General features: G+C 51.5%; 55 protein-coding genes and 2 rRNA genes (1 of these 57 only partly in view). 39 read left to right on the forward strand and 18 right to left on the reverse strand.

What is annotated here, in order from left to right; genetic code table 11:
• The 10 genes from ACFOMG_RS00005 to ACFOMG_RS00050 all read left to right on the forward strand — a co-directional run.
• A 23S ribosomal RNA gene (locus ACFOMG_RS00005) occupies nt 1-96 on the forward strand; the annotation flags it as partial.
• 207 nt (nt 97-303) lie between these two features.
• Nucleotides 304-419 (forward strand): 5S ribosomal RNA (gene rrf, locus ACFOMG_RS00010).
• Nucleotides 420-1,257: 838 nt separating this feature from the next.
• Nucleotides 1,258-2,259 carry a hypothetical protein gene (locus ACFOMG_RS00015; protein WP_376864049.1) on the forward strand — a complete coding sequence of 334 codons (1,002 nt, stop codon included), beginning with the start codon at nt 1,258-1,260 and terminating at the stop codon, nt 2,257-2,259.
• Entirely contained in the window at nt 2,252-3,325 is a 1,074-nt protein-coding gene (locus ACFOMG_RS00020; protein WP_376864050.1) for a hypothetical protein, read from the forward strand. The genes ACFOMG_RS00015 and ACFOMG_RS00020 overlap by 8 nt, the downstream gene beginning before the upstream one ends.
• Complete coding sequence (locus tag ACFOMG_RS00025; protein ID WP_376864051.1) at nt 3,325-3,885, forward strand: hypothetical protein; 561 nt, start codon at nt 3,325-3,327, stop codon at nt 3,883-3,885. The genes ACFOMG_RS00020 and ACFOMG_RS00025 overlap by 1 nt, the downstream gene beginning before the upstream one ends.
• Complete coding sequence (locus tag ACFOMG_RS00030) at nt 3,885-6,227, forward strand: DUF6160 family protein (RefSeq protein ID WP_376864788.1); 2,343 nt, start codon at nt 3,885-3,887, stop codon at nt 6,225-6,227. Before ACFOMG_RS00025 ends, ACFOMG_RS00030 begins: the two co-directional genes overlap by 1 nt.
• A 75-nt stretch (nt 6,228-6,302) precedes the next feature.
• Nucleotides 6,303-7,853: a 2-isopropylmalate synthase gene (locus tag ACFOMG_RS00035; protein WP_376864052.1), complete on the forward strand. Its 1,551-nt coding sequence runs from the start codon at nt 6,303-6,305 to the stop codon at nt 7,851-7,853.
• 16 nt (nt 7,854-7,869) lie between these two features.
• Nucleotides 7,870-8,604: a hypothetical protein gene (locus tag ACFOMG_RS00040; RefSeq protein ID WP_376864053.1), complete on the forward strand. Its 735-nt coding sequence runs from the start codon at nt 7,870-7,872 to the stop codon at nt 8,602-8,604.
• Nucleotides 8,601-9,062: a ribosomal protein S18-alanine N-acetyltransferase gene (gene rimI, locus ACFOMG_RS00045; RefSeq protein ID WP_376864054.1), complete on the forward strand. Its 462-nt coding sequence runs from the start codon at nt 8,601-8,603 to the stop codon at nt 9,060-9,062. Before ACFOMG_RS00040 ends, rimI begins: the two co-directional genes overlap by 4 nt.
• A 25-nt stretch (nt 9,063-9,087) precedes the next feature.
• A complete protein-coding gene (locus tag ACFOMG_RS00050; RefSeq protein ID WP_376864055.1) occupies nt 9,088-9,759 on the forward strand; it encodes an energy-coupling factor ABC transporter permease in 672 nt (223 codons plus the stop codon).
• 4 nt (nt 9,760-9,763) lie between these two features.
• Here the strand turns inward: ACFOMG_RS00050 and ACFOMG_RS00055 are convergent, their stop codons facing one another.
• Nucleotides 9,764-10,300 (reverse strand): response regulator transcription factor, encoded by a 537-nt coding sequence (locus ACFOMG_RS00055; RefSeq protein ID WP_376864056.1) that lies wholly within the window; start codon nt 10,298-10,300, stop codon nt 9,764-9,766.
• Nucleotides 10,301-10,308: 8 nt separating this feature from the next.
• Nucleotides 10,309-11,541, reverse strand: a complete 1,233-nt coding sequence (locus tag ACFOMG_RS00060; RefSeq protein ID WP_376864057.1) for an ATP-binding protein — start codon at nt 11,539-11,541, stop codon at nt 10,309-10,311.
• A gap of 193 nt (nt 11,542-11,734) precedes the next feature.
• Here ACFOMG_RS00060 and ACFOMG_RS00065 point away from each other — a divergent pair, with 193 nt between their 5' ends.
• The 9 genes from ACFOMG_RS00065 (at nt 11,735) to ACFOMG_RS00105 (ending at nt 18,802) form a co-directional block, all read left to right on the forward strand.
• A complete protein-coding gene (locus ACFOMG_RS00065; RefSeq protein WP_376864058.1) occupies nt 11,735-13,321 on the forward strand; it encodes a peptide chain release factor 3 in 1,587 nt (528 codons plus the stop codon).
• 206 nt (nt 13,322-13,527) lie between these two features.
• The gene (locus ACFOMG_RS00070) at nt 13,528-13,839 is read left to right on the forward strand and encodes a hypothetical protein (RefSeq protein WP_376864059.1); all 312 of its coding nucleotides are present in this window, start codon (nt 13,528-13,530) and stop codon (nt 13,837-13,839) included.
• 169 nt (nt 13,840-14,008) lie between these two features.
• Nucleotides 14,009-14,440: a 50S ribosomal protein L13 gene (gene rplM / locus ACFOMG_RS00075; RefSeq protein WP_376864060.1), complete on the forward strand. Its 432-nt coding sequence runs from the start codon at nt 14,009-14,011 to the stop codon at nt 14,438-14,440.
• Between the two features lies 1 nt (nt 14,441).
• A complete protein-coding gene (rpsI, locus tag ACFOMG_RS00080; RefSeq protein ID WP_376864789.1) occupies nt 14,442-14,834 on the forward strand; it encodes a 30S ribosomal protein S9 in 393 nt (130 codons plus the stop codon).
• A 242-nt stretch (nt 14,835-15,076) separates the two neighbouring features.
• Nucleotides 15,077-15,673: a ubiquinol-cytochrome c reductase iron-sulfur subunit gene (gene petA, locus ACFOMG_RS00085; protein WP_376864061.1), complete on the forward strand. Its 597-nt coding sequence runs from the start codon at nt 15,077-15,079 to the stop codon at nt 15,671-15,673.
• Nucleotides 15,673-16,902, forward strand: coding sequence for a cytochrome b (locus ACFOMG_RS00090; RefSeq protein WP_376864062.1), 1,230 nt, complete (start codon nt 15,673-15,675; stop codon nt 16,900-16,902). The genes petA and ACFOMG_RS00090 overlap by 1 nt, the downstream gene beginning before the upstream one ends.
• A gap of 2 nt (nt 16,903-16,904) precedes the next feature.
• Complete coding sequence (locus ACFOMG_RS00095) at nt 16,905-17,663, forward strand: cytochrome c1 (protein WP_376864063.1); 759 nt, start codon at nt 16,905-16,907, stop codon at nt 17,661-17,663.
• 93 nt (nt 17,664-17,756) lie between these two features.
• Nucleotides 17,757-18,383 carry a stringent starvation protein SspA gene (sspA, locus tag ACFOMG_RS00100; RefSeq protein ID WP_376864064.1) on the forward strand — a complete coding sequence of 209 codons (627 nt, stop codon included), beginning with the start codon at nt 17,757-17,759 and terminating at the stop codon, nt 18,381-18,383.
• A gap of 11 nt (nt 18,384-18,394) precedes the next feature.
• The gene (locus tag ACFOMG_RS00105) at nt 18,395-18,802 is read left to right on the forward strand and encodes a ClpXP protease specificity-enhancing factor (protein ID WP_376864790.1); all 408 of its coding nucleotides are present in this window, start codon (nt 18,395-18,397) and stop codon (nt 18,800-18,802) included.
• A gap of 67 nt (nt 18,803-18,869) precedes the next feature.
• Here ACFOMG_RS00105 and slmA read toward each other — a convergent pair whose 3' ends face one another.
• From slmA to coaBC, 5 genes are all read right to left on the reverse strand, one after another.
• Nucleotides 18,870-19,475: a nucleoid occlusion factor SlmA gene (slmA, locus tag ACFOMG_RS00110; protein WP_376864065.1), complete on the reverse strand. Its 606-nt coding sequence runs from the start codon at nt 19,473-19,475 to the stop codon at nt 18,870-18,872.
• A 17-nt stretch (nt 19,476-19,492) separates the two neighbouring features.
• A complete protein-coding gene (gene argB / locus ACFOMG_RS00115) occupies nt 19,493-20,401 on the reverse strand; it encodes an acetylglutamate kinase (RefSeq protein WP_376864066.1) in 909 nt (302 codons plus the stop codon).
• Between the two features lie 134 nt (nt 20,402-20,535).
• The gene (locus ACFOMG_RS00120; RefSeq protein ID WP_376864067.1) at nt 20,536-23,031 is read right to left on the reverse strand and encodes a phosphomannomutase/phosphoglucomutase; all 2,496 of its coding nucleotides are present in this window, start codon (nt 23,029-23,031) and stop codon (nt 20,536-20,538) included.
• A gap of 94 nt (nt 23,032-23,125) precedes the next feature.
• Entirely contained in the window at nt 23,126-23,581 is a 456-nt protein-coding gene (gene dut, locus ACFOMG_RS00125) for a dUTP diphosphatase (protein WP_376864068.1), read from the reverse strand.
• Between the two features lie 12 nt (nt 23,582-23,593).
• Nucleotides 23,594-24,811, reverse strand: a complete 1,218-nt coding sequence (coaBC, locus tag ACFOMG_RS00130; protein WP_376864069.1) for a bifunctional phosphopantothenoylcysteine decarboxylase/phosphopantothenate--cysteine ligase CoaBC — start codon at nt 24,809-24,811, stop codon at nt 23,594-23,596.
• A 63-nt stretch (nt 24,812-24,874) separates the two neighbouring features.
• Here coaBC and radC point away from each other — a divergent pair, with 63 nt between their 5' ends.
• The 5 genes from radC (at nt 24,875) to ACFOMG_RS00155 (ending at nt 28,014) form a co-directional block, all read left to right on the forward strand.
• Entirely contained in the window at nt 24,875-25,552 is a 678-nt protein-coding gene (gene radC, locus ACFOMG_RS00135; RefSeq protein ID WP_376864070.1) for a RadC family protein, read from the forward strand.
• Between the two features lie 206 nt (nt 25,553-25,758).
• On the forward strand, nt 25,759-25,995 hold the full coding sequence (gene rpmB / locus ACFOMG_RS00140) for a 50S ribosomal protein L28 (protein WP_068658357.1): 237 nt from the start codon (nt 25,759-25,761) through the stop codon (nt 25,993-25,995).
• Between the two features lie 11 nt (nt 25,996-26,006).
• The gene (rpmG, locus tag ACFOMG_RS00145) at nt 26,007-26,165 is read left to right on the forward strand and encodes a 50S ribosomal protein L33 (RefSeq protein ID WP_036533854.1); all 159 of its coding nucleotides are present in this window, start codon (nt 26,007-26,009) and stop codon (nt 26,163-26,165) included.
• A gap of 104 nt (nt 26,166-26,269) precedes the next feature.
• Nucleotides 26,270-27,082: a bifunctional DNA-formamidopyrimidine glycosylase/DNA-(apurinic or apyrimidinic site) lyase gene (gene mutM / locus ACFOMG_RS00150; protein ID WP_376864071.1), complete on the forward strand. Its 813-nt coding sequence runs from the start codon at nt 26,270-26,272 to the stop codon at nt 27,080-27,082.
• Between the two features lie 104 nt (nt 27,083-27,186).
• On the forward strand, nt 27,187-28,014 hold the full coding sequence (locus ACFOMG_RS00155; RefSeq protein WP_376864072.1) for an outer membrane beta-barrel protein: 828 nt from the start codon (nt 27,187-27,189) through the stop codon (nt 28,012-28,014).
• Between the two features lie 68 nt (nt 28,015-28,082).
• Here the strand turns inward: ACFOMG_RS00155 and ggt are convergent, their stop codons facing one another.
• The 3 genes from ggt to coaD all read right to left on the reverse strand — a co-directional run bounded on the left by ggt (nt 28,083) and on the right by coaD (nt 30,771).
• Nucleotides 28,083-29,798 (reverse strand): gamma-glutamyltransferase, encoded by a 1,716-nt coding sequence (gene ggt, locus ACFOMG_RS00160; RefSeq protein WP_376864073.1) that lies wholly within the window; start codon nt 29,796-29,798, stop codon nt 28,083-28,085.
• Between the two features lie 179 nt (nt 29,799-29,977).
• Nucleotides 29,978-30,235, reverse strand: a complete 258-nt coding sequence (locus ACFOMG_RS00165) for a YfhL family 4Fe-4S dicluster ferredoxin (protein WP_376864074.1) — start codon at nt 30,233-30,235, stop codon at nt 29,978-29,980.
• 47 nt (nt 30,236-30,282) lie between these two features.
• Nucleotides 30,283-30,771 carry a pantetheine-phosphate adenylyltransferase gene (gene coaD, locus ACFOMG_RS00170; protein WP_376864075.1) on the reverse strand — a complete coding sequence of 163 codons (489 nt, stop codon included), beginning with the start codon at nt 30,769-30,771 and terminating at the stop codon, nt 30,283-30,285.
• Nucleotides 30,772-30,961: 190 nt separating this feature from the next.
• On the opposite strand from coaD, the gene ACFOMG_RS00175 reads away from it, so the two are divergent.
• The 13 genes from ACFOMG_RS00175 (at nt 30,962) to ACFOMG_RS00235 (ending at nt 45,033) form a co-directional block, all read left to right on the forward strand.
• Nucleotides 30,962-32,230 (forward strand): diguanylate cyclase, encoded by a 1,269-nt coding sequence (locus ACFOMG_RS00175; RefSeq protein WP_376864076.1) that lies wholly within the window; start codon nt 30,962-30,964, stop codon nt 32,228-32,230.
• 87 nt (nt 32,231-32,317) lie between these two features.
• Nucleotides 32,318-32,662 carry a histidine triad nucleotide-binding protein gene (locus ACFOMG_RS00180; RefSeq protein ID WP_376864077.1) on the forward strand — a complete coding sequence of 115 codons (345 nt, stop codon included), beginning with the start codon at nt 32,318-32,320 and terminating at the stop codon, nt 32,660-32,662.
• A 7-nt stretch (nt 32,663-32,669) separates the two neighbouring features.
• Nucleotides 32,670-34,100 carry a molybdate ABC transporter ATP-binding protein ModF gene (gene modF / locus ACFOMG_RS00185; protein ID WP_376864078.1) on the forward strand — a complete coding sequence of 477 codons (1,431 nt, stop codon included), beginning with the start codon at nt 32,670-32,672 and terminating at the stop codon, nt 34,098-34,100.
• 130 nt (nt 34,101-34,230) lie between these two features.
• Nucleotides 34,231-35,439, forward strand: a complete 1,209-nt coding sequence (locus ACFOMG_RS00190) for an HD-GYP domain-containing protein (protein WP_376864079.1) — start codon at nt 34,231-34,233, stop codon at nt 35,437-35,439.
• Nucleotides 35,440-35,643: 204 nt separating this feature from the next.
• Complete coding sequence (gene betI / locus ACFOMG_RS00195; protein ID WP_376864080.1) at nt 35,644-36,279, forward strand: transcriptional regulator BetI; 636 nt, start codon at nt 35,644-35,646, stop codon at nt 36,277-36,279.
• Nucleotides 36,269-37,723 (forward strand): betaine-aldehyde dehydrogenase, encoded by a 1,455-nt coding sequence (gene betB / locus ACFOMG_RS00200; RefSeq protein ID WP_376864081.1) that lies wholly within the window; start codon nt 36,269-36,271, stop codon nt 37,721-37,723. The genes betI and betB overlap by 11 nt, the downstream gene beginning before the upstream one ends.
• Nucleotides 37,724-37,732: 9 nt before the next feature.
• Nucleotides 37,733-39,436, forward strand: coding sequence for a choline dehydrogenase (betA, locus tag ACFOMG_RS00205; RefSeq protein ID WP_376864082.1), 1,704 nt, complete (start codon nt 37,733-37,735; stop codon nt 39,434-39,436).
• 49 nt (nt 39,437-39,485) lie between these two features.
• A complete protein-coding gene (locus ACFOMG_RS00210; RefSeq protein WP_376864083.1) occupies nt 39,486-40,409 on the forward strand; it encodes a choline ABC transporter substrate-binding protein in 924 nt (307 codons plus the stop codon).
• Nucleotides 40,410-40,535: 126 nt separating this feature from the next.
• Nucleotides 40,536-41,369, forward strand: a complete 834-nt coding sequence (choW, locus tag ACFOMG_RS00215; RefSeq protein ID WP_449237022.1) for a choline ABC transporter permease subunit — start codon at nt 40,536-40,538, stop codon at nt 41,367-41,369.
• Nucleotides 41,366-42,532, forward strand: a complete 1,167-nt coding sequence (gene choV / locus ACFOMG_RS00220; protein ID WP_376864084.1) for a choline ABC transporter ATP-binding protein — start codon at nt 41,366-41,368, stop codon at nt 42,530-42,532. The genes choW and choV overlap by 4 nt, the downstream gene beginning before the upstream one ends.
• Nucleotides 42,533-42,608: 76 nt before the next feature.
• Nucleotides 42,609-43,664, forward strand: a complete 1,056-nt coding sequence (locus ACFOMG_RS00225; RefSeq protein ID WP_376864085.1) for a hypothetical protein — start codon at nt 42,609-42,611, stop codon at nt 43,662-43,664.
• 135 nt (nt 43,665-43,799) lie between these two features.
• On the forward strand, nt 43,800-44,291 hold the full coding sequence (locus ACFOMG_RS00230) for a MarR family winged helix-turn-helix transcriptional regulator (RefSeq protein ID WP_376864086.1): 492 nt from the start codon (nt 43,800-43,802) through the stop codon (nt 44,289-44,291).
• 64 nt (nt 44,292-44,355) lie between these two features.
• Nucleotides 44,356-45,033, forward strand: a complete 678-nt coding sequence (locus ACFOMG_RS00235) for a DsbA family oxidoreductase (protein ID WP_376864087.1) — start codon at nt 44,356-44,358, stop codon at nt 45,031-45,033.
• On the opposite strand, the gene ACFOMG_RS00240 is transcribed toward ACFOMG_RS00235, so the two are convergent.
• Nucleotides 44,990-45,856: a carboxylate/amino acid/amine transporter gene (locus ACFOMG_RS00240; RefSeq protein WP_376864088.1), complete on the reverse strand. Its 867-nt coding sequence runs from the start codon at nt 45,854-45,856 to the stop codon at nt 44,990-44,992. The genes ACFOMG_RS00235 and ACFOMG_RS00240 overlap by 44 nt on opposite strands.
• 323 nt (nt 45,857-46,179) lie before the next feature.
• Here ACFOMG_RS00240 and ACFOMG_RS00245 point away from each other — a divergent pair, with 323 nt between their 5' ends.
• Nucleotides 46,180-47,814, forward strand: coding sequence for a 3-(methylthio)propionyl-CoA ligase (locus ACFOMG_RS00245; protein WP_376864089.1), 1,635 nt, complete (start codon nt 46,180-46,182; stop codon nt 47,812-47,814).
• A gap of 269 nt (nt 47,815-48,083) precedes the next feature.
• Here the strand turns inward: ACFOMG_RS00245 and ACFOMG_RS00250 are convergent, their stop codons facing one another.
• From ACFOMG_RS00250 to ACFOMG_RS00280, 7 genes are all read right to left on the reverse strand, one after another.
• Nucleotides 48,084-49,013, reverse strand: coding sequence for a DMT family transporter (locus ACFOMG_RS00250; RefSeq protein ID WP_376864090.1), 930 nt, complete (start codon nt 49,011-49,013; stop codon nt 48,084-48,086).
• Nucleotides 49,014-49,252: 239 nt separating this feature from the next.
• On the reverse strand, nt 49,253-49,948 hold the full coding sequence (locus tag ACFOMG_RS00255; protein WP_376864091.1) for a TetR/AcrR family transcriptional regulator: 696 nt from the start codon (nt 49,946-49,948) through the stop codon (nt 49,253-49,255).
• Between the two features lie 131 nt (nt 49,949-50,079).
• Entirely contained in the window at nt 50,080-50,820 is a 741-nt protein-coding gene (locus tag ACFOMG_RS00260; RefSeq protein ID WP_376864092.1) for a hypothetical protein, read from the reverse strand.
• A gap of 92 nt (nt 50,821-50,912) precedes the next feature.
• On the reverse strand, nt 50,913-51,989 hold the full coding sequence (locus ACFOMG_RS00265; RefSeq protein WP_376864093.1) for a BMP family ABC transporter substrate-binding protein: 1,077 nt from the start codon (nt 51,987-51,989) through the stop codon (nt 50,913-50,915).
• Nucleotides 51,990-52,043: 54 nt separating this feature from the next.
• Entirely contained in the window at nt 52,044-52,970 is a 927-nt protein-coding gene (locus tag ACFOMG_RS00270; RefSeq protein ID WP_376864094.1) for an ABC transporter permease, read from the reverse strand.
• A 37-nt stretch (nt 52,971-53,007) separates the two neighbouring features.
• Nucleotides 53,008-54,093, reverse strand: a complete 1,086-nt coding sequence (locus ACFOMG_RS00275) for an ABC transporter permease (RefSeq protein ID WP_376864095.1) — start codon at nt 54,091-54,093, stop codon at nt 53,008-53,010.
• Entirely contained in the window at nt 54,087-55,613 is a 1,527-nt protein-coding gene (locus ACFOMG_RS00280) for an ABC transporter ATP-binding protein (RefSeq protein WP_376864096.1), read from the reverse strand. The genes ACFOMG_RS00275 and ACFOMG_RS00280 overlap by 7 nt, the downstream gene beginning before the upstream one ends.
• A 486-nt stretch (nt 55,614-56,099) precedes the next feature.
• Here ACFOMG_RS00280 and xdhA point away from each other — a divergent pair, with 486 nt between their 5' ends.
• Nucleotides 56,100-57,444, forward strand: partial view of a xanthine dehydrogenase small subunit gene (gene xdhA, locus ACFOMG_RS00285; protein ID WP_376864097.1) — the 5' portion only. Its footprint extends 185 nt past the window's final position; 1,345 of the gene's 1,530 nt are visible here — the first part of the coding sequence; the start codon lies at nt 56,100-56,102; the stop codon falls past the right edge of the window.

A 57,444-nucleotide genomic window follows, 5' to 3' on the forward strand; every position in this document is an offset into this window, starting at 1 on the left:
TAGGGCCCTTGAAGACTACAAGGTTGATAGGTCAGGTGTGTAAGCGTTGCGAGGCGTTGAGCTAACTGATACTAATTGCCCGTGAGGCTTGACCATATAACACCCAAACTTGGGTGGGAGCCTTTAGCTAAATACTAAAGAGCACAAGCCAACTCTGAATAAAACAGAGTAACAAAACAATCGGCACCGCCGGTTCGTTTGAGAATCTCTTTTTAAGTGAACAACTTAAAAAACTCATGTATCCAACCTTATTTGCAACGTAGTCGCAGAGAACGTAAGACGACCACAATGCATACAAGTTTGCTTGACGACAATAGAGCTGTGGAACCACCTGAATCCATTCCGAACTCAGAAGTGAAACGCAGCATCGCCGATGGTAGTGTGGGGCTTCCCCATGTGAGAGTAGGTCATCGTCAAGCTCTTATCCAAAAGCCCTGATCATGTAAATGGTCAGGGCTTTTCTCGTTCTGGCTTGCCTTAATCATCGCGGACAGGGTCCGCTCCTACCTGTAGCAACCACGATGAATACACATCGCGGACAGGGTCCGCTCCTACCTGTAGCAACTACGATGACTACACATCGCGGATAGAGTCCTCTTCTACCTGCAGCAACTACGATGAATACTCATCGTGGGAGGGGGTCTTGTCCCCGAAAAGTGTCACCGTTAAGCCGGATCGACGATCCCCTGAGCGATTATCTCCAGTGCTGTAATGCTTGGGGTAAAGTCCTCTCCTGCCCGCCATAAACTAAGGTGAATAAACATCGTGGGGGACCCAGTCCCCGAGGGGAGTACTGTAAATTTGAAGTACTTCAATTGCGGACAAGGCCTGCTGTTAAAAGCAAGCCTCTGGCGCCTCTATGATTTAAAAACAGAATAAACGTCCGTTTTAAAATGATGAAAATGGACTAATTGCCATTTATTGTTCGATAGGCTGCACAATGAAAGAAGGGGAATGTAGTTACTGAGTTTGGCTTCATTAGTCACTGTAATTGACCGTTATGGTGAGTTATTAGTGAATTTTTCGTTAATTTTTGAGCGGAAATAAAATTTTTCTAATGATTGGTTTAGCCAATTGGTTAGCCCTATTTTTTAATAAAAAAACAGGTACGAGTGTACCTGTAAAAAATCTTGAAGCAGTCTCTGAAATTCTTATTCTGTCACAGTAAACATTAATAATAACAATCAAGTTGTCACCATCGTCCCAAAATCTCAATTTTTGTTCGTGGCACTTGCTTTATAGTTATGGGGTTTCACCTTGGCTATACGCGTTCTTACATTTTTTATACTTCTGACATTATCCGTTACCAGTCTTGCTGATTTAACACCGCTGAACGACAGTGAGTTATCTGCTGCTACCGGCCAGGCATTTCTGCAAATTGATCGCTCTTCCCAGGGAACAACTGACTTTACTAAGTTCACCTTCGGTATGAATATCGATACCTCGTTAAATGCAGATCTGGTTGAGCTGGGTCGTTATGAGCGTTCGGGTGAAGCGGCAGGCAGTAGTGATATCCGTATTAACGACTTCGCTTTGGGTAGTATTAATAATGATGGGTCTATTAATCCTTTTAATATTAAAGATCCTTTTTTTGAACTGGCGTTTGAAGATGTTGATGGTAAGGAGGAGCTTGTCGGTATTCGTTTGGGCTTTGGTGAAGCACTAGGAAAACTCAGCGGTAATATCGAATATTTAACAGGTAATATTGACGTAAATGTTATCGGTTCTGCTGCCCCTGTTAGAGCTGCAGCAAATGGATGCTTCTTACGAATTATTGGGTGTATTGTTACAGAAAGAGCAGCGCTTAGCTTGGCGGGTATTGATGATGATACTCGCTTGAGGGCTGCTGCAGTACTGGTTAACTCTTCTGGAAGCCCTGATGGTATTCGTGCCACACAAGTGGGGATTCCAAATGACGCAACGCTTAATTGTGTTTCTGATTGTAATCTCGGCGGTTTATCCGACTTCATTTTGGGGTTATTTGCATCTGATAACTGCCAAGTATTATCTCTAGCAACGTGTTTCTCTCTGGGTAACTTTCGTTCATTAGATATTGGTCAGCCAGGTTCTCCTGCTAGTGGGCTATTTTTGTCATTCCAAACTAAAGAAGTAACCTGGTATGACAATGGCTCCGGGACCTCTACACCTTTCGGTGCTTTTATGAATATTCCCAATGGGGGTATTACCGTAGATTTCGAGCAGTCGCTGAATGGTATTGAGCGTGTTCGGACAAAAATGCTGGACCCATATTATGACTAATAAAATTTCAGCAGTCTTGCTCACTTCTTTACTCCCTTTTTCTGTAGCGGCAGAACTGGTTAGCCTGAATGATCAGCAGTTAGGCGCCGTTGATGGTGAGGGTATTGGCTTTGTGCTTGAGGACTTTGCTTTTGAAGCCGGGACCGCCGTCGAATCCGGCAACCGGCTGGATATCAGTGGGATTAAAAACAGCAGTGGCCAGGATGTGGTACTCAGTGTCTCCCAATTTTACGTGGCCGGTTCAGGCAGTAATAAAGGCGCCAATGTTATCGGTAACCCGGTAAATCTTGGTCGCTTGTTGTATCCCTATAATATCGAGCTGGTTGACGGCGATACATTGGGGATTAGTGATAAAGCGGTGTTCGAATATGCAGCTCCTCAGCGTCTTGTCGGATCCAGTTCCGGCAATAAAAGCATGTTAGTGAATCAACTTGAAAATCGTACCGAGTCACGTTTCCCTGGCCAGCCGGTTGCGAAAGGACAGCGTGTTGATCGTGTCAGTGGGATCGACTACTCGGTATTGAGCAGCAGGGCTTCTGAGCAGGCGGACTTAGGTATTCGTTTTGATCTTGAGGTTGCCGGTGCCCGCTCCCAGTCGCTTGAAGCGCATGCAACGGGTTTTGTTACGGATGGCAGCTATTTGCGTTTGTGGGGGGAAAACAACGAAATGGTCGGTAACCTGGCAGTGAATGCATATGCTAAGTCGCTGACTTTTTATGCTTGTGATGCCAATGGTGCTAACTGCGGTCAGAATGTTACTTTCGGTGATTTTGTGCTGGAAAGTGAACTCGGCTGGGGACAGGAGCAACCGGTTACGTTTGAAGTGGATGCCAGTGGCAATTTCACGGTCGAAGTGGGAAGTATTGCGGGCCACTGCGGCTCAGTAAATTCAACCGGTGGTTGTGCTGATGCTGCGGGCCAGGCGTATTATCGTGATTTTTATGATAATGGTCCCCGTACCGATATTCATATTGGTAATGTGAGTGTTGGTAGTGCTGATTTTGGCAGTGCGACGGTTTCTAATTTGCAGATCCAGTATCTGCGGGCAACCAGCAGGGATTTGTAATGACGCGTTTTTTACAGTTGTTTGTTATCTTTATGCCGACCTTGGCATGGTCACTGGAGCCGTTGTCTGCTACTGAGCTGGATAATATTACCGGACAAGGGGGAGTGTATCTGTCAGGGGATCTGACGATTAATGAGCATGGTGGCCCGTTGAACAGCGATGGACCATCCGCAAATGGCTATAACTGGCAGACCAGTTGTGGCCCCGGAAGTTCTGACAGCCGTTGTGGTGCTCGTATCGCCGTGAATACCGGAGACGGTGGCGGCTGGCTGGTACTTGATAATATCCGTGGGCGCTTTTCTTTTGAAGGTTTGACGCTAAAAACCCGGAAAATTAACGCCGGGTTTGAGGGAGATGGTGCAACCTTTAATCGTGATGTATTTGAAATCGGTTTACCGAACAAACTGGATTATGACGATGCCTCTTTTACCATCGCAAACAGCAACCAGGCGAGGCCAACTGATATCGGATTTCAGCAAACCGATGTTATGACAATTGATGTAAATGGTGCCGCCAATTTGCAGGGGAATTTATTAATATTCCCGACGGGGACGCCGTGATGAAAAAGTTCGCGATATTCAGTGTATTGTGGCCGGCTTTCGTTAATGCCGGATTAGTACCTATCAGTGATTCGGAATTGCAGTCGATCAATGGTCAGGCCGGTGTGACTCTGGAAAACTCGTCGGCTTTTACGGTAGGCGAAGTGTCATATACGGATGATGGTAACAGTATCCAGTTGCGTGACATTCAGCGCGGCAGTCAGACCGATATTACCCAGGCCAGTGTATCCCGCCAGGTTGTGGATATCAGCGAAGACGGGCGGTTAAATATCGCTACAGAAATAGCTCCTACCCGGCTGACCGTCGGTTCGGTTCGTATCAATGACTCCAGCGCCAGCTTTGGTCGTTTTCAGCTTGATTACAGCGGCAGTAATCAGATCCGTATCGGTTCAGCCAGCGGAGATAATTTTCTTGAAGGTTCATTCCAGACGTCGATTTCAGATGCTGCTTTAACCTGGACGACCAATGGCAATTCACTGAGTTTTGATGATATTGGTTATAACGCCAATATCACCCGTCTGGGTATTGGCGAGGCGCATGATGGTGCACTTAGTGGATTGCGTTTTGACTTAGATGAGTTCAGCTATTCATTCTCTACCGGCGGTATGAAGCTCAATGGCGTGTCGTTGGGCACGCTGGCCGGTGAACTGGCGTTGTCAGGGAATGCCAGTTTGTTTGCCGGTGGTCGTAACGGCTCAGAAGGTATCCGTCTGGATGCCAGTATCGATATTCTTTCCGATCCGAATAACTACGTACGCTTTACCGACGATGGTAATCACCTGTTTATGGGGAATTTTAATGGTCGCCTGAATGTCGATAATTTTACGTTTGATGTTATGCCGGATCATTTATTACTGGGCTTCGATCAACTGGACGGTTCCTTTAATGCGGATCGTATAATGATTGGTGATGCGGCTAATCCGGTTGGTGCTTTACAGCTGGACTTCCGTTTAGCGGATGCTAGTGGTTATACCAATCGGATGCGTTTTTACCCGGGTATCCGTCAGCCCTTAAGCAGTTCTTTACCGGCGCTGAGTCAGCCTTACGCCAACCGTTTTTATGCTGGCCTGGGAGCTGACAGTGATGGTATGTCTGCTGCTGTCGAGTGGAGTCTGGCCAACGCCGAGGCGGCTTATATTGATAATGGCAATATGGTGGTCGCCAGTGGTATTCGTGGATTTGGTCGTTGTGACCTGACTCTGGATATCCGTGCATTTGATCATGACCTGAACGCGGGCACGCCCGATAAAGCCGCGATAGCACTGGGGATGAACCGTTTTCAGGGCAGCTACAGTATTGACGGTATGCGGGTCGGGCGCAAAGACGCACCCTTGCAGGGTGGAGCCGAGTTATTGTTATCACTGGAAGTCTTCCAGGCGATGGACTTTAATCTCGATGGCTATAGCCTGATCACTGCGGGAGGGGTCAGCGGTGGCGGCATTCAGCTGGATGGTGACTACTTCTTTACCGACTCCAATATTGGTTTATCGATTGACGAAAATGGTCAGGGAGTCTGGGCTACCGGGGTGAACTACGATATTCACTTACGTGGCTTCCAGATCGATGTCAGCGACAGCGGGCTGAGTATTAACCGCCGCGAGCAATGGAGCACCATGGATGTTGATAACATGCGCTGGGGCGACAAGGTCAGTGGTACCAGTCTGGGGCGGATTAAGCTGGAGCGTTTCGAAAAAGGATCTTCGTTAACGATAAACCCCGGCGGTGCGGGAGCCGTTTGTGTGGGGGCCAGTGCTGCTGATGCTGGAAGTTGTGCGACGGCAGGTGGTCGTTGGGAAGATCGCGGTAACGAAGGCCTCACAGTGGCGTTAAAAGCGGCGTTTGCAGCAGCAGGGCCAACCAGTGATGGCAGTACTGCACGCAACCGCCTGACCTGGGAAAACAATCGTGCAACCGATACCTCAGGTAAAGCTATTAATGGCAGCGGTACTCAGATTATTTTTGATGGCTACAGCACCAATGATGGTTTGGGTAGCAGTGATAGCAACGACTACGGTTTCAGGGCTGATCTGAAGATTGATGTTTATCAAACCAAGGTGGTGAAGAAAGGGAATCCGGCTACGGATGCTCAGGTTGGGCATGAATTGATTTACGATGATGACACCCTGACGACGTTCTCATATGTAGAAAACCCGACGGATGCGCAAAAGGCGCGCCGGCCGCTGGGTTTTGCAGTGCAGGGGAATGTGTCTTTCAAAGACTTTCAGGTTGATCGGGTGCAGCTCAAACACCCGGATGTTGTTGCTCCGCAAACGGTATTTTCCGGTATCGTGATGCAAAATCTGAACATGACCACCAACCTGACTGCGACACCGATCCGCTGAACGCTGCTGCAGAAGCGCTGCTTCAGGCGTATAATGCTGCAATCATTCAGAATTCTTGAAGCAGCGGAGTAGCACATGAGTCAGCAGGACCGTTTGGTCATTTTTGATACCACGATGCGTGATGGTGAACAAAGCCCGGGCGCGTCTATGACCAAGGATGAAAAGATTCGCATCGGTAAAGCGCTGGAAAAAATGCGCGTTGATGTGATCGAAGCCGGCTTTGCTGCCGCCAGTCCGGGGGATTTTGAGGCAATCGAAGCGGTTGCCCAAAATGTTCGGGAGAGCACGATCTGCTCGCTGGCACGTGCGGTTGACCGCGATCTGGAGCATGCTGCAGCTGCACTGAAACAGGCTGAGCGCGCCCGTATCCATACCTTTATCGCTACCTCTCCGATCCATATGCAATACAAGTTACGTATGCAGCCGGATCAGGTGGTTGAGCAGGCCGTTTATGCCGTCAAAAAAGCCCGTGGTTTTGTTGAGGATGTGGAGTTTTCCTGCGAAGACGCCGGGCGTTCTGAAGACGATTTCCTGTGTCGTATTATTGAGGCCGCGATTAATGCCGGTGCCCGCACCATTAATATTCCGGACACCGTAGGCTATGCTATTCCGGAAGAGTTTGGTCATAAAATCAAAACTCTGATTGAGCGTATTCCTAACTCGGATAAAGCGATATTTTCTGTACATTGCCACAACGATCTGGGGCTGGCGGTCGCCAACTCTCTGGCAGCGGTAACCAATGGCGCGCGTCAGGTGGAATGTACGATTAACGGTCTGGGTGAACGTGCCGGTAACGCCTCGCTGGAAGAGCTGGTGATGGCTACCCGTACCCGCCAGGATCTGTTTAATATCGAAACCGGCATTGATACCAGCCATATTGTCCCGACTTCCCGCCTGGTATCGTCGATTACCGGCTTTCCGGTACAACCGAACAAAGCCATTGTTGGCGCCAATGCGTTTGCGCATGAATCCGGTATTCACCAGGATGGTGTACTGAAGCATCGTGAAACCTACGAAATCATGAAAGCCGAAGACGTAGGCTGGGGCGCCAACAAAATGATTATGGGGAAACATTCTGGTCGCGCGGCGTTCCGCAGTCGCCTGGAAGAGCTGGGTGTGACCTTTGACACGGATGCTGCGCTGAATGAAGCATTTGCCCGTTTTAAAGAACTGGCCGATAAAAAACACGAAATCTTTGACGAAGACTTGCAGGCACTGGTGTCGGAAGCCAAACACGCGACCGTGTCTGATGCCTTTAAACTGATCTCACTGGAAAGCCATTCTGCCACCGGTGAAACACCGACTTCGGAAGTGGTGGTCAGCCTCAACGGTGAAGAACGGCGCAGTAAATCGGACGGCAGTGGTCCGGTGGACGCTACTTTTAAAGCGATTGAAGTTGTGGCTGAATCGGGCGCCAACCTGCTGTTGTATTCGGTGAATGCCATCACCGAAGGTACGGACTCTCAGGGTGAAGTGACAGTACGGCTGGAGAAGGCCGGCCGAATTGTAAACGGTAGCGGTGCTGATACCGATATTGTGATTGCTTCTGCTAAAGCCTATATCCATGCGTTGAATTTGCTGGAAGTGGCGGCTGAGCGCCAGCATCCACAAAACGACGGCGTATAACGGCGGAATTGTGCGCATGCTGGAACAAACCCGGCTGGATTATTTGCAGGCGATGGGCATTCGCCAATGGATGCCCCGTCAGCCTCTGCCTCATGCGCCGCAACCGCGCTGGTTGCCAGCGGAATCGGCGGAGCATCATTCTCATGAAGAGGTTGAGCAGTTGGCACAATCTCATCATATTCCACCGGTCATGGCTGCTGAGTTACTGGCGGTGGGGGATGCCGCTGCGAAGGTAGCCGAATCTTCTCCACTGAAGGAAGCGACGACGACAGCGGAACCCGCACCGCGCTCAGCTTCAGTACCGGAAATACCGGCAGAAGCGTCTGCCGATCTGACGCCCCCACGATTTGAATTACATTTTGTTCGTATTGGTCAGCGGGGGTTGTGGGTTTGCAGCGACAGCGCTGAGCTGGATCGGATGATGCGTTTCGCCTATCGGGTAATGCTGGGAATGCGCCAGCCGCAGGACATGATGCCGGCGCCACTCAGCTTTCGCTGGCCATTTATCGAATCCAGCCATCAGGATCAGAGTACACCGGTGGCATTGCAGGCTCTGTCTGCGCAATGGCAATATTTTGCCTCTCAGGGGGTGGAATACCTGGTGGCATTTGGTGAAGCGGCTCATCAATGGTTACCTCAGGCGGGGGGCGAGTTAACGTTTTATGCTCCGAACCTGGCTGAAGTTACCACCACGGCCAGTGAAAAACGTCGTTTATGGCTGGCATTATTACGCCAGGGGCAAACCCTGTGAGTCATATTCGCGCCGCCAACGTTAACGACCTGGATGCCATTATGGCGATTGAGCAGGTTGCTCATGCTCATCCCTGGGCGCGTAGCATTATGCTGCGTTATCTGGAAAAACCCGGAGTGTGCCGGGTGCTGGAAAATAATGGCGAAATACTGGCTTATGCTGTTGTTACTGTGATTGCTGCTGAAGCTGAGTTATTGACGATTGCGGTTGCACCTGCGGCACAAGGTCGTGGACTGGGACAAGTTATGACGGATGATGTCATCGCCAGTGCCCGCCAGAGAGAGGCGCAACAGATTTTTCTCGAAGTTCGGGAAAGTAACCAGAATGCCATCGCTGTTTATGAAAAAGCCGGCTTCTGTCAGGCTGGGCGACGCCCGGGTTATTATCCCCTGATCAATCGCAGCGGCAAAACCATCGGCCGCGAAGACGCTTTGTTGTACGTATTGCCGTTGTTGTAAAACGGTAACAAACCGGACAGCTGTTATGTTGAAAACCCCGGATGTTGTACTGGCCCTGCCAGGTTGGTTATTGCTGCTCAGTGCGCTGCTGAGCGTGCTGTTAATGGGAATTGCGCTACGCCGGGTCAACTGGCAGGCATTACGTGAATACCGTGGCACTCAACACCTGTTCTGGGGCAGTGTGGTGGTGGTTGCGGTATTCTGGTATCTGCGTGCCGGTATTCAGCCGGGCATTGAATTTCATATTCTCGGTTATACGGCACTGATGCTGATGATGGGCTGGCCGCTGGCATTATTAGCCGCCTTTTTTATACAGCTGCTGATGCTGATTTCCGGACAGTTTGTCTGGCAGGAGCTGGGTTACCAATATCTGTTTTTTAGTGTGTTGCCGGTGTTATTCAGTTATAGCTTTTACCTGTTGGTGTATCGTCGCCTGACACATAATCCGTTTATTTATATTCTGCTCGCCGGTTTTTTTAATGCCGCTCTGACCCATGCCTTTACGGATCTGTTACGCAGCGCGTTATTAACACTGCTGGAAATTTATTCGCCGCAACTGATCTGGCGTGATTATCTGCGCTATTTACCTTTAATGATGTTTCCCGAAGGGGTCGTGAACGGCATGTTTATCTCCGGCATGGTGGTATTTCACAGCCGCTGGCTCAGTACCTTTGATGAAGATTCGTACTTTCGCTAGCAGATCAGCGTGGCGCGTATTTCTGCAGCTTTCGCTGTAATGTGCGGCGGTGCATATTTAACGCCCGGGCGGTCGCTGAAATATTACCTTCGTGTTCATTTAATACCCGCTGGATATGCTCCCACTCCATTCGTTCGACCGACATTACTTCTGCCGGGGTGTCGCTGGCAGGGTGCTCCGGATTATCCGAGAAGGCATTAATCAACTCCTGTAACGTTGCCGGTTTGTGCAGGTAATTGTAGGCCCCGAGTTTAACGGCTTCGACGGCGGTGGGGATGCTGGCATAACCGGTTAACATCACGATGCGGCTATCGGGTAACAGTTGTGTCAGTGGCTGAATCAGTGGCAGACCCGATTCATTCGCCAGGCGCAGATCCAATACGATCCAGCGGGGGCGGAAATTCTCTGCCAGCGTTAATGCCTCGGCGGCGCTGGCTGCGTGTTGGCTGGGGTAGCCCTGGCGTTCCAGACTGCGACATAACACCTGGGTGAAATGCAGGTCGTCATCAATGATTAATACGCTGGGTTTTGAGTCAGTCATAAAACAGCTTAACTTCCTGGCGATAATAATGGCAGACGAATACAACAGCGGCTGGCGCCGTTTTCTTCTGCGGTGAGATGGATGTGGCCACCAAACTGCTCGACGCTGGCATTGCTCAGATACAGGCCTATGCCCATGCCATGTTCTTTGGCACTGGAAAACAGCGCCTGCTGGCGGATCTGAGTGGCTGCATGAGCATCGGGCTGGCGAATAGTCAGTTGCCAGAAGCCGTCCTGCTGGCTGCTGTTCAGTTCAATCGGCTGGTGGCCGGCTTCGGCGGCATTATCGAGTAAATTCAGTAACGCCTGATCCAGTAGTGGTGAGGCTGCTACCTGGGCGCTGGTATTGATACCATTATCAACCCACAGAGCATTCGGGTGACTCAGGCGCCAGCGGTGTAACAGAGTACATAACCAATGGTAAGCATCCTGTTGTCCGGTTTCGTGGGCGTGGCGTCCGGCGTTGGCCAGGTGCTGTAACGACTGACGGCAGCTGGCGACCTGCTCGCGCAGCAGATGCAGGTCCTGTTTGGTGAGTGGGTGGTCGGGCTGTTGGGCGATGTCATCCAGAATCATATGCATGGTCATCAGCGGGGTGCCCATTTCATGTGCCGTGCCAGCCGCCAGGGTGGCGATACCGATCAGTTGTTCATTTTTCAGTTGCTGTTCGCGCAGACTCTGAATTTCTTTTTGTTGCTGTTGCCGGGCACGTAATAACATCGGAATAAAGGTGATCACAATCAGGGCGCTGATCACAAAGGTCAGCCACATGCCTGCCAGGTGCCAGTCGAATAATGAGCGGTTATGCAGACCATGTTGGTGATCTGCCGATAACAATGGCTGGTACCATTGTGTCAGGGTGCTGTAGTCAACGATACACAGCAGGGTGATCCATAGTGTCATGCGGTTGTTCAGGCTGTAGGCCGCAAATACCAGCAGCACCAGAAAATACGAAATAAACGGGTTGGTGGCCCCACCGGTAAAAAACAATAAGCCGGCTAATAACTGGGTTTCCAGTGCCAGATGCAGCAGCAGGTGCCAGTCTTTCAGCTTGCGTTGTTGTCCCTGCCAGATACTGACCAGCATCAGTGGCATATACAGGGCAAGCAGCAGCCAGGCCGGTTCCAGTTTGTCGAACCCCTGGTATTGCAGGTAGCCGAGAAACATCAGCCAGACACTGGCGATGGATATGCGCAGCAGAGCCAGGCGGCGCAATACCAGGTTAAGGTCGTTATTCATCATTGCTCCAGTATAACGTTAAGCCGGCTTTTGATTTCTTGACTGTGCGCATATGTCGCACCGGGCTGGCTCTTTTTATGCACACCGCAGTGTTTCGGAGACTGGCTGACACGGCTGCCAGGCGTCTGACAGACGGCGTGAATGCCGTTATAATGCCGCGCTTTATCATCAGCCTCCAGCCCAGCAGGATTTTGCCATGAGCAGTGCTTTTTCGGCCGAAGTCGGTAACCGTCGTACCTTCGGTATTATTTCTCACCCGGATGCCGGTAAAACCACCATCACAGAGAAGCTGCTGTTGCTGGGCAACGCCATTCAGCTGGCGGGTACGGTTAAGGGCAAAAAGACCGGTCGTATGGCGACCTCCGACTGGATGCAGATGGAGCAGGACCGGGGAATTTCGATTACCACCTCGGTGATGCAGTTTCCTTATAAAGACCGCATGGTCAACCTGCTGGATACTCCCGGGCACGAAGACTTCTCGGAGGATACTTACCGCACACTGACTGCTGTGGACTCGGTACTGATGGTTATTGACGGTGCCAAAGGTGTGGAAGACCGGACTATCAAGCTGATGGATGTCTGTCGTTTACGTGACACGCCGATTTTCACGTTTATCAATAAAATGGACCGCGAAGTGCGTGACCATATTGAAGTCCTGGACGAAATTGAAACCGTACTGAAAATCAAATGTGCACCGGTCACCTGGCCGATTGGTATGGGGAAGGCGTTCCGCGGGGTTTATAACCTGTATACCGACACCGTTCATTTATTCCAGCCGGGACAGGCATCGGTGGTACCGGATGATGTACAGATCAAAGGTATCGATTCTGCCGAAGCGCGTGCGGAGCTGGGTGATGAGCTGGTGGATGAACTGATCGATGAAGTTGAACTGGTGCGTGGCGCCAGTTATGAGTTCGACTTGCAACAATACCTGGATGGTGAAATGACGCCGGTATTTTTTGGTACGGCACTGGCCAACTTTGGTATTCGTGAAATGCTTAATTATTTCGTTGATTGGGCACCAGCGCCGATTGAGCGTGAAACTAAAGAACGGACGGTTAAACCGGACGAAGAAAAGTTTTCCGGCTTTATTTTTAAAATTCAGGCCAATATGGACCCGAAACATCGTGACCGTATTGCCTTTATGCGTATTTGTTCCGGCACTTACACCAAGGGTATGAAAATGAAACATACCCGTATCGGTAAAGACATTAAGGTCGCGGATGCTGTTACCTTCCTGGCGGGCGACCGTTCGAATGTGGAAGAGGCTATTTCCGGTGAAATCATCGGTTTGCATAACCATGGCACCATTCAGATTGGTGATACCTTTACCCAGGGAGAGGAATTACAGTTTACCGGCATTCCCCATTTTGCCCCTGAGTTGTTTCGTCGTGTCCGGCTGAAAGATCCGCTGAAAATGAAGCAGCTGCAAAAAGGCCTGCAGCAGTTATCGGAAGAAGGGGCAACCCAGCTGTTTATGCCACTGAATAACAATGATCTGATTCTCGGGGCTGTAGGTGTTCTGCAGTTTGATGTGGTGCAGCAACGCTTACGGGATGAATACAAAGTGGAATGTATTTATGAGCCCATCAGCGTAACGACGGCGCGCTGGGTTGCATGTGATGATGAACGTAAGCTGGAAGAGTTCCGTAAAAAAGCATCTGAGAATCTGGCCATCGATGGTGGTGGTCACCTGACGTACATTGCCACCTCACGCGTGAATCTGAGCCTGACGGAAGAGCGCTGGCCGGAGATTGCATTCCGGGCCACACGCGAGCATTAATTTAACAAGACTACTTGCTATCAGATATTTTTGTGGCAGCAACAGGATGTTGCGGTAGCGCGGCAGGGCTATGGATGGCGCCTCGTGCGGCGAGAAAAAATGTCTGATACCTGTTAGGCCAGTTGTTGAGGATCCTGCTCCTTAACTTGCGACCGGATACTTTTGAACTAGGCTTGCTCTAGGAAATAATTATCGGATCAAAGGTTATGATTGCGTTCTTTTTAGTCAGTATGGGGATTGCCGGGGCGTTATGTTTCGCTGCGTATTATCTGATTCAGATGAAGGTGCTGGAAGAAGTCCTGACGCTGGATGACGGTAAAGGCTATTACCTGATTGCCTGTATTCTGATTGGCTTTGTTGTCAGTGCGGCCGGTTTTTATGTCGGCCAGACGGCAGGCTACGACCAGCAGGAGGCTACCTCGACTATGATGGCGCTGGCGATCCTGCTCGATATTATGGTAGCCTTGCTCACCCTGATTTATGGCCTGGTGAAGTTTCGCGAGCCAGAGCACTATTAATCATGAAATAAGCCTGAAAAAGGGGCGGTTTTCGGGCTGAAGAACACACTGGGCAAAATATTGCGCAGAATCATCCAACGCCTTGCGAATATCACTTGCTAATGGTGAAACCTTCCTATAGAATGCCGCCCTCTTTTCGAATCAACCTGCCCTTGAAGGCGAGAAATTGATGAAAACTTACAGCGCAAAACCCGAAACCGTAAAACGTGAATGGTTTGTAGTTGATGCAGCTGAGCAAACGCTGGGTCGTCTGGCTACTGAGGTTGCTCGCCGTTTGAGAGGCAAGCACAAGCCAGAATACACTCCTCACGTAGATACCGGCGATTACATCGTCGTGATCAACGCAGATAAAGTGAAAGTAACCGGTAATAAAAGCAGTGATAAAATGTATCACCGCCACACTGGTTACCCTGGTGGTCTGAAGTCTATCTCTTTTGAAAAGCTGATCGACCACAAACCAGAACAAGTGATTGAACTGGCTGTTAAAGGCATGCTGCCTAAGAACCCTCTGGGTCGTGCTATGTTCAAGAAAATGAAAGTTTACGCTGGTGATGAGCATCCACATGCTGCACAACAGCCACAAGAACTGAAAGTAGGATAAGATCATGGCAGAACAATACTACGGTACTGGTCGTCGCAAGACTTCTACTGCACGTGTTTTCTTACGTCCTGGTACTGGCAACATCGTTGTTAACAAACGTCCTCTGGATGAATACTTCGGTCGTGAAACTGCTCGTATGGTAGTTCGCCAGCCTCTGGAACTGACTGAAAGCTTAGAGAAATTCGATATCATCGTTAATGTAAACGGCGGTGGTGGTAACGGTCAGGCGGGTGCAATCCGTCACGGTATCACTCGCGCACTGATGCAATATGATGAAACTCTGCGTCCTTCTCTGCGTGCTGCGGGTTATGTAACTCGTGATGCTCGTGAAGTTGAGCGTAAGAAAGTGGGTCTGCGTAAAGCACGTAAGAAGCCACAGTTCTCCAAGCGTTAAGCTTGCCTCCGTTCCCGCTTGCGGGAAAACGGAACAAAAGAAGCGTCCCTTGGCCTATGTCAATGGACGCTTTTTTTATGCCTAAAACCCCATGCTTTACGGGCTTTTACAGTTGTCTCGGCGGGCGCTTTTCTTTAGTATGTGCGCCGCTCTGTTTGCTATGTTCGGGCTGTATAAAAAGTGCACAATAGTGCAGCTGTCGGCTGGCAACATTAGATTTTTTTTGATGGGAGAAGATGGTAATGAGTCAAGACGGCGTGAATAAGGGTCGGCGCACTCTGCTCGTAGGCGCGACTGCTGCTGTCGGTGCTGTCGGTGCGGGATTTGTCGCAGTACCCTTCGTAAAATCTTGGAATCCAAGTGAAAAAGCGAAGGCAGCGGGTGCTCCGGCAAAAGTGGACGTAAGCAAAATTGAACCAGGTGCAATGCTGACCGCCGAATGGCGTGGCAAGCCGGTTTATATTGCGCGTCGTACCGAAGAAGCTCTGGCAACGCTGCCAGCTCTGAATGATCGGTTGAAAGACCCTGAAAACAGTGTCAAAGATCAGCAACCGGCGTACGCAGATAACATCAACCGTTCCCGTAAACCGGAACTGATCGTTCTGCTGGGCGTTTGTACTCACCTGGGTTGTGCACCGAAATATTTCGCAGAAGTAAAGCCGGAACCTTTCGATGCTGATTGGAAAGGCGGCTGGTTCTGCCCATGTCACGGCTCCCGTTTTGACTTGTCCGGGCGCGTATTTAACGGTTCTCCGGCGTCTACAAACCTGGTCGTTCCTCCATATTCTTATGAGAGTGAGAACGTTGTGATCATTGGTGTTGATGAGGAGAACGCTTAATGAGCAAGCTGAATGCCCTGATGGGCTGGGTCGATGACCGCCTGCCGGTAACCCAGACCTACGAAAAGCATATGTCTAAGTACTATGCTCCGAAGAACTTCAACTTCTGGTACTTCTTCGGCGTCATCTCTATGTTAATGCTGGTTAACCAGATTCTGTCTGGTATCTGGCTGACCATGAACTTCACTCCAAGTTCTGAAGCGGCTTTTGCTTCCGTTGAATACATCATGCGTGATGTTGAGTGGGGTTGGTTAATTCGTTATATGCACTCCACCGGTGCGACCTTCTTCTTTGTTGCGGTATACCTGCATATGATGCGTGCATTGCTGTACGGATCCTACCAGAAGCCACGTGAGCTGATCTGGATCTTCGGTATGCTGATTTACCTGCTGCTGATGGCGGAAGCCTTTATGGGCTACGTATTACCATGGGGCCAGATGTCTTACTGGGGCGCTCAGGTAATTATTTCGTTGTTTGGTGTCATTCCTTTTGGTATTGGTGACGCTCTGGTTGAGTGGGTCCGTGGTGACTTCCTGATTTCCGGTGCAACACTGAACCGTTTCTTCGCATTACACGTAATCGCTCTGCCATTAGTGATTGTGGCGCTGGTGGTTATGCACTTACTGGCACTGCACGAAGTGGGCTCTAACAACCCGGACGGCGTGGACATCAAAAAACACAAAGATGAACAGGGTAAGCCGCTGGACGGCGTACCGTTCCACCCTTACTACACCGTACACGATATGGTGGGCATCGTTGTCTTCCTGATGGTGTTCTGCAGCGTGATGTTCTTTATGCCGGAAGGCGGCGGCTTTATGCTGGAATACGCTAACTTCGAACCGGCTAACGGCCTGAAAACCCCTGAGCATATTGCTCCGGTTTGGTACTTCGGTGCGTTCTACGCCATTCTGCGTGCTATCCCTGACAAACTGATGGGTGTGGTTGCTATGGGGGGTGCGATTGCGATTCTGTTCGTGCTGCCGTGGCTGGATAAGAGTCCGGTACGCAGCTGGCGCTACAAAGGCTGGATCAGCAAAATCTTTATTGTGGTATTTGCGATCGCCTTCGTATTACTGACCTGGCTGGGTACTCAGCCGGCGACTGACCTGAACACTCTGCTGGCGCGAGTTTCCTCGGTGATCTACTTCGGCTTCTTCCTGCTGATGCCGATCTACACCAAAATCGAGAAAACCAAACCTGTGCCAGAGCGTGTAACCGGAGGTCACTAAGCATGAAAAAATTATTTATTTTCCTGGCTGCTATGGTCCCGGCGATTGCCGCGGCCGCCGGTGGCTCTCATATCCATCTGGATGAGCACAAGACGGACCTGCACGACAAAGCGTCGCTGCAGCGTGGTGCCAAGGTTTACATGAACTACTGCATGGGTTGTCACTCGCTGGAACACGCGCGTTACAACCGTGTTGCCCGTGACCTGGACATCCCGGAAGAGCTGATGATGGAAAATCTGGTATTCCCGGATAAAAAGATCGGCGAGCTGATGAGCAACGCGATGCGTAAAGAAGACGGTAAAGCCTGGTTTGGTGCCACGCCTCCGGATCTGACGCTGGTTGCCCGTGTCCGTCGCCCGGACTGGCTGTATACCTACCTGCGCAGCTTCTATGAAGACCCAAGCCGTCCATGGGGCGTTAACAATGCGGTGTTCAAAGATGTGGGTATGCCTCACGTACTGGCTGACCTGCAGGGCCGCCAGGTAAAAGGTACTGCTCAGGTGGCTGTTGGTCATGACACGCTGACGGGACAGGAAATCACCGAAGAAAAAGAGGGTGTATTGTATCTGGCAGAAGAAGGTTCTTTATCGACTGCTGAATACGATAAGCTGGTCTTTGATCTGGTTAACTTCCTGACCTACGTGGCTGAGCCAATTGCGGTTGAGCGTCAGCGTATTGGTTGGTGGGTATTGCTGTTCCTGGCGATTTTCTTTGTTCCTGTGTACATGCTGAACAAAGAAATGTGGCGCGATATTAAATAACGTCCGCCCACCGGAAAAAGCATGTCTGGCCCGGCCGTATTTTACGGTCGGGCTATTGTTGTTTTTAGGTTTACTGAGAAAAGTGAGGAAAATATGGGAGTTGTAGCCAAGCGCTCTTCCATGACGTTTTATTCAGATGCGTCTGATCATTACAGTCACCGCGTACGTATCGTACTGGCGGAAAAAGGGGTTGCCGTCGAAATTCACGATGTAGACCCGGACAACAAGCCAGAAGATCTGGCCAGCCTCAACCCATACAACTCATTGCCTACTCTGGTAGACCGTGACCTGGTTCTGTATGACGCTAACGTCATGATGGAATACCTGGATGAGCGTTTCCCTCACCCGCCATTATTGCCTGTCTACCCGGTTGCCCGGGCGCAAAGCCGGTTATGGATTAACCGCATTGAAAAAGACTGGGCTGAACTGATTAAAACCATTCAGTGGGGTGCGGATAAAGACGCAGAAGCGGCTCGTAAAGAGCTGACCGAAAGTCTGACCGCCATTGCTCCGATTTTCGCTGAAATGCCGTATTTCATGAGTGAAGATTTTTCACTGGTAGATTGTTGTGTGGCACCAATCCTGTGGCGGTTACCGATACTGGGTATTGAGCTGCCGGAAAAACAATGCAAACCGCTGCTGAGTTATATGGAACGTCTGTTCGAACGTGAATCGTTCCAGGCCAGTCTGTCCGAAGCTGAGCGTGAGATGCGTGACTGATGGATAATCAGATGACACCAAGCCGCCCGTATCTGATGCGGGCGTTGAACGAATGGATCCTCGATAATCACTGCACACCCTATGTGTTAGTGGATGCCGGAATTCAGGGTGTTCAGGTGCCTCAGGATTACGTGAACAACGGTCAGATCGTGCTGAATGTCAGCCCCAGTGCGGTGCAGAATCTGCTGATCAATCAGGATGGTTTATCTTTCAGTGCCCGCTTTGGTGGTGTGCCAATGGAAGTGTATGTGCCGATTGTTGCTATCCTGGCGATTTATGCCCGGGAAAACGGTCAGGGCATGGTGTTTGGTTCTGAAGCCGGTGCACCGGATCCGAATCAGCCACCGGAACCTCCGACGCCGGATAATGAGCCACCGAAAAAAGGTGGGGGCCGGCCGTCACTGAGCGTGGTGAAATAATTTCCCCGTCAGCAACAGAGCATAAAAAACCGCCAGCTGGCGGTTTTTTTATATCCCGAGATCAGCGTCAGAGGTTTTTTTCGCGCAGCAGGTTGGCTTTAATCAGTGGCCACTGCTCATCCCAGTATTGAGTGGGTTTGGCGCTGAACTCGGTACGTACATACTGGCGGATACGACCTTCCAGCAGGGCTGTCAGCAGGTTGGCTTCAGCACTGATGGTTTGTGTCGGCACTAAGCCTTCGCGCATTTCTGCTTCACGCAGAATCTGTTTCAGCTGCGTTTCAATGCGCTCAAAAAACTGCTGGATGCGGTGGCGTAAACGTTCGGTTTCGCCTGCCAGTGCATCTCCCGACAATAACCGGCACATGCCGGGATTTTTTTCGGCGAACGTGAGTACCAGCATCAGTGTTTTCTCACAGCGCTGATCGGCGTTATTAATTTCCTGCAGAATCAGGTTGATGCGGCTGAATACGGTATCTTCAATAAAACTGATCAGGCCTTCAAACATTTTGGCTTTGCTGGGGAAGTGGCGATACAGCGCCGCTTCCGACACGCCCACCGCCTTGGCCAGGTTAGCGGTGGTAATACGCGCCCCCGGGTTGTTCTCCAGCATGTGGGCCAGCGCCTGGAGAATCTGGTCACGGCGGGAAATTTTTTCCGCGTTATCGGTCATAGCTGTTCCTTACCGGTTCAGAAGCTGTTGCGGGCGTTGGTGATCAGAGTACCAACCCCTTCGTCGGTAAACAGTTCCAGCAGGGTGGAGTGGGAAACCCGGCCATCAATGATATGGGCACTGGTCACGCCGGCATGTACGGCATCCAGCGCACACTGAATTTTTGGCAACATGCCACCATAAATGGTGCCATCGGCGATTAATGCATCGACCTGTTCGGTAGTCAGGCCGGTCAGAATTTTTCCTTCTTTATCCATCAGGCCGGCGATATTGGTCAGCAGGATCAGTTTTTCGGCCTGCAGAACTTCCGCCACTTTACCCGCCACCAGGTCGGCGTTGATGTTGTAAGAAGCGCCGTCTTCTCCAACACCAATTGGAGCAATCACCGGAATAAAGTCGCTCTGGGTCAGCATATCCAGCACCTGGGTATTGATGTGGGCAACTTCACCCACGTGACCGATATCGATAATTTCCGGCTGCTGCATATCCGGGGTGTTATGGCTGACTTTCAGTTTTTTCGCGTGTAACAGCTGGCCGTCTTTACCGGTCAGGCCCAGTGCCTTACCGCCGTTCTGGTTGATCAGATTAACAATGTCTTTATTCACCAGGCCACCGAGCACCATTTCAACCACGTCCATGGTTTCTGAGGTGGTGACCCGCATGCCATTGATAAAACGGCTTTCGATATTGAGTTTATCCAGCAGTTCGCCGATCTGAGGGCCGCCGCCGTGGACCACGATCGGATTAATGCCAATCAGCTTCAGCATCACCATGTCGCGGGCGAAACTGTTTTTCAGTTCTTCGTCGATCATGGCATTACCGCCGTATTTCACCACGATGGTTTTTCCGACAAAACGCTGCAGGTAGGGCAGAGCTTCGCTGAGAATCTGGGCGGTGTGCATAGCGGCTTTACGCGGTAATGGCATGTCTGGCTCCCCGGGGACGAATAAAAACACTCAGGCTGATGAGAATAACGGCCAAAACCGGCCTGGGGCCGGTTCTGAGCGCTGCGATTATAGCGCGAAAGGGAATATAAGTTCTAGAAATGCTGTGTGGTTACTCAGAATGGAAGCTGCAATTCCGGTGCATGCCGGGTAAGTGCCTGCTTCATTCTTTGCTGAATCCGGTCAATGGCTGCGCTGTCATTGCCGGCAAACCGCAACGTCAGTTTTGGCGTGGTGTTGGATGGCCGGATCAGCCCCCAGCCATCGCTGAATTCAAGACGCAGGCCGTCGGTGGTAAACACCCGGGCGTCTGCGGCGAGCTGATCATCGCTGGCCAGCAGTTTCAGCACGTCGAACTTGCGGCTGTCGCTGGTATCTATGGTCAGTTCGGCGGTGCTCACATCTTCCGGCAGGGTGGCAAACAACTCCGCCGTTGAACAGTTGCTGGCGCTGATAATTTCCAGCAGGCGGGCGGCGGTATATAAACCATCGTCAAAGCCGTACCAGCGATCCTGAATATAAAAATGGCCGCTGAACTCGCCACCAATAATGGCGTTGGTCTCCAGCATGCGTTTTTTCATCAGTGAGTGGCCGGTTTTCCACATTCCCGGACGGCCACCGTGGCGGCTGATCAGTGGTGCCAGGTGACGTGAGGATTTAACGTCGTATAACACGTCACGTCCCGGGTTGCGTGGCAGGATATCTTCAATCAGTAACATCAGCAGACGATCGGGCCAGATGATTTTTCCCTGGTTGTCGATCAGGGCGACGCGGTCGCCGTCGCCATCAAAGGCCAGGCCGAGATCAGCCTGATGCTGCTTAACCGCACTTTGCAGGGCGGCCAGATTATGTGGCTGACTGGGGTCGGGATGATGGTTCGGGAAGTTGCCGTCAACATCGCAATAAAGCGGGATGCAGTTAATGTTGAGCATTTCCATTAGCTGTTGCGCCGCTGGCCCGGCGATGCCGTTGCCGGCATCAATCACAATGTTCAGGTCGCTGCTGATCTGCACATCTTCTTCGATTCGTTGCAGATAAGCCTGCTGCAGATCCCGCTGTTCGTTGCCACCCGGGGTGTTGGCCGCCACATCCCCACGGGCAATACGATGATACAGCACCATCAGCTCTTCCTGTGCCAGAGTTTGTTTGTCGATGACAATTTTCAGGCCGTTGAATTCCGATGGGTTGTGGCTGCCGGTAATCACCACGCCACAGGATGTGTCCAGCTCATGAGTGGCAAAATACAGCAGGCCGGTCGGGTGGGCGCCGAGGGTGATGGTGTGGCAGCCACTGTCGTTAATCCCCTGCTGTAACGCAGCTGCCAGTTCCGGGCTGGAAGGGCGACCGTCCCAGGCAATGCTGATTTTAGTAAAACCGCGCTGTTGCACCTCGGCGCCAAGCGCGCGACCGATCCAGTAAAGGGTGTCGTGATTCAGCTGTTCGCCAACCAGACCACGGATATCGTAAGCCCGGAAAATATCGGCCGGTATTTCTGGTATCTGTTCTTCGGCCATTTCTTCAACCAGCATGGCCGCAGGTTCGGCACTATTCTTAGCGTCTGGGCGGGGTTTATTGATGCGTGGTTGTTGCAGTGCAACGTCCTGTTTTTCCCGTTCTGGTGGGTTGTTGCTGTTGTGACCTTCTGTTGCGAGCGGACGGGCGGTTTTCAGCAGATGTTCCATATGCTGGGCAATATCGTGGAACACCTGCAGGGTAAAGCGCGGGAACTGGTTATCGCCTTTGCGGCTGAGGTTACGAACGTAGGTCAGCAGTTGCAGCTGGTTGCGTCGCAGTGCCTTGTTCTGCAGAAAAACAATCAGGAATAGTCCGGTCAGGGTGGCGATTAATACAATCACCCAGGCTGACGCGAGTGGCATCAGTTCCAGCTGTGGCCGTTCTGCCGTTGGGATATAGGTCAGGTACCAGAAGTCATTGATGGAGTGAGTCACCGCCGTGCCAGACTGGTGGGTATCGTTGCCGAAACGGAAAATCTCAAACCCTTTGCTCTGGTCCGGATCGATCTGCTGGTTAACCACCACCTGGCCTAACTGATTGCTGGTACCAGCCTGAAACTGCTTCAGCCAGCCGGCACCGTATTCCACCAATAATACCCCGACAATCTTTCCGCCCGGCTGTTTGATGGCGGAGGCCCAGAAAAACTGTTGTTTGTTATTACGCTTCACCGCCTCCAGCTTCATTTCTGCGCCATTCAGAGTGCGGCTCACCACTTGCTGTACGGCGTAGCCCATGCTCGCCTGCAAGCCCATCGCCTGCTCACGTTGCAACAGATAAATCCGGTTAGCGCCGGGCATAAACTGTTTCAGGGTCGCTTTCCAGGCCAGGTCCGGCTGTTGCAGTGCCGCCAGGGTTTTCGGGTGGCGGCTGGCAGCCAGCTGCAGCTGGCGGGTGTCGCTGAGCTGACCCTTCAGTGCATGTGCCATCTGACTGGCCATGGCCTGGGCGAAGGCGTTATCGACTTCTGACTGAGTAAACAGATTGACCTGAACACTCTGAAACGCCATACCTGCGGAAATAAACAGCAAAGCCAGCCAGATGGTAATGCGGCTGTACATCACTACAGTGCCTTTCGGGCGGCGGACTTCGGTGTTCATCGGGAATCCTTTCGGTCATTTATTTTTAGATAATACGCCTGATGTATCAGTTGAGCGGATGGCTGGCCGTGTCAGGCGGCCAGCATAACCTGCTTCAGCTGCGGCCTGAATGGCCAAAGCCGCCACTGCCACGTTCAGTTTCGGTGAATTCCTGCACGACTTCAAATTCAGCCTGTACCACAGGCACCAGTACCAGCTGAGCCAGACGCTCGCCAATTTCAATGGTGAAGCTGTCTTTACCGCGGTTCCAGCAACTGACCATCAGTTCCCCCTGGTAATCGGAGTCGATCAGGCCAACCAGATTGCCCAGCACGATGCCGTGTTTATGGCCGAGGCCGGAGCGCGGCAAAATCATCGCTGCCAGCGACGGATCTTCGATATATATCGACAGTCCGGTACGGATCAGCTGAGTTTCGCCCGGGTGCAGGGTTAACGGGGCGTCCAGGCACGCGCGCAGATCCAGTCCGGCTGAACCTGAGGTCGCGTATTCCGGCAGCGGAATTTCGTGGCCCAAACGTTCGTCCAGCAGGCGTACTTGTAGTTTTTGCATAACAGTGTCGTCTTATTTCTTGGTGTATTGTTGGTAGCGGTGGGCAATCAGCTCAATCAGCTGGCGTGCCATGGTGTCTTTGCTCATCGAGTCGAACGATTGCTGGCCGTCGGACCACAATACCGTAGCGGCGTTATGGTCGCTGTTAAAGCCGATATCGTCACGTGATACATCGTTGGCAACAATCATATCCAGATTTTTATTTTCCAGTTTGCCGCGGGCGTAATCTTCCACCGCCTGGGTTTCAGCGGCAAAGCCGACGGTAAACGGACGTTGTTCGTGTTGTGCCACCGTAGCGACGACATCCGGGTTTTTAATCATGGTCAGATCCATGCTGTCGCCGGATTTTTTGATTTTCTGGTTAGCGACATTCAGCGGGCGGTAATCGGCAACGGCAGCGGCAGCAACAAAAATCTGGCAGCTGCTGATGTGTTCCAGTGCGGCTTCCAGCATATCGCGGGCACTTTCAACTTTTTCCAGATTAACCCGTTCCGGTGCCTGAATGGTTACTGGCCCGGAGATCAGGGTTACCCGGGCGCCGGCGTCACGGGCGGCGGCGGCAATGGCATACCCCATTTTGCCGGAGCTGTGGTTGCTGATGTAACGCACCGGGTCAATGGCTTCGCGGGTTGGCCCGGCGGTGACCACCAGATGCAGGCCGGCGAGAATGCCGCTTTCAAACAGTTCAGCACAGTTGGTGGCCAGTACTTCGGGCGCTAACATGCGACCGGGACCTATGTCGCCACAGGCCTGCTCGCCTGCGTCTGGTCCGAATACGTGCAACTTGTTGCCTTTAACGTTAATCAGGCGTTCCAGGTTCTGCTGGGTGCTGCCGTCACGCCACATCGCCTGGTTCATCGCCGGGGCCAGTGCCAGCGGTGCTTCGGTGGCGAGGCAGATGGTGGTCAATAAGTCGTCTCCCAGACCCTGTGACAGGCGGGCGATAAAGTTGGCCGATGCCGGAGCAACAACCAGCAGATCGGCCCATTTGGCCAGTTCGATATGACCCATGCCGGCTTCGGCTTCCGGGTCCAGCAGTGCATGATGCACCGGGTTGCCGGATAACGCCTGGAGCGTCAGCGGGGTAATAAATTCCATCGCCCCTTTGGTCATTACCACGCGCACATCGGCGCCGGACTTTTTCAGCTGGCGCACCAGCTCGGCAGATTTATACGCGGCAATGCCACCGGTGATGCCCAGCAGAATGCGCTTGTTGGTCAGTTGTTGCATGCAAATCATCGCGCTGATTAGAATGAGGCGAGTATATATCAGCGACATACAGGGAGGTAGGTTATGTCGATCAGCGACTGGCCGGAAATGGAACGACCACGGGAGAAACTGCTGAGCCAGGGTGCCCAGGTGTTATCGGATGCCGAATTACTGGCCATCTTTCTGCGTACCGGGGTGGCCGGTAAAAGTGCCGTCGATCTGGCGCGCGAGCTGCTCAGTCAGTTCGGCAGCCTGCGCGCCTTGTTGCAGGCCGACCAACCAACCTTCTGCAGTCATCTGGGGTTGGGCAGTGCTAAATTTGCTCAGCTGCAGGCGGTTCTGGAAATGGCAAAGCGGCATCTGGCGCAGGAGCTGCAGCGTGGCGATGCATTAACCAGTCCACAACTGACCCAGCGGTACTTGCTGGCTCAGCTGCGCGATCGCAGCCAGGAAGTGTTCGCCTGCCTGTTTCTGGATAACCAGCACCGGGTGATCCGCTATCAGGAATTATTTCATGGCACCCTGGATGGTGCGGCGGTGTATCCGCGCGAGGTGGTCAAACAAGCGCTCAGCCAGGGCGCAGCGGCGGTTATTTTGGCCCATAATCACCCTTCCGGGGTCGCTGAGCCGAGCCGCGCCGACCGGGCAATTACCGATCGCCTGCAACAGGCGCTGGCACTGGTGGATATCCGGGTACTGGATCACCTGGTGGTTGGTGATGGTTATTGTGTGTCGTTTGCTGAGCGCGGCTGGTTAAGCTGAAATCCGCCGGATTTTGCTGAAAAGCGGGTTTTTTTGCGACAATTAACGCGAAAAATCAGGTTGCGCTTGCTTGTTTTTTACCCGTTTGGTATAAAGCGCAACTCTTTTCAGCCAGGGCACTTGTCTGACGCCGAATATCGGCCGACTCGCCCACGGTTGTAACGAATTTTTCATTTGTTCGATACAGTTAAATCGGGGCTAATTCAATGTCTAAGGTTTGTCAGGTTACAGGTAAGCGTCCTGTAACAGGGAACAACGTTTCCCACTCAAACATCAAAACCAAGCGCCGTTTTCTGCCTAACCTGCAGTACCACCGCTTCTGGGTAGAAAGCGAAAAGCGTTTCGTACGTCTGCGTGTAACCACTAAAGGCATGCGCATCATCGATAAGAAAGGTATCGATGCTGTTCTGGCCGAAATCCGCGCTCGCGGCGAGAAAGTTTAAGGAGGCCTGTTATGCCACGTGATAAGATTCGTCTGGTTTCAAGTGCCGGTACCGGTCACTTCTACACTACAGACAAAAACAAGCGCACCATGCCTGAGAAAATGGAGATCAAAAAATTTGATCCTGTTGTTCGCAAGCACGTAATGTACAAAGAAGCTAAAATTAAGTAAGTTTCTTTTTACGGCGCAGCTCTTTGTAATAAAGAGTATTGTAAAAAAACCCGGCTCTGGTCGGGTTTTTTTATGTCTGAAATTCAGTGAGTCGGAGATATTTCATGCCTGAGTTACCAGAAGTAGAAACCACACTGCGCGGCATTGAGCCCTGGCTGCTGGGCCAGCAGATTGAAGCGGTGGAGGTGCGTCAGCCAAAGTTACGCTGGCCGGTTGCAGCCGGGGTGCAGCAGCTGGTGGGGCAAACGATCCGCCGCCTGAGTCGCCGGGCAAAATACATTCTGGTGGAAACGGATAACGGCACGGCGATCTGGCATCTGGGCATGTCGGGGTCGTTGCGGCTGCTGGCTGATGATGAGCCGCCGGGTAAACATGACCATATCGACTGGTGTTTAGCCAACGGCAAAATTTTGCGCTATCACGATCCCAGACGGTTTGGTGCTTTGTTGTGGCAGCCTGCAGGGGCGACTGAAAACAGCCATCTCGACCATCTGGGACCAGAGCCGCTGTCGGCAGCTTTTGATGGCGCTTATCTGTATCAGCGCAGTCGCAAAAAGTCGCAGGCAATCAAGCAATTTATCATGGATGGTAAGGTGGTTGTCGGGGTCGGTAATATTTACGCCAATGAAAGCCTGTTTATGGCGGGTATCCGCCCCACCACGGCTGCGGGCAAAATCAGCAAACCCCGCTATGAAAAACTGGTGGCCTGTATTCGTCTGGTATTGGAGCGGGCGATTGCGCAGGGAGGGACAACGCTGAAGGATTTCGTTGGCGGAGATGGTCAGCCCGGTTATTTTGCTCAGGAATTATTGGTATATGGACGCGCGGGTGAAAGCTGTGTGCACTGCTCAGCGACACTGAAAGAAATCCGCCAGGGCCAGCGGGCAACAGTGTATTGTCCCGCGTGTCAGCGCTGACGGCTGTGAGCTGGTCGATAATCTCCACTCGTCAGTCGTGACGCGGCCTCAAGGTGCTGCTATAGTCGTGCCATATTGCATACGGAAAAATAAGAGGACGACAGATGCGATTCTTGGCCGCTTTTAAGAAACCATTACAGGTTTCCCTGGCAGCAGTGTTATTGCTGAGTGGAACTGTGGCAACGGCACAAACTGTGGAAGAAGACCCGAGTGCCGGCGCGATGGTAATTGATGCCGTACTGGCGCGTCCTCTGTACTTTGCTTTATCGCAGGTGGGCTCGCTGGTTTATGGTGCAACCCTGCCTTTTACTCTGCTGGGTGGTAATGCTGAGCAGGCAGCCGAAACTTTGGTGGTGACACCGTTACAGGCGGCGTTTGTGCGTTGTCTGGGCTGCGGCAAAATGCCAAACCAGGTGGGTGAGCTGAAAGAAGGTGAAGGCAAGTTTATCCGCCATTTTGTAATGTTATCGGCGGGTCAGGCGAACTATAGCGAATCACTGGTCGATGTGTCCGGCAGTGCCATCGGTGGTGGTTTGTTTCTGGGTACACACTTCAGCCTGAATGATGACAGCCGTTACGATGTGCTGTTGGGTTACCGTACCTTCGGTACTGCTGAGCTGGATAAAAACGGTACAGAGTTTGAAGATACTGCCAGCTCTATCCAGATTGCCAGCCGTTTTGGTAAGCGTATTTTCTGGGACCTGGAGCTGATGGGTAAGCTGGGCCTGCATCGCTGGAGCGCAGAGCGCAAAGTAAATAATTCCACCTCATCCAGTTCCGGTTTTGGCTTCCTGTACGGCATTGGTGTGGAGCGTTTTGTCAGTGATAATCTGCGTTTAGGTCTGGATTACACCGTCTATTCACTGAATAAAAAAGATGAATACGAAGCGGATGTCAGCACCGCTGACCTGAATATCAGCTATATGTTCTGATCTCAGTTACAACAAAAAGCCGCATTCTGGTAACAGAGTGCGGCTTTTTTTATGGCTGCGATTGCGGGTTAATGCACCTGTGACTGGCCCAGACCACGAGGGTCGGAGGCGGCGCTGACCTCGCCACTGTCTTTATCCCATAAGATAACCTGCATATTCCCGTAATGGCGGCCGACATTTTTCAGCTGGTGGCCGCGTGCACGCAGAGCCTGTTGTTCGGCCTGGCTGAAGGTATCCGGCTCGTGCTGAATGACGTCCGGTAAATACTGATGGTGGAAGCGCGGACGCGTTACCCAACTTTCGACTTCTTTGCCCTGCATGTGTTCCAGCATGCCTAACAACACCATGCTGATGATACGACTGCCACCGGGTGTGCCGATAATTGCACTGCTGTTTGTGGTGTTGACGATGCTGGGAGTCATACTCGACAGCGGCCGTTTGCCGGGTGCGATGGCGTTAGCAGCATTGCCCACCAGGCCATAAGCATTAGCTTCGCCGGGTTTGGCGGAAAAATCGTCCATTTCGTTATTCAGCAGAATACCGGTGCCGGGCACGGTGTAGGCTGAGCCAAATGGCAGGTTGATACTGAGGGTCGCGGATACCATGTTGCCCTGGCGGTCGATGACCGACAGATGGGTGGTATGAAAACCTTCCTGCAGGTTTTTCGGGCCATTCAGGCTCAGGCTGGGCGTTGCCTGCTGCATGTTTATTGAAGAGGCCCAATGCTGCGCCCGCTGCTCAGATAATAATTCGCGGATTGGCACATCGACAAAGTCCGGATCGCCGAGAAATTCAGCGCGGTCTTTATAGGCACGGCGCATGACCTCAGTTAACAGGTGAGCCTGATCGGTATGATTGAGGTTTTGCCAGCGTGGCAGGCCGGGCTGGCGTAACATATTAAACATCTGGGCGATGGCAATACCACCGGAAGAAGGTGGTGGTGCGCTGATCACTTCAAATGGCCCGTAGCGGCTGATGATGGGTTCGCGTTCTGTGACGTGGTAATTCTCCAGATCACGCAGTGTCCATTCTCCGCCGTCTGCCTGAATGGCTTTAATCATACGGTTCGCCACTTTGCCGCGGTAAAAACCATCAAAACCATGGTCGGCCAGTGCCTGCAGTGTGGTGGCCAGCTCTGGCTGGCGAATAATAAAACCTTCTGCCGGAATCTCGCCGTTGTCCAGGAATGTTGCCCGGCTCTGAGGGTAACGACGAACAGCGTCCAGCCGGTAGTTCATCAGTTTGCGATAGTGGGGATAGACCGCAAAGCCTTCGTTGGCCTGCTGAATGGCCGCCTGCAGTGACTGTTGCAGCGGCAGCTTGCCGTAATGTTCCGCCAGGTGAGCAAACGCCGCAGCCTGGCCGGGGATACCTGCGGCGGTTGGGCCGTTGACGGCTTTGTCGCGATCGACGGCACCGCTGCTATCGAGGTAATAGTCACGATGTGCCGCTGCCGGAGCCATTTCGCGGGCATCAATAAAGCTGTATTTCTGTTTATCAGCCTGATACACCAGCCAGAAACCGCCACCACCGATGCCGGCGCTGTAAGGTTCGACTACCCCCAGACTGGCGGCGACGGCAATTGCGGCATCAAAGGCATTACCGCCCTGAGCGAGGATATCCATACCGGCCTGGGTCGCCAGTGGGTGAGCACTGGCAATGGCGGCCTGACCCGGTGTTGCCCGGGTGGAATTGTGTTCGGCCGTGTTTGTGTCTTTTGCCGGAGTTGGCGAGCAGGCGATGATCAGACTGCTGCTGAGCAGCAACAGGGTACGTTTGAGCATACAATAAAGTCCGTTATCAGTGGTTGCCGGCTAGTGTGGTGGATGTGGCCGGGTGGAGCAAGGTAGCGGCTGGAACAGGCTGTTACCCGCTGCTGTTGTCTGACGCCTTGTCTGGCGCCGGCATGCGGGTATAAAAAAGCCCCGTGATCAACGATGACGGGGCTTTGCGGGGGTGCTGATCAGGCGATTTTTTTGCCGGTCAGCTGTTCGTATTTGGCTTCCAGCTCTTCCTGGGTTTCCATGTTGTTATCATCCTGAGGGATGCAATCAACCGGACACACCAGCTGGCACTGAGGTTCGTCGTAATGACCAACACATTCGGTGCATTTGGCCGGGTCTATCTCATAAATTTCTTCACCCGCAGAAATCGCTTCATTCGGGCATTCAGGTTCACATACATCACAGTTGATGCACTCATCGGTAATAATCAGAGCCATGACATACCTCCGTCAGGGGCTAACTGCTTGATTGCAGTTTACGGTTGTTATGCAGTTTGTTGTTGCACGCTCTTTTGCAGGGCTTTAGCAACCGCCGGATGGACGAAGTTGCTGATGTCGCCGCCTAAGGACGCGATCTCTCTCACTAGGGTGGAAGAAATGTAGGAGTATTTCTCGGCCGGAGTCAGGAACATACTTTCTACATTCGGGGCTAATACACGGTTCATATTAGCCAGCTGAAATTCGTATTCAAAATCCGATACGGCACGCAGGCCACGCAGAATGATGTTGGCTTGTTTTTCCTGCACAAACTCAGCCAGCAGGTTACTGAAGCCGGTGACTTCAACATTGTGCAGATGGCCTAACACTTCGCGAGCCAGATCAACACGGGTGTCCAGTTCCAGCATCGGTTTTTTCTTGGGATTATCAGCAACAGCCAGAATAATGTGGTCGAACATACGCGCAGCACGCTCCACCAGATCGGTGTGACCATTGGTAATGGGGTCAAAGGTGCCCGGGTAAACAACAATATTCATAGCTCAGCCTTATCATCTGAAATCGCGCGCATAGTAAACAAATTAGCGCGGCTGCTCAATAAAACAGCGATTTATAACCCTGCGGTTATGATTTATGTCAGTGCTCATGGTTGCCGCTGTGCCGTGAAAACTGGCCGTTGCGGCGGTTCTGCTCCTAGACTGAAAGAACAACCGTGGATATGGAAACATTATGGCCAGATTTCTGATTGTAGAGGACAGCAGCGTCATTCTTAAGGTGCTGAAACACGTGGCTCGCCAGACGCTGGAGGAAGAGCCATGGTACGCCATGAATATGGCCCAGGCGGTTGAATTGTACCAGGCTCATCGGCACCAGCTGGTGGCTGCTCTGGTCGACCTGGCGTTGCCGGACGCACCTCATGGCGAGCTGGTCGACTATCTGCTGCAGCAGGGGCTGCCGGTGGTGGTGCTGACCGGTACCAGCGATGGTGATGTGCGTGATCAGTTACTGAAAAAAGGCGTGGCCGATTACGTTATTAAAGAGAGCCGGTTTTCGTATCAGTATGCCGTACAGATGTTGCAGCGGCTGGAGAAAAACCGCTCGGTGGAAGTGCTGATCGCGGAAGACTCATCCACCTACAGACATTATGTGCGCCAGTTGCTGGAGTTGCATCAGTATCGGGTCCATGAAGCGGAAAACGGTGCTCAGGCACTGGAAATATTACAGCAGCAGCCAGCCATCCGGCTGGTGATAACTGACTATCATATGCCTCAGCTGGATGGTTTTGAGCTGGTTCAGGCCATCCGCCATCGCTTTGAAAAACGCAATATTGCCATTATTGGCCTGTCGGGCCAGGAAGACAGCGCTATTTCTGTGAAGTTTATTAAAAACGGTGCCAACGATTTTCTCAGTAAACCATTTGAGCAGGAAGAGTTTGTCTGTCGGGTCACCAACAACATCGAAGCACTGGACAGCCTTGAGCAATTGCAGTGGCAGGCAAGCCGCGATTACCTGACCGGCCTGTATAATCGCCGCTACTTCAGCGAAGAGGGAGAGACATTGCTGCAGCGTGCTGTGCGCGAGCAACAACCGCTCAGCCTGGCGGTACTGGATATCGACTTCTTTAAAAACATTAATGATGAATATGGGCATCAGGCCGGAGATATGGTGCTGCAGCAGCTGGCGCAGCTGCTTGAAGAAACACTGGGACGTTTTCTGGTGGCGCGCACCGGTGGTGAAGAGTTTTCTGTGTTATTGCCCGGCCTGGATAACGATAAGGCGCTCAGCCTGCTGAATGGGCTGCGTCAGAATGTTGAAGAACGGATTTTTGATATCCCCGATGACTTTGTGCGCATCAGTATATCGGCTGGCGTGGCGGCCAGTGTGGCGCTGCCGCAACCGTCGTTGTCGGCGTTGTTCGCACGTGCAGACGAACACCTGTATCGCGCCAAGGAGGCGGGTCGTAATCTGGTGATGGGCGATGACGAAGATGATGAATGAGACCCGGGTTGTATTGCCTGTAATAACTCATTGTCATATAAGTTTATTTTTTCTAAGGTGTAATGGAATTAATACGAGGCAAATTCCATGTCTGACGATACCATTTTTGGCAAAATTGCCCGCGGTGAGGCCGAAGCCAACATTGTTTATGAAGATGATCAGTGTCTGGCATTTCGCGACCTGTATCCGGCGGCGCCGATGCATATTCTGGTGATTCCACGGAAACCGATTCCACGTTTGTGTGATTCCGGCGAAGAGGATCAGTCTCTGTTAGGGCACCTGATGCTGGTGGCCAATAAAGTGGCTGAAGAGCAGGGTTTTGGTGATCAGTTCCGGCTGGTGGTGAATAACGGTGAGGGCGCCGGGCAGAGTGTATTCCATCTGCATCTGCACGTGATTGGCGGTCGCTCACTGAGCTGGCCTCCGGGCTGAGTCGCTGATGGAATTCCGTGATATTCAGGCGCGCCTGCACGATGGCCGCCATATCCGTTTTGCTCAATGGCAATTGCAGCCCGGTGAATACTGGGCGATTACCGGTACCAATGGCAGCGGTAAAACCGCGTTATCCTGTTTGTTTGCCAACCAGCTGGTGCTCAGCCACGGCAACGCCGACGGCCTGCCCGGTCGTGTTGCTTATGTTTCACTCGAAGCACAGGCGGCCCAGATTGAGCTGGAGCGTAAGCAGGATCAGAGTGATCTGAATGACTGCCCTGACCACGGCACCCGGGTGCGTGACTTATTAGCTCCGCTTGAGGAGGTTCAGCACTGGGTTGAGTTACTGGGTATTGACCATTTACTGGATCAGGGATTCCGCGCGTTATCCACCGGTGAAAGCCGTAAGGTGTTGTGGATTCGTTGTTTGCATCAGCAACCGGATTTACTGGTTCTGGATGAACCGCTGGAAGGCCTGGACAGCCGTAGCCGCGACGTTTTACAGCAGGAGTTACAGCGCCTGCAGCAGCACGGCCAGGCGATTGTCTGGGTCGCAAACCGGCTGGATGAGTTACCCGACTGGATCACACACCTGGCGTTTATGCACGACGGTAAGCTCCTGTATCAGGGAACCAAAGCACAGGTTCTGGCTGAGCCGGAGCTGAACGGCTTATTGCATTTTGACCGGCCATTGCCGGATTTCCCGCCGGCAACGATCGACTACCAGCTGGATGCTCAGGCACCGCTGGTGACCATGACGGATGTGGCGGTTCGTTATGATGAACGAGTCCTGTTCGAGCAGCTGAACTGGCAGGTGATAGCCGGGGAGCACTGGGCGATTCAGGGCCCGAACGGGTGTGGTAAAACCAGCCTGTTACAGCTGATTACCGGCGATAACCCACAGTGTTACCGCAACGATCTGAAGTTGTTTGGTATGCAGCGTGGCCGTGGCGAAACCATCTGGGACATTAAAAAACACATTGGTATTGTGTCGGCGTCGCTGCAATGGGATTACCGTGCCACCACCAACGTCCTGAGTACGGTGATCTCCGGTTTGTATGACAGTATTGGGCTGTACCAAGCGACCGGTGATGATGATAAGCAGCTGGCGCTGCAATGGCTGGAGGTGATTGGGTTACGTGATAAAGCTAACCAGAGCCTGCAGCACCTGTCTTATGGTGAGCAGCGTCTGGTATTAATTGCCCGGGCACTGATCAAGCAGCCACCACTGCTGATTCTGGATGAGCCGTGTCAGGGGCTGGATGACCCAAGTCGCCAGCTGGTGCTGGCATTTATTCGCCGACTGGCACAGCAGCAGGAGGTTACCCTGCTGTACGTGACTCATCTGGCGGATGAGATACCGTCAGAAATTGGCCGGCGGCTGCAATTTGAACCGCAGGGCGATCAAAGTCAGATACATTTTTACAGCATGAACTGAGCCCCTGCGGGGGCTGCGCTATCATTATTACAACAACACAGGCAGGTTCACAGTGATAGGTTCCATTACAACTACCCGTAATGGCCGCAAGTTCCGGATCAATAAACGACACACGCGCAAGCGGCTGGACGTGTCAGAATTAACCCCAGGGATGCATATTGTTGAGCTGGATCGGCCATGGATTGAATCGCCGTTTTTATTTCAGGGCTTTTTGCTTGAAACGGCGGAAGACATTCAGATGGTCCAGGACGTATGCCGCTGGGTGTATGTCGATGTGGTTGAAGAAGAATGGCAGGAATACCATGGCCATCAAACGATCACACCGCAGCGGCGCACTATGTATGTTGAAAAACAGGATATGGCGCAGCAACTGACGCGCGCGAACCGCACCTATCAGTCCACTAAACATCAGATCAAATACCTGCTCAATACTGCCTACCTGGGCCAGGCCATGTCACTGGAGGGGGCCAAAGAAGCCGTCAAAGACTGTGTCGAACGGGTTATCCACAACCCGACTGCCATTCTGTGGCTGACCCGGCTGAAACATCAGGATGAATATACCGCTGAACATTCAGTGAATGTGTGTTTGTTAGCAATTGCGCTAGGGCGGGAAATGGATCTGGCTCCGTATGAACTGGAAAATCTCGGTATTTGTGGCCTGATGCATGACATCGGCAAAATGAAAGTTCCGCCGGAAATACTGAACAAACCGGATACTCTGAATCCGCAAGAATTCGCTGAAATGGCACGCCATACTGTGTATGCCCGGCAATTACTGATGGGACGATCGGATATTTATCCGGGCGCCGTCGATGTTGCTTATAGCCATCACGAACGCCTCGATGGCAAAGGTTATCCGCGGGGCATCGACAGCAGCAAAATCTCCCTGTTTACCCGCATCGTGACGGTCGCGGACGCTTATGACGCCATGACCAGCCGTCGCTGTTACAGCGAAGGTATGTCCTCCACTGAAGCATTAAAAATTATCCACCGCCATATCGGCAGCCAGTTTGATGAAGAGGTGGCGCGTAAGTTTATCGCCATGATTGGCCTTTATCCGCCCGGCTATTTGCTGGAAATGACGAACGGTGAAGTGGGGATTATTTTATCTTCAGACCCGGGTTATTCGCTCAAGCCTAAGGTCATTATGGTGCTCGGCGCGGACAAACAGCCGCAACCGGAACGTATTATCAACCTGGCTAACGCGCCTCAGGATGATGCCGGCGAATTTTATAAAGCGGCCGGGGTATATCGCAGTGGATCTTTCGGCGTCAATATAAATGACTACCTGGAGAAGGGCTTGCGTATCAAAGGATTTGATTATCAAATGAACGATTGAAAGGATTCATTTTTTGCTTCAGACCCCATTGTCAGAAGCTAATTCTATAGATCTCTAATATTTTTGCGCCCCCGGACGGTGCCAGTATTTATGCGGTTTTCCGCATTTTTCCGGGGTTGTGGCCGGGTTGTTGTGGATTTTCAGGCTTGATACTTAGACATCAATTGTTTAGCCTTGTATTTAAATGAACATTCAATCAAGCGTATGGCAAAGATCAAACCACAGAATCAGCGGCGAGAAGAAATCGTTCAGGCGACCCTGAAATCCATAGAGCTATATGGATTGTCGGGCACCACGATTAAAACCATCAGTACTCTGGCCGGCATTTCCGTGGGCCTGATCAATCATCACTTTGGCAGCAAACAACTATTACTGGAATCTGCGGTACGGCATCTGCTGGAGCAGCTGAAAACCGGATTGCTGACCAACTTCCGTGGTCATGAGGCAGGACTGTCGACAGCGGCCAGTGCCCGCCAGCGTTTACACAGTATTGTTGAAACCAACTTTGCCAGCTTTCAGCAGTCTTCTTCAGCGTCGCGTACCTGGTTATGTTTCTGGGCCGAAGCGGCACATTCCCCCGAATTATCACGCTTACAACAAGTGAACAGCCGCCGGCTGCGCAGCAACCTGTTGTATTCCTACCGCGCTTTGTTGCCGAGCCGGCAGGACGCCGTTAACGCGGCAGAAATGACCGCCGCCATGATTGATGGCTTCTGGTTACGCAGCACTCTGAGTAATTCCCCCGAGCAATGTTTCCTGGCAGCAGAACAACATTGTAAAACCTATATCGATCAGGTCATTGCCGGTTTTGGTGACACAGGACATTCCGATGAAAGTTAAAAATTTTATTGCTGGTGGTTATCTGGATAACCGCAGCGGAGATACCTTTGATGTGGTTAACCCGGCGACGGCTGAGGTGATGTACCAGGTTGAGGTTGCAGATGATTATATTCAGCAACAAGCCATCATCAGTGCGCGTCAGGGATTTGCCAGCTGGTCAGCCATGACGGGTATCGAACGCAGCCGTATTCTGAATAAGGCGGTGGCGCTGTTACGCGAGCGTAATGATGAACTGGCCCGGCTGGAAGTACTCGACACCGGTAAACCCTGGCAGGAAGCCAGTGTCGTGGACGTGGTCACCGGGGCCGATTCGATTGAATTTTTTGCCGGTCTGGCGCCGTCAATCGAGGGCAATCAACAGGATCTGGGGGGGGATTTTTATTACACCCGGCGTGAGCCCCTGGGGATTTGTGCCGGCATTGGTGCCTGGAATTACCCATTACAGATCGCCTGCTGGAAATCAGCCCCGGCGCTGGCCTGTGGTAATGCCATGATTTTTAAACCGTCAGAAGAAACCCCGATGGGGGCCTGTAAGCTGGCGGAAATCTTTATTGAAGCTGGTGTGCCGGCGGGCGTATTTAACGTGGTACATGGCGCCCGCGAAGTCGGTGAATGGTTAACACACAGTCCGGATATTGAAAAAGTCTCTTTTACCGGCGAAGTGGGCACTGGCAAACGGGTGATGGCTGCAGCTGCGAGCACACTCAAAGACGTCACCATGGAATTAGGTGGTAAATCACCACTGATCGTTTTTAACGATGCCGATATCGATGAAGCCGTCAGTGCGGCTATGTTAGGTAATTTTTATACCCAGGGGGAAATTTGCACGAATGGCACCCGGGTATTTTTACAATCCGGCATTAAGGATGAATTCTTAACCAAGCTTAAGCAGCGTACTGAGCAGAATATTATCGCCGGTGACCCGCTGGATCCTGAGGTTAACCTCGGTGCGCTGATTTCAGAAAAACATTACCGCCTGGTGCTGGATTATATCGAAAAAGGCAAAGCGGAAGGTGCTCAGCTGTTATGTGGTGGTGGTGCGATTAAGCCTTCAGGCGCGCCAAATGGTTTTTTTGTCGCACCAACGGTATTCGTGAACTGCAACGATGAGATGACCATCGTCAAAGAAGAAATCTTTGGCCCGGTGATGTCGGTGCTGGAATTTGACGACGAAGACGAAGTGATTGCCCGGGCAAATAATACCCATTATGGCCTGGCCGCCGCTGTCTTCAGTAACGATATTCGTCGTGCTCACCGGGTTATTCATCAGCTGGAAGCCGGTATTTGCTGGATCAATGCCTATGGTGCTTCACCCGCAGAAATGCCGGTTGGTGGGTATAAACAATCGGGTATTGGCCGTGAAAATGGCATGGCGACTTTACAACATTACACCCAGATTAAATCTGTGTATGTCGGTATGAATTCACTGGAAAGTCCGTTCTGAGGAACCACCATGGCGCAATATGATTTTATTATTGTCGGAGCCGGCTCGGCTGGTTGTGTGCTGGCTAACCGACTGACGGAAAATCCGGAGCATTCGGTATTACTGATCGAAACCGGCGGCAGTGATAAGAGTATTTTTATTCAGATGCCAACGGCATTGTCGATCCCGATGAATACGGAAAAATACGCCTGGCAATATCACACCGCAGAGGAGCCGTATCTGGATAACCGGGTGATGCATTGTCCGCGCGGTAAAGTGCTTGGTGGCTCTTCATCGATTAACGGCATGGTGTATGTTCGTGGTCATGCCCGCGATTTCGATGAATGGCAACAGTCTGGTGCGCAGGGCTGGGATTATGCTCATTGTTTACCTTACTTCAAGAAAGCCGACGACTGGGCATTCGGTGCAGATGAATACCGCGGAGTGGGTGGGCCGTTAGGCGTAAACAACGGCAACCAGATGAAAAATCCGTTGTATAAAGCTTTTATCAAAGCTGGTCAGCAGGCCGGTTATGATTTTACCGAAGATTATAATGGCAAGCAGCAGGAAGGCTTTGGTGCCATGCATATGACGGTTAAAAATGGCCGCCGCTGGTCGACGGCCAATGCCTATTTGCGTCCGGCGATGCAGCGCAATAATCTGACCGTGATCACTAAAGCTCAGGTGCACAAAGTATTGCTGCAACAAACAGAGCAAGGACCAAAAGCCGTTGGCGTGGAATATCGTCAGAATGGTACCACGACGCAGGTTAACGCTGGCAAAGAAGTCATCCTCAGTGCCGGCTCAGTCGGTTCACCACATATTCTGCAATTGTCGGGTATTGGTGATGCGGAGGTGTTAAAAAATGCCGGAATTAAGCTACAGCATGAGCTTCCCGGTGTTGGCAAAAATCTGCAGGATCATCTGGAATTTTATTTCCAGTTTAAATGCAAACAGGCGGTGACTTTAAACGGCAAGCTTGACTGGTTTAATAAATTTTTAATTGGCGCACGCTGGTTCTTCTTTAAAACCGGACTGGGCGCAACCAATCACTTTGAATCCTGTGGCTTTATTCGTTCTAAGGCCGGAGTTGAGTGGCCTGATCTGCAATATCACTTCTTGCCGGCAGCCATGCGTTATGACGGTCGGGCGGCATTTTCCGGTCATGGATTTCAGGTTCATATTGGCCATAACAAGCCGAAAAGCCGCGGCCATGTGCACGTAAAATCCGCCAACCCGGATGATCATCCGGAGATTTTATTTAATTACCTGCAGCACCCGGACGATATTGAAGGCTTTCGTGATTGTGTAAAACGTACCCGGGAAATTATTGGTCAGGCAGCGTTTGATGATTACCGCGATGGTGAAATTCAGCCCGGCGAGCAGGTGCAGAGCGATGAGCAAATAGATGCGTTTGTGCGCGCCAGCGTAGAAAGCGCCTATCACCCGTCATGCAGCTGCAAGATGGGTGAAGATGATATGGCCGTTGTCGATTCCCACACCCGGGTTCATGGTGTGCAGGGTTTGCGGGTGGTGGACTCGTCGGTATTTCCTACCATACCCAACGGTAACCTGAATGCGCCGACCATCATGACCGCCGAACGGGCTGCGGATCTGATCCGTTGTGATCACGAAAGCGGTTATCAGATGTTGCCGGCCAGTCAGGCTGAGGTTGGCATGAACCCGGACTGGCAACAACAACAACGCTCTGGCACGCCACAGCGTTCAGTTTAAATCAGCAACCATAACAACGATAACGACGATAACGACGGAGAAGAAAGGTATGAAACTCAAACATTTAGTCTGTTCCGCTTTACTCGCAATGCCTGCAATGTCACAGGCTGGCCAGTGCGATACAGTTCGTTTTGCCGACGTCGGCTGGACGGATATCACGGCAACCACGGCGGTTGCATCCGTTGTACTGGAGAGCATTGGCTACGACACCAAAACCCAGGTGCTGTCGGTACCGGTTACCTATAAATCACTGGAAAACAACGATATTGATGTTTTCCTGGGCAACTGGATGCCAACCATGGAAGGTGATATTAAACCTTACCGTGAGCGTGGCACGGTAGAAACTCTGGTGACAAATCTGGAAGGTGCCAAATACACCCTGGCGGTACCACAGTATGTATATGACGCCGGTGTAAAAAGTTTTGCCGACATTGCTAAATACGCCGATAAATTCGATAACAAAATTTATGGTATTGAGCCGGGTAATGACGGTAACCGCCTGATCCAGACCATGATTGATCAGAACGCATTTGAGCTGAAAGAATTTGAAGTGGTTGAGTCCAGCGAAGCGGGCATGCTGTCTCAGGTTAAACGTAAAACCCGCCGTGATAAGTGGATTGTTTTCCTGGGTTGGGAACCACATCCGATGAACGCTAACTTTGATCTGGCCTACCTTGAAGGCGGTGATGATTTCTTTGGCCCGAATCTGGGTGGCGCAGTGGTGAAAACCAATGTGCGTAAAGGTTATACCAGCGAATGTCCTAATGTTGGCAAATTCCTGAGCAACCTGAAGTTTACCCTGCAGGCTGAAAACGAAATTATGGCCGGCATTCTGGATGAAGGTAAAAAGCCTGCAGACGCGGCCAAAGCCTGGATTAAAAAGAATCCAGAGGCTCTGAATGTCTGGTTAGAAGGCGTAAACACCAAAGACGGTGCACAAGCACTGCAATCTGCGCTCGCTCTGACTGAGTAAGCGCCATCAATGAGCCGCAGCAGCGGCTCATACCTGCCCGGTTATCCTACGATAACCTGAGTTATCGGGCATCCGGTAGCGTTAACGGGCATTACTGTTTTATAGCACTACTTTACGGGCACGATTGTGGAAGATTATAAAATCCCGCTTGGGCGTTATACTGAGAACTTTTTTGACTGGTTGGTCGATAATGCTTCTGGTTTTTTTGATGTTATATCCGACTCACTGGCCTGGCTGATTGAGCTGCTGACCTCCGGATTATTATGGCTGCATCCCGGAGCTTTTATTGTGTTGGTTGCCGGGCTTGCCTATTGGCTGCACCGTTCGCTACCACTGGTGGCCTTTGCTGTGGTGTCTCTGTTACTGATCTGGAATCTGGGTTATTGGGAAGAAACCATGGAAACCCTGTCGCTGGTGTTATACGCGACCTTATTCTGCATTCTGATTGGTTTGCCGCTTGGTATTTATGCGGCGCATCATCCATGGTTGTTCAGCGCGTTGCGGCCGGTACTGGACCTGATGCAAACCGTGCCAACGTTTGTGTACCTGATCCCGACACTGACTTTGTTTGGCCTGGGTGTGGTGCCTGGCCTGATCTCTACCATTATTTTTGCCATTGCCGCTCCGGTACGACTGACCTATCTGGGCATTTCCGAAGTACCGAAAGAAATGATTGAAGCGGGGCAGTCGTTTGGTGCGACAAAAGCACAATTATTATTCCGTATTGAATTACCGGCAGCTGCCAGCAATATTGCTGCGGGGGTGACCCAGTGCATCATGTTGTCGTTGTCGATGGTGGTGATTGCTGCGCTGGTTGGTGCAGATGGCCTGGGGAAACCCGTGGTACGGGCATTAAATACGGTGGATATTGCCAGCGGCTTTGAAGCCGGGCTGGCGATTGTATTGTTAGCTATTTTGCTGGACCGTTTGTTTAAACAGAAAGAGCAGGTGAGTGCATGATCGAAATTAAAAACCTCGATGTGATTTTTGGTAATGCACCCGAGAAAGCACTGAATCTGCTGGACAAGGGGTGTGACCGGGATGAAATTCTGGATAAAACCGGCCAGGTGCTTGGTGTAAAAGGGGCCAGTCTGAGCGTTAATAAGGGAGAAATCTGCGTATTAATGGGTCTCTCTGGCTCTGGTAAGTCAAGTCTGCTACGTTGTGTTAATGGCTTGAATCCGATTACCCGGGGTGAGGTAAATATCGAATACCAGGGAAATATGATCAACTTTGCCGAAGCGGACGAGCAGACTCAGCGTGAATTACGCATGAAAACCATTTCTATGGTATTTCAGAAGTTTGCCCTGATGCCGTGGCTGACTGTGGCCGAAAATGTCGCTATGCCACTGGAAATTCAGGGGCTGGATAAAAAGTCTGTCCGCAAACGGGTGGCTGAGCAGCTTGATATCGTTGGCTTATCGGAATGGGCTGACCACAAGCCGAGCCAGTTATCGGGCGGCATGCAACAACGGGTTGGTCTGGCCCGGGCGTTGGCAACTGAATCTGATATTTTATTAATGGATGAGCCTTTTTCTGCCCTCGACCCACTGATTCGCAGCCAGCTGCAGGACGAGTTATTGCAGCTGCAGGAAAAGCTGAATAAAACCATTATCTTTGTGTCCCACGATTTAGATGAAGCACTGAAAATCGGCAACCATATCGCCATTATGAAAGATGGTGAAATTGTCCAGCACGGCAATCCACAGGAAATTGTCATGGATCCGGCGGATGATTATGTGCGTGATTTTGTCGCTCATACCAATCCGATGAATGTATTACTGGCACGTGATCTGATGCGACCGATTGCTGAGCTGAATACCGCGGAAAAAGGTTATTGCCTGAGTAAACGTCACGACTACTGGCTGGCAGCAGACAAACAATCTGTGATTCATCGCGACAGCCAGACGGCGCTGCAGCGGTTCGACAATGCAGCCAGCAGTGCTGAGTTAAAAATGACCGGTACCATTGTGTCGGCGAAAACGCCGATGCGTGACGTGCTGGAAATTCGTTACGATACTGATCATGCTGTTTTTATTGAAGAAAATAACGACATTGTTGGTTTTGTTGGCGATAAAGAATTGTTTCATTCGTTACTGGGCAAAATGCTGCAGAACGACTGAGTAACAATGGGTGCTGACATGCACCACTATAAAAATATGTTTTCAGACATTTGTCTTAAAAAACCGGAGGAAAGTTATGTTGAAAAAAAGCCTTCTTGCATTAGCGGTTACTGCCGCAGCAATGCCGGCCATCGCCTCAGATTCTATTTCTGGTGGCTTCTGGGTTAACCATACTATTGGCAATGACGATTTAACCGAAGCAACTTATGGTGATACTAACTACGAAGCATTAATTCTTTATATTGACAAGACAGATGAAGAAAGCGGTTGGACTTTCTCTTCCGAGATGCGTTATGCCTCCGGTGCTTTTACCGACCCGGCTAACAACAATACTGGTGGCCATTTTGGTTTCCATAAAGCCTGGATCGGCAAAAAGTTTGGCGCTGGCCAGCTGACCATTGGTAAGTCCGAAGTACCGTTTGGCTGGCAAAGTGTCAACTTCTGGCCTGGCGATGGCATGATGGGTGGTTATGGCGATCAGATGGACGTCGGTGTGAAATGGTCGGCGGAATTTGGCGCGCTGAGCTACGATGTGGCGTATTTCCACGTTGATGACTTCGGTAACTCCACCGAAACCCAGGACGATGGCGGTCACTGGGGCAGCAAAGCCACTTACCAGAAAGCCCAGACCTTTGTTGGTAACGTAGCGTACAGCGTTGCAAAAGATCAGAAAGTGGGTGTTTCCTATCAGAACGGTCGTTTACGTGATCTGTCTGATGATGATGATATGCGCCCTTACAACGGCGATCACAACGCGGCCGTGGCCTATTATGAAGGCGGTTTTGGTGATCTGGGCGTAAAAGCGCAATATATGACCACATACCGCGACCTGCGTGGTGTTGGTGGTGTACCGCAGCAGGAAGTTAAAAATGATCGCAAAGCGGTGACCGTGACCTATACTATGGGTGACTACAACTTCTACGTCGATTACAGCAACGCTGAAAGCAAAACCAAAGATTATAAAGACGTTGTGGGTTCGGCCGACAGTTACGCTTCTGGTGTCAGCTATAACTATGGCCCGGGTTGGTTCTATCTGGAATACCTGAGCAATGACGGTGACATCGACGAGAACGGTCGTGTAGAAAATGGTGATGATGACGCCTGGTTTGTGACCATGGATTATTACTTCTGATCAGCCCACTTCCCGTGAGCTGAAGAACAAAGCGCGGATTTTTCCGCGCTTTTTTGTTTCCGCATAAGTGAAAATCGCTATAGTCGCCACCGGGTGCTGTGGCTATACTGCGCCGATTGACAGACAGGTACCGAAATGGACAGATACGATCAGGTGTTAGTTGCGTTACGTCGCATTATTCGTGCGACGGATTTACATTCCAAAAAGCTGAGCAAAACTTCCGGCTTAACCGCTCCTCAGTTGTTGATTCTGCAAACCCTGCGTGAGCAGAGTGATTTAACCGTGGGCGAAGTTGCCAAGAAGGTGTCGTTATCCCAGGCAACGGTCACCACCATTGTTGACCGCCTGGAACGGGGTGGTTATGTCTATCGCGAACGCGGAACGGCAGATAAACGTAAGGTATATGTTTATCTGACCGACAAAGCTTTTGCGACCCTGGTGGACGCACCCAAGCCACTGCAGGATAACTTTGTACAACAGTTTCAGGACCTGCATGACTGGGAACAAACCATGATTCTGGCTTCGCTGGAACGGGTTGCTTATATGATGGACGCACAACATATCGATGCGGCTCCGGTACTGGATATTGGCGCCCTGGACCGTAACGAAGCGGCCAAAAACCAATAAAGACTGTTCCGTCTGCCTTAACTGAACCTGTGTCATACTCGCCGTTTTGACACAGGTGACGGTTATGACGCTGCAGATTGATATTATCTCCGATGTAATGTGCCCCTGGTGTGTGATTGGTTATTCCGCACTGCAGCAGGCACTTGAATCTTTTCCTCAGACACCTCACCAGATCCGCTGGCATCCGTTTGAACTGAATCCGGATATGCCGCCGGAAGGCCAGAACCTGCGCCAGCATCTGGCGGAAAAATACGGCAGTACAGACGAACAAAGCCGCGAAAACCGCGAACGTATTACCGCAATGGGCGCTGAGCTGGGTTTTACGTTTAATTTCCGCGACGACATGCGCATGGTGAACAGCTTTAATGCTCATCAGCTACTGAGCTGGGCAGCCGAACTTGCAGCTCAGCCAGGTTATGCCAACAGCCTGCAAACCGATCTGCAACTGGCGTTGTTTAACGGCCATTTCCGTGACGGCAGGGATGTCAGTCAGACCGAAGTGTTAGTCGCCATTGCGGCGGAAGCCGGATTGTCTGCAGAGCGCGCGGCGGAAGTGTTGCAACAACAGCAATATGCCAGTGCCGTGCGGGCTGAGCAGCAGCAATGGCAACAGATGGGCATTCAGTCGGTACCCGCGGTCATCCTGCAGAATAAGTATCTGATCAGTGGTGGCCAGCCGGTGCCGGTTTTTGTTCAGGCTATTCAGCAGTGTCTGGATGAACAGGCTGCCAGCGCCGGTTAAGCCATAACGCGGATAATATAATCGCTGACCCGGCGGCCAGCCGGGTCAGATCGGTATCGTGGTTCCAGATCAGCAGGTTCACCAGCAGCCCGGCCGGAATCAGAGCATCGTTCATCACCGCCAGCTGACCACTGCTGACCCGGGTTGCCCCCAGATTCCAGAGGAAATACCCGGCGCCGGAGGCCACCAGACCCAGCCATAGCAGAATCAGCCATTGTTGCAGCTGTTGTGGATAACGATCACCGCCCAGCAATAGCCAGGCGGGAATCACTACACATAATGCCCCCAGATAAAACCAGCCGAAATGTTGATGCTGGCGGGTGCCCGCTGCCTGCTGGCCGATCAGCCGTTTATAAAATACCTGACCGCTGGCAAAACACAGATTCGCCCCCTGAACGACCAGGAACCCCTGCCAGAACTGCTCACTCAGATCATTCCAGCGAATCAGTGCCGCGCCGGCGACGGCCAGCAGGGAAGACAGCAGGAAACGAACGTGAAAGCGACGTTCCAGCAGGTCATACAACAGAGTGATGTAGAGCGGGGTAAAGATGGTAAAGATCAGCACCTCCGGCACGCTCAGCAATAAAAACGACTGATAATAAAACAGGTACATACAACCGAGCTGCAGCGCACCGATGGCCATCAGCCGCAGTGCCAGCGGGCGAGGGGTATGGTGACGTATTAACCAGGGAACAAATAACAGCGTGGCCAGCAACACCCGGGTTAACACTGCAAAGTAGCTGTCGACCTGGCCGGCCAGGTAGACCCCGATCAGGCTGAATGAAAACGCCCAGAGCAGGGTGACTCCCCAAAGTATTGGCATAACTGTTTTAACCTTCAGACATTATTCTGGCTGGCGAATACGGACCGCCGGTGGATCATGCTTACGGGTGACTGATTATAGAGAAAAACTCAGCAATTTCCGAAACTTATAGCTTTCAGGCTAACGGTTGAGCAAATTGGTATCAGGCATTGCGCACAAAGTTCAGTCTTTGTTTTCCGGTTTGATTTGCGGCCTGAAAAATACACTGTCAGCCTGAGTAAATATCACAAAACGTTACCGATTGGTCGCTTGTTTTTCCCCGATTCTGCTTTTAGTGTGAAGCACCTGATAAAAATAAAGATAAGTTCCGACAGGAGAATTTTATGCTTGGCCAGATTATGGATCGTCCGTTACTGGTTTCCACCTTGCTCGAACACGCTGAAACCACCCACGGCAGCAGCGAAATTGTCAGCCGTCGCTGTGAGGGGGATATTCATCGTTACACCATGAAAGATGCTGCCCGCCGGGCACGCCAGATTGCTAACCTGCTGGGGCGCCTGGGGATCGAACAAGGCGACCGCATTGCCACCCTCGCCTGGAATAATTACCGCCACTTTGAACTGTATTTTGGTATTTCCGGCAGCGGTGCAGTGATGCATACCATTAACCCGCGGTTATTCGCGGAGCAGCTGGTGTATATCATTAACCACGCTGAAGACCGCTGGATTTTTGTCGATCTGACCTTCGTTCCCTTACTGGAAGCCATCAAGGATAAAATCGCCGGAGTTGAAGGGTTTGTGGTGATGTGTGATGAAAGCCATATGCCGGAAACCAGCCTCAGCAATGCCCACTGTTACGAAACACTGCTGGCTGCGGAGTCGGACGATTACCAGTGGCCGGAGTTCGATGAACGCAGCGCCTGTTCTATGTGTTACACCTCTGGCACCACAGGTAACCCGAAAGGGGTGGTGTACAGCCATCGTTCCACCGTGATTCATGCGATGGCATCGATTGGTGAAGAAGTGATGGGGCTGGCTTCTACCTCCTGCTTCCTGCCGGTGGTGCCGATGTTCCACGTTAATGCCTGGGGTACGCCGTATTCCGCTGCTATTACCGGGGCCAAGCAGGTCTTTCCGGGGCCGGGTATGGACGGTGCGTCGTTATGGGAGCTGATCGAAGCGGAACAACCCGACCTGTTACTGGGGGTGCCAACGGTATGGCTGATGTTGCTGAATCATATGGACAGCATTGGTAAAAAACTGGACTCAGTGGAAAACGTGATCGTTGGTGGTTCTGCGGCACCACTGTCGATGATTCGTGCTTTCCAGGAGAAACACGATGCTTTCCTGATTCACGCCTGGGGCATGACGGAAATGAGTCCGGTCGGCACTCTGAACTCTCATAACCGCCATATGGAAGAACTGCCGCTGGAAGAACGTTATCAGCTGCAGGCCAAACAAGGGCGGCCGGTGTTTGGTGTGGAAATGAAAATTGTCGATGAAGACAATAATACACTGCCCCGCGACGGCGTGGCCTATGGTCGTTTATTGGTGCGTGGTCCGTGGATTATCAGCGGTTATTACAAAAACGAATCGGCCGACAGCTTTATCGATGGCTGGTTTGATACCGGTGATGTCGCCACCATTGATGAGAATAACTACCTGACCATCGTAGATCGCTCGAAAGATGTGATTAAATCCGGCGGTGAGTGGATCAGCTCCATTGATCTGGAAAACGTTGCGGTGGGCCATCCGGAGTTGGCGGAATGTTGTGTGATTGCTGCCCGTCATCCGAAATGGGATGAACGGCCGATTTTACTGGCGATCAAAACCCCGGGAGCCAGCGTGTCAGAGCAGGATGTACTGAATTACCTGGATGACAAAATCGTCAAATGGTGGATGCCGGATGCGGTGATTTTTGTTGAACAATTACCACACACAGCGACCGGTAAGTTACATAAGCTGCCGTTGCGTCAGCAATACGAAAACTACCTGCTGGAAAATCAGCAACCAGCATAAAGCTGGCTCAGCTTGCTGAAAAACCCCTATTATTTAAATCCTGCTAATTTCCCCACCCGGAGGGTGGGGAAATAGCTCCTAAATTTACATCTCCACCCCTTTGGGGTGGAGATACCAAGGTAAAACTCTGCTTATTTTGAGTTGTTAGTGGGGGGGGCATCTGTAATGAAAGAGGCAGCTGGACTTTGTCAGCAGTCTGAACCAGCATAACGCCGGCTGAGTTTAATAAAGCGGCTATCTGCAGATAGCCGCTTTATTTGTTGCAGTGATTACCGGGCTAATAATGCCACTCCCCAGATCACCATGGCCATACCCGCCAGGCCAGTCAGTGACAATGCCTCTCCCAAAAACACAATCGCTAATATGCTGGTGATTACCGGCCCTAATATACCGGTCATACTGGCGCGTGCCGGACCAATGCGTTTAATGGCTTCACTGGTTAAAAATGACGGTAATACGGTGGCGAACAAAGCCAGCAGGATCAGTAACCCCCACACCTGTGAGTCATATTGCGGCAGAGCCAGTGGCTGCTGTATTTGATGATGAACCGCTGTGGCGATGGCGGCACTGGTCATGGCGATACTGGTAAATAACAGGCTGCCGGTTTTCTGAATCACGGTTTTACTGAGCAGGATATAGCCGGCAAACGCCAGCGCGCTGGCCAATACCAGCAGGCTGCCGCTGAGCGGGTTATCACCACTCTGACTGCTGCTCAGTTCCTGGCTGTACATCAGTAATAACCCTGCATAAGTGATCACCAATGGCAGCAGAATTTTTCCCGACAGCGGCTGATTAAAAAACAATGCGCCGAGCAAAACCACAAAGGTTGGATAGGCGTATAACACCACCCGCTCAAACTGGGCACTGATGTGTTGTAACGCCAATAAATCCAGATAGGAGGCGAGATAATATCCCAGCAGGCCGATTGCCGCTGCTGCAGCGATATCGCGCACTGCCAGCGTCTGCTGGCTGCGCTTCCAGGCGAACACGGCAACCACCAGATAAACCGGTGTCGCCAGCATCATACGCAGCCACATCAGCGGCACAGGCTCCATACCCAGTTGATACAGAAATTTAATCAGAATGGGTTTGGTTGAAAATAAAAACGCCGCCAAAACGGCAATTAACAGGCCATTGCGAATAAAGCGGTTGTTGCTGAATGTATTGTCGGTTATTGCAGAGTCGTTTCCTGTCATCATTGTTTCCCTGAATGATGTTTAAAAAACGGCTGCGAACTGACGCTGGCTGGCTACGGCAATCCGCAGCCAGAGAAATCCGTTAGTGAATTCCGGCCGCGCGCAGGCTGTTCCACCATAGCTTGTTAGCAGGTGCTGAAGAACAGGCAGGTTTGCGTGCAGTCAGAGTCATAACGTAAGTTGTGTTAACGGATGTGAGCCCCCAGACTAGCAGAGTCCGGGGGAGGAAGGAAAGTGCCGTATTACAGTGGGCTGCTGGCAGGCTCGCTGGTTTCTTCTTCCGGCTGTGGGCGGAAGGGTTCCAGTTGCGGTTGTTCCAGCCCCAGACGGGTGAAAATGATGTCGATCAGAAAATGGGTGATCTGATCAATATCGTCCGGTTCGTACTGACGTTTGTTGGTCACTTCCAGTATCTGGGTTTCGAAATCGGCATAGTGCTGAGTGGTCGACCAGATCATAAAAATCAGATGCGTCGGGTCAATGGCGCGAATTTTATCCTGATCAATCCAGCTCTGAATAACCGCGGTTCTTTCTTTCATCCAGGTGCGCATGTTATTGCTCAGGTATTCGCGTAAATGTGGCGCCCCCTGAATAATTTCCATGGCAAAAATTTTTGACGCGTTAGGATGGGTATAAGATAACTCCATTTTGGAGCGGATAAAGCGGCTCAGTACATCGGCCGGATCACTGTCCGGGGTGATATCCGACAATACCTCATTCCATACCTGCATAATGCTTTCCAGCAGCGAGCGGTAGAGGTTGGCTTTATTCTTAAAATAATAATGGATATTGGCTTTGGGGACCCCGGCGCGATCAGCGATCGACTGCATGCTGGTGCCTTTAAAACCGTGCAGCACGAACTCCTGTTCGGCGGCTGCGAGGATATTTTCGTTGTTACGTTCGCGGATTTTACCCGGCTTATACTTCTGCTTGGTCATTCCTGTTTCCCGCTGTCGCTGTTAAGACAGACCCGAATGGTCGGACCAGTTTAACACACAGTTAACATAAGGAGAGAACAAAGGGGCAAAACGCCCCTTTGTTACCTCAGCTGAAGCAACAAATCTGTAGCTTACAGGTGAACTTTCAGCAGCAGGCTGACCGCATTCTGATCACGATCGTCATCTTCATTGAACTTGTTGCCAAACTTGTTGTTCCAGTAGCTGTATTCCACACCGACTTTAACTTTGTTCTTGGTGCCTAACGCAGGACCCAGATTGTAGGTTAATTGTGGGGTGAAGTTCATTTCAGAGTCATGGTCTTCAGTACCGGTAGAGTAATCCAGGAAACCATCGATATTGAAGTTGCCGGAAGACCAACCGTAGGTCAGAGTCAGCTGATGATCGTTGTCACCGTTGTCAAAGTTGGTGTTGCGCTGTGCATAGTAGTAAGTCACGCTGGCGAAGTTCATGCCCGGGATGTCCAGATCAGCGCCTACACCGTACAGGTAGTTGTCCTGGCTGAAACCACCGCTGTTTGAGCTGAATTCGTAGGTAAATGCAGCATTAATGTTTTTTACGAAGCTGTTCTCGAAAGAAGTCAGAGTAAAGTTTGGTGAGAACTCAGCATAGGTTTCATGGAAATCACTTTCACCGACATGACGATCTACGAAGTAGAATAAGCTCCCCCAGCTATGACCGGACACGTGTTCCAGTGTCAGGGTGGTCAGAGTGTTGGTTTCATCGCTATTCGGAGTCAGGGTGTAATCTGAGCCATACAGTGCAGATACACTGTTATCTGCCCAATATTGTTCAGCCGATACAGCCATAGAAGCCGTAGCCAGAATTGCAGCCGTTAATAATTGCTTTTTCATATCTCTCTCCAGAGGTTTTTTAAAGTAGCCCGCTCCGTTGGCATCAGGCGGCGGAGCCGGGCTGTTTTGTTGCTGTCTAAAAAAGATCGCGATTAAGACTGTGGTAATTTGCCTTCTACACCGTCTACGTACCAGTTAAAGCCTTTCAGGTCGCCGTCAGACATGGTGTCACCGGCTTTGACTTTCACACTGCCATCCTGAGCTTTTACCGGGCCGTCGAAGACCCGCATGTTACCGGCTTTAATTTCCGCTTTTTTCGCTTCAACCAGCTGGCGGACATCGGCAGGAACAGCATCGTTATATGGCGCTAAATCGGTCACACCTTCGGCAATACCCGGCCACAGATCTTCGGATTTCCAGCTGCCATCCATAACCGCTTTGGCTTTAGCCACATACAGCTCACCCCAGTTATGAATGGTGGAAGTCAGGTGAGCTTTTTTGCCGTATTCGCTCATATCAGAGTGGTAGCCGATGGCATAGTTACCTTTTGATTCTGCCGCCTGAATGACCGCAGCGGAGTCGGTGTGCTGAGTTAAAATATCCGCACCCTGTAACATCAGGGTTTCGGCGGCTTCGCGCTCTTTCGCCGGGTCGTACCAGGTGCTGGCCCAGACAACTTTGACTTTCACGTCCGGGTTAACTTCTTTGGCGCCTTTGGTAAAGGCATTGATGCCACGAATCACTTCGGGAATCGGGAAAGAGGCGACATAACCCAAGACATTGGTTTTGGTCATTTTGCCGGCAATCAGGCCGGATAAATAACGACCCTGATACGCCCGGGCAAAATAGCTGCCCATGTTTTTCGCTTGTTTATAACCGGCGGCGTGTTCAAATTTTACCTTCGGGAACCGCTTGGCGACCTTCAGGGTTGGGTTCATATAACCAAACGAGGTGGTGAATACCAGGCCGTGATCTTTCGCTAAACGGCGGATAACACGTTCTGCGTCCGGGCCTTCAGAAACACTTTCGACGTAACTGGTTTCGACTTTGTCACCCAGTTTTTCTTCCATGTATTTACGCGCTTCATCGTGAGCAAAGGTCCAGCCGGCATCACCGGTAGGGCCAACGTACACAAAGCCAACTTTCAGTGGATCAGCGGCATTGGTCAGGCTGGCGCCGAATGCCAGAGTTGCTGCGGACAGCAATGTTGCGATTTTCGTGCGACCCATAACATGGTCTCCTTTCTCTCGTTGATATAACGTTTTATTAACTTTTATTGTCAGCTACAGCTGGGGCCGGTAAGGACGACCCAGCGCCAGCGGTGTACTTAATTTTGCTTTAATCGAGTCATTGGCAATGACCACCAGTACGATGATGGTTGCGATATACGGCAACATCGCCAGCAGGTTAGGTGACGCTTCAAAGCCCATGCCCTGCAACACCAGGTGCATAATGCTGGCGGCACCAAATAAATAAGCCCCCAGCAGAATACGTTCGGCTTTCCAGCTGGCGAATACCACCAGAGCCAGTGCGATCCAGCCACGTCCGGCCGACATGCCTTCGTTCCACATCGGGGTATAAGCCAGTGATAAATAACCGCCAGCCAGACCCGCCATCGCGCCGCCAAACACGACTGCACCATAACGAACCCGCATAACCGGAATACCAATGGCGTTGGCCGCTTCGGGGTTTTCACCCACGGCACGAACCGTCAGGCCGACCCGGGTGCTGCGGAAGCACCAGTAGATCAGGCCAAATAACAGCCACGACAGATACACCAGCGGGTCCTGGCTGAACAGGATTTTGCCCAGCACCGGAATATCACTCAGTAACGGAATCTGCCAGGGGGTAATCCCTTCGATGGCCATACCCACGTAACCGGCGCCCATAAAGGCACTCAGGCCAATACCAAAAATCGTAAGCGCCAGACCGGTGGCAACCTGATTGGTCACCAGTGATATCGCCAGAAAGCCGAACAACAATGACATCAGCATGCCGGCAATCATGGCGGCGATGACGCCCAGTCCGGCGTGGCCGGTGACTACGGCAGCCATAAAACCACACACGGCGCCCATCAGTACCATGCCTTCCTGACCCAGGTTTAACACCCCGGATTTTTCCGCCACCATTTCTCCCAGAGCAATCAGGATCAGAGGCGTGCCGGTACGGATAGTGGCAAATAAAATATTAACGATCAGATCGAAATCCATAAGTCAGTTTTAAACCTTTGTTACAACCGTGCCACGCTTATCCGGCGACTGCCGGTGCTTTTTTTACTTTAACAATGCGATAACTGATCAGCAGGTCGCAGGCTAATAAATAGAATAACAACATGCCCTGGAATAAGCCGGTCAGTGACTTAGGCAGTCCCAGATCCATCTGTGCCATCTCACCACCCATATAGGTCAGGGCCAGTAACATGCTGGCAAATAAAATACCGAGGGGATGCATACGGCCTAAAAAGGCCACGATAATGGCGGCATAGCCATAACCCGGAGAAATATAAGGTGTCAGCTGGCCTACGGTACCGGTGACTTCGCTAACCCCGGCCAGGCCGGCCAGTGCTCCACAGCTGAGCAACGCAAACCAGGTCAGGCGATTCGCTTTAAAGCCGGCAAAAGCCGCTGCGGCTTTATCTTCACCCAGTACGGAAATCTGAAATCCCATCATGGTGCGCGACAGCAGTGCCCAGATGGCAGCCATGGCAAATAAAGCAAAGAAAATGCTGATATTTAACCGGTAATCATCGAAGATTAATGGCAGGGTTGTGGCTTCAGAAAAGATCGCCGATTCCGGAAAATTAAACCCTTCCGGGTCTTTTAACGGCCCGTGTACGCCGTATAACAACCAGTTTAATGCGATGTAATTCAGCATAATGGTGGTCAGAATTTCGTTGGCATTAAAACGGGTTTTTAATAATGCCGCCAGCGCCGCCCAGGCCATGCCACACAAGGAACCGAACAACAGCACTGCCGGCAACACCCAGAACCCTTCGGCTTCGATCAGCTCCAGCGCGATATAACCGCCCCCCAGGCCGCCGAGAATAAACTGTCCTTCGGCGCCGATGTTCCAGATACGCGCTTTAAAACACAGGGTTAACCCCATAGCGCATAACAACAGCGGTCCGGCTTTCGTGCCCAGTTCGGTCCAGCCGTACAGGTCACTGAGTGGCAGAATAAAAAAGGTGTGCAACGATTGCAGCGGGTCTTTGCCCATTGCCGCAAATAACAGGGCGCCACTGATCAGCGTCAGTAAAATAGCCAGTAATGGCGACAGATACGACATGGCCCGGCTGTCCGACGGGCGTTTTTCCAGGGTGAACAGGTTCAGCATGATGATGAATCTTCGTTAATGTGGCTGAAATCACCGGCCATCCATAAGCCCAGTTGATTGATGGATACCTGATCGGTGTTAGCGACTGGTGATAAGCGTCCGTCGCAGATAGCACAAACCCGATCGCTGATGGCGTACAACTCGTCGATATCTTCGGAAACCACCAGAATGGCAGCGCCCTGATCGCGCAGATTAATTAACGCATGACGAATCAGAATGGCGGCGCCAATATCCACTCCCCAGGTTGGGTGGGAGCACACCAGTAATTTCGGGTTTTGCAGCATCTCCCGACCGATGATGTATTTCTGCAGGTTGCCGCCCGATAATGATTTGGCCTGAGCCTGGCTGCCGGCGGTTTTAACATTAAACTGGTCGATAATTTTTTCGGCAAAAGCCCGGACTTTGTTTTTATTAATCCAGCCTTTATCGGTTAAATCGCCCTGGTAAGCGGTCAGTAACGCGTTATCTTCCAGTGACATATCCGGTACCGCACCACGGCCCAGGCGCTCTTCCGGGACAAAGCCCAGGCCTGCCAGGCGGCGTTTTTCCGGCCCCAGATTGCCGACCGCCAGGTCGCCAAAGCGGACCCGCTCCGCGGCGCAGGTTTCTTCACCACTGATCAGGTTTAATAATTCTTCCTGGCCATTGCCGGCTACCCCGGCGATGCCGAGAATTTCTCCGGCTTTTACCTGCAGCTCAATATCTTTCAGCGTGGTCGCAAACGGATCGGCCGGTTTAAAGCTGAGATCTTTGATGGTTAAGAATGCCTGCTGGCCTTCGGCGCGCTGATAATTCTCACTCAGCGGCGTGTCATCGCCAACCATCAACCGGGCAATGTCTTCGGTTGAGGTTTCACGCGGATCACAATCTCCGGTGACCCGGCCGGCGCGTAATATCGTGGCGTTATCACACAGTGCCCGCACTTCATCCAGTTTGTGCGAAATAAACAGAATGCTGCAGCCCTCGCTGGCCAGCTGGCGCAGGGTTTCGAATAAGGTATCGACTTCCTGTGGCGTCAGCACAGAGGTGGGTTCGTCGAGAATCAGCAGTTTTACGTCCTGCAATAAACAACGCACAATTTCGACCCGTTGTTGTTCGCCAATCGACAACGTATTGACGTAACGGTCCGGGTCCAGCTTCATGCCATAATGTTCGGACACCGTGGCAATACGTTGTTTGAGTTGTTCCATCGACGGAACATCCTCTGCCGCCATACTCAGTGCGATATTTTCCGCAACGGTCAGGGTTTCAAATAATGAAAAGTGCTGAAACACCATGCCAATACCCAGCTGGCGGGCATGAGCGGGGCCGTTAACACGCACGGCTTCACCCTGCCATAACATCTGCCCCTCATCCGGTGCCACAACACCGTAGATGATTTTCATCAGGGTGCTTTTACCGGCGCCGTTTTCACCCAGCAAGGCATGAGTTTCTCCGGCATGAACGGTCAGGCTGACCTTATCATTGGCTACGCACCCCGGATATCGTTTCGTAATATTGTTCAGTTCTATTCGTTTCATAAACTGCTTTTGACCACCTGGTCGAAAATGATTAGCAAATCGCCTGCCATATTTATTGGGGTGTAGAAAGAAAGTCGGCATTTTAATAAAAAATTGTTCGAAAGGTCAGCTAATTGCGGCAATTAATCTGTAATAATTACATGTCTAATTCACGCCAGGTGAAATATCAGACCGGGTAATTGCCCGGCCATGGTGCGCCGGTATTTGTCACTTGTTTGTTATTGGTGCAAACCTGACTAAATGGTTAGAAAATAATGATTATTTGCTGACTGCTCTATAACTATATGTTGGCATTTTTTAGTGCGATATAGCGTAGTAAATATCTGCTTTGATATCGAATAATTGTTAGTGGCGACTTTTTTGGCGGCAGGCCATTGCCTTGCTCAGGTATAAAGTTGTCTAATTGGTCAGATAATTGCAGGGAAGTCATCGTAATCTTTGTAAAGCCAGCGGTAGTCTGAAGTAAGGTAAGAGGCACAATCACCCGTGATACATTTTTTTCTTAATGGCGAAGCCAGAACTGTACAAAATCCGGCCAATGACCTGACGTTGTTGCGTTATTTGCGTACTCAGGTGACTTTGCCCGGCACCAAAGAGGGCTGTGGCTCCGGTGATTGTGGCGCCTGCAGTGTGTTATTGGGTGACTACTCGGCGAATCTGGGCTGGCGCTACCGGGCGGTGAACAGCTGTCTGACGCTGATCCCGCAGCTGGCGGGCAAGAGTGTGATTACGGTGGATGCACTGGCGACCGGACAGGGAGCGAAACAGCAGCTGCATCCGGCGCAGCAGGCGATGGTGGATTATCATGCTTCCCAGTGTGGTTTCTGTACGCCTGGTATTGTGATGTCACTGGCCGCGTTACATCAGGATATCAGCGTTGCCGATGACACGGCTCCGCCCAGCCGCCATCAGGTTAATGACGCTCTGTCGGGGAATTTATGCCGCTGCACCGGTTACCGGCCGATTATCGAAGCCGCAACTCATCTGCAGGATTATCCGGATAACCGCGATCAGGCAGTAGCGGTCTGGCAACCTGAGCCGCTAACCGCTAACCCGGCACCGCCGCCTGCTGATGCGGTATCCGCGGCACCGCAGACAGAACAACAACTACAGCAGTGGTTACAACAATATCCGGATGCCCGGCTGGTTGCCGGAGCGACGGATCTGGCGCTGGAAATCACCCAGCAGCTGAAAACACCCGGCAGCCTGGTAGCGGTTAATCATATTGCCAGCCTGAAACAGCTGCGCGATGAAGATGATGCGTTACTGATTGGTGCGGCGGTCAGCTACAGCGAAATGGAAACGTTGCTGGCGCGCTATTTTCCACAGTTTGCTCAGTTATTACAGCGCCTGGGTTCCCGGCAGGTGCGTAACACCGGCACACTGGGCGGGAATATTGGTAACGCTTCCCCCATCGGTGACACTCCGCCGGTGTTACTGGCATTAGGTGCCTGTATCGAACTGGCCTCGGCTCCCGGACACCTTTCAGCAAGCGGCTCACGCTGGTTAGCACTGAAAGACTTTTTTATCGATTACAAAAAAACGGCGCTGCAACCCGGGGAATATATTCGCACTATTAAAATTCCCAAGCTGAAAAAAAATCAGCAGCTATTGGTGTATAAAATTTCCAAACGACTGGAAGATGATATTTCAGCCGTATTAGCGGCGTTTAAAATAACCGTCAGTGACGATCAGAAAGTCGAACAGGTAACAACCGGATTTGGTGGTATGGCCGCCATTCCTAAAGCGGCCCTTCAGCTGGAACAGGCATTAACGGCATTGCCGCTGGATGGCGATAAATTCCGCCATGCGGCACAAGCACTGGAGCAGG

Origin of the sequence: Bacterioplanoides pacificum (assembly GCF_042648445.1) — a bacterium.
Classification (GTDB): domain Bacteria; phylum Pseudomonadota; class Gammaproteobacteria; order Pseudomonadales; family Oceanobacteraceae; genus Bacterioplanoides; species Bacterioplanoides pacificum.

What these genes read in the sequence shown, in the direction of transcription:
- ACFOMG_RS00020 (WP_376864050.1), top strand. Translation starts at nt 2,252, where the DNA reads ATGACTAATAAAATTTCAGCAGTCTTGCTCACTTCTTTACTCCCTTTT.
- ACFOMG_RS00025 (WP_376864051.1), top strand. Translation starts at nt 3,325, where the DNA reads ATGACGCGTTTTTTACAGTTGTTTGTTATCTTTATGCCGACCTTGGCA.
- ACFOMG_RS00030 (WP_376864788.1), top strand. Translation starts at nt 3,885, where the DNA reads ATGAAAAAGTTCGCGATATTCAGTGTATTGTGGCCGGCTTTCGTTAAT.
- ACFOMG_RS00035 (WP_376864052.1), top strand. Translation starts at nt 6,303, where the DNA reads ATGAGTCAGCAGGACCGTTTGGTCATTTTTGATACCACGATGCGTGAT.
- ACFOMG_RS00040 (WP_376864053.1), top strand. Translation starts at nt 7,870, where the DNA reads ATGCTGGAACAAACCCGGCTGGATTATTTGCAGGCGATGGGCATTCGC.
- ACFOMG_RS00050 (WP_376864055.1), top strand. Translation starts at nt 9,088, where the DNA reads ATGTTGAAAACCCCGGATGTTGTACTGGCCCTGCCAGGTTGGTTATTG.
- ACFOMG_RS00055 (WP_376864056.1), bottom strand. Translation starts at nt 10,300, where the DNA reads ATGACTGACTCAAAACCCAGCGTATTAATCATTGATGACGACCTGCAT.
- ACFOMG_RS00060 (WP_376864057.1), bottom strand. Translation starts at nt 11,541, where the DNA reads ATGATGAATAACGACCTTAACCTGGTATTGCGCCGCCTGGCTCTGCTG.
- ACFOMG_RS00065 (WP_376864058.1), top strand. Translation starts at nt 11,735, where the DNA reads ATGAGCAGTGCTTTTTCGGCCGAAGTCGGTAACCGTCGTACCTTCGGT.
- ACFOMG_RS00070 (WP_376864059.1), top strand. Translation starts at nt 13,528, where the DNA reads ATGATTGCGTTCTTTTTAGTCAGTATGGGGATTGCCGGGGCGTTATGT.
- rplM (WP_376864060.1), top strand. Translation starts at nt 14,009, where the DNA reads ATGAAAACTTACAGCGCAAAACCCGAAACCGTAAAACGTGAATGGTTT.
- petA (WP_376864061.1), top strand. Translation starts at nt 15,077, where the DNA reads ATGAGTCAAGACGGCGTGAATAAGGGTCGGCGCACTCTGCTCGTAGGC.
- ACFOMG_RS00090 (WP_376864062.1), top strand. Translation starts at nt 15,673, where the DNA reads ATGAGCAAGCTGAATGCCCTGATGGGCTGGGTCGATGACCGCCTGCCG.
- ACFOMG_RS00095 (WP_376864063.1), top strand. Translation starts at nt 16,905, where the DNA reads ATGAAAAAATTATTTATTTTCCTGGCTGCTATGGTCCCGGCGATTGCC.
- sspA (WP_376864064.1), top strand. Translation starts at nt 17,757, where the DNA reads ATGGGAGTTGTAGCCAAGCGCTCTTCCATGACGTTTTATTCAGATGCG.
- ACFOMG_RS00105 (WP_376864790.1), top strand. Translation starts at nt 18,395, where the DNA reads ATGACACCAAGCCGCCCGTATCTGATGCGGGCGTTGAACGAATGGATC.
- slmA (WP_376864065.1), bottom strand. Translation starts at nt 19,475, where the DNA reads ATGACCGATAACGCGGAAAAAATTTCCCGCCGTGACCAGATTCTCCAG.
- argB (WP_376864066.1), bottom strand. Translation starts at nt 20,401, where the DNA reads ATGCCATTACCGCGTAAAGCCGCTATGCACACCGCCCAGATTCTCAGC.
- ACFOMG_RS00120 (WP_376864067.1), bottom strand. Translation starts at nt 23,031, where the DNA reads ATGAACACCGAAGTCCGCCGCCCGAAAGGCACTGTAGTGATGTACAGC.
- dut (WP_376864068.1), bottom strand. Translation starts at nt 23,581, where the DNA reads ATGCAAAAACTACAAGTACGCCTGCTGGACGAACGTTTGGGCCACGAA.
- coaBC (WP_376864069.1), bottom strand. Translation starts at nt 24,811, where the DNA reads ATGCAACAACTGACCAACAAGCGCATTCTGCTGGGCATCACCGGTGGC.
- radC (WP_376864070.1), top strand. Translation starts at nt 24,875, where the DNA reads ATGTCGATCAGCGACTGGCCGGAAATGGAACGACCACGGGAGAAACTG.
- rpmB (WP_068658357.1), top strand. Translation starts at nt 25,759, where the DNA reads ATGTCTAAGGTTTGTCAGGTTACAGGTAAGCGTCCTGTAACAGGGAAC.
- rpmG (WP_036533854.1), top strand. Translation starts at nt 26,007, where the DNA reads ATGCCACGTGATAAGATTCGTCTGGTTTCAAGTGCCGGTACCGGTCAC.
- mutM (WP_376864071.1), top strand. Translation starts at nt 26,270, where the DNA reads ATGCCTGAGTTACCAGAAGTAGAAACCACACTGCGCGGCATTGAGCCC.
- ACFOMG_RS00155 (WP_376864072.1), top strand. Translation starts at nt 27,187, where the DNA reads ATGCGATTCTTGGCCGCTTTTAAGAAACCATTACAGGTTTCCCTGGCA.
- ggt (WP_376864073.1), bottom strand. Translation starts at nt 29,798, where the DNA reads ATGCTCAAACGTACCCTGTTGCTGCTCAGCAGCAGTCTGATCATCGCC.
- ACFOMG_RS00165 (WP_376864074.1), bottom strand. Translation starts at nt 30,235, where the DNA reads ATGGCTCTGATTATTACCGATGAGTGCATCAACTGTGATGTATGTGAA.
- coaD (WP_376864075.1), bottom strand. Translation starts at nt 30,771, where the DNA reads ATGAATATTGTTGTTTACCCGGGCACCTTTGACCCCATTACCAATGGT.
- ACFOMG_RS00175 (WP_376864076.1), top strand. Translation starts at nt 30,962, where the DNA reads ATGGCCAGATTTCTGATTGTAGAGGACAGCAGCGTCATTCTTAAGGTG.
- ACFOMG_RS00180 (WP_376864077.1), top strand. Translation starts at nt 32,318, where the DNA reads ATGTCTGACGATACCATTTTTGGCAAAATTGCCCGCGGTGAGGCCGAA.
- modF (WP_376864078.1), top strand. Translation starts at nt 32,670, where the DNA reads ATGGAATTCCGTGATATTCAGGCGCGCCTGCACGATGGCCGCCATATC.
- betI (WP_376864080.1), top strand. Translation starts at nt 35,644, where the DNA reads ATGGCAAAGATCAAACCACAGAATCAGCGGCGAGAAGAAATCGTTCAG.
- betB (WP_376864081.1), top strand. Translation starts at nt 36,269, where the DNA reads ATGAAAGTTAAAAATTTTATTGCTGGTGGTTATCTGGATAACCGCAGC.
- betA (WP_376864082.1), top strand. Translation starts at nt 37,733, where the DNA reads ATGGCGCAATATGATTTTATTATTGTCGGAGCCGGCTCGGCTGGTTGT.
- ACFOMG_RS00210 (WP_376864083.1), top strand. Translation starts at nt 39,486, where the DNA reads ATGAAACTCAAACATTTAGTCTGTTCCGCTTTACTCGCAATGCCTGCA.
- choV (WP_376864084.1), top strand. Translation starts at nt 41,366, where the DNA reads ATGATCGAAATTAAAAACCTCGATGTGATTTTTGGTAATGCACCCGAG.
- ACFOMG_RS00225 (WP_376864085.1), top strand. Translation starts at nt 42,609, where the DNA reads ATGTTGAAAAAAAGCCTTCTTGCATTAGCGGTTACTGCCGCAGCAATG.
- ACFOMG_RS00230 (WP_376864086.1), top strand. Translation starts at nt 43,800, where the DNA reads ATGGACAGATACGATCAGGTGTTAGTTGCGTTACGTCGCATTATTCGT.
- ACFOMG_RS00235 (WP_376864087.1), top strand. Translation starts at nt 44,356, where the DNA reads ATGACGCTGCAGATTGATATTATCTCCGATGTAATGTGCCCCTGGTGT.
- ACFOMG_RS00240 (WP_376864088.1), bottom strand. Translation starts at nt 45,856, where the DNA reads ATGCCAATACTTTGGGGAGTCACCCTGCTCTGGGCGTTTTCATTCAGC.
- ACFOMG_RS00245 (WP_376864089.1), top strand. Translation starts at nt 46,180, where the DNA reads ATGCTTGGCCAGATTATGGATCGTCCGTTACTGGTTTCCACCTTGCTC.
- ACFOMG_RS00250 (WP_376864090.1), bottom strand. Translation starts at nt 49,013, where the DNA reads ATGATGACAGGAAACGACTCTGCAATAACCGACAATACATTCAGCAAC.
- ACFOMG_RS00255 (WP_376864091.1), bottom strand. Translation starts at nt 49,948, where the DNA reads ATGACCAAGCAGAAGTATAAGCCGGGTAAAATCCGCGAACGTAACAAC.
- ACFOMG_RS00260 (WP_376864092.1), bottom strand. Translation starts at nt 50,820, where the DNA reads ATGAAAAAGCAATTATTAACGGCTGCAATTCTGGCTACGGCTTCTATG.
- ACFOMG_RS00265 (WP_376864093.1), bottom strand. Translation starts at nt 51,989, where the DNA reads ATGGGTCGCACGAAAATCGCAACATTGCTGTCCGCAGCAACTCTGGCA.
- ACFOMG_RS00270 (WP_376864094.1), bottom strand. Translation starts at nt 52,970, where the DNA reads ATGGATTTCGATCTGATCGTTAATATTTTATTTGCCACTATCCGTACC.
- ACFOMG_RS00275 (WP_376864095.1), bottom strand. Translation starts at nt 54,093, where the DNA reads ATGCTGAACCTGTTCACCCTGGAAAAACGCCCGTCGGACAGCCGGGCC.
- ACFOMG_RS00280 (WP_376864096.1), bottom strand. Translation starts at nt 55,613, where the DNA reads ATGAAACGAATAGAACTGAACAATATTACGAAACGATATCCGGGGTGC.